The organism is Sporacetigenium sp. TC11 (assembly GCF_058146105.1).
The window spans coordinates 1-57,671 of the sequence record NZ_JBYVNY010000004.1; the positions used below are offsets into that span (position 1 = coordinate 1).

Annotated in this window: 59 protein-coding genes and 1 rRNA gene (1 of these 60 running past the window's edge); 8 read left to right on the forward strand and 52 right to left on the reverse strand. The window is 30.4% G+C overall.

The features are described from left to right. The 14 genes from ACUSRV_RS07790 to glyA all read right to left on the reverse strand — a co-directional run. Positions 1 to 294, reverse strand: a 16S ribosomal RNA gene (locus ACUSRV_RS07790); the annotation flags it as partial. 199 nt (positions 295 to 493) lie between these two features. Then, entirely contained in the window at positions 494 to 1,900 is a 1,407-nt protein-coding gene (locus ACUSRV_RS07795; RefSeq protein WP_490141596.1) for a TRAP transporter large permease subunit, read from the reverse strand. Between the two features lie 74 nt (positions 1,901 to 1,974). Further along, complete coding sequence (locus tag ACUSRV_RS07800) at positions 1,975 to 3,396, reverse strand: carbon starvation CstA family protein (protein WP_490141376.1); 1,422 nt, start codon at positions 3,394 to 3,396, stop codon at positions 1,975 to 1,977. Between the two features lie 104 nt (positions 3,397 to 3,500). Beyond that, entirely contained in the window at positions 3,501 to 4,232 is a 732-nt protein-coding gene (locus tag ACUSRV_RS07805) for a LytR/AlgR family response regulator transcription factor (RefSeq protein WP_490141377.1), read from the reverse strand. Positions 4,233 to 4,242: 10 nt separating this feature from the next. After that, a complete protein-coding gene (locus ACUSRV_RS07810) occupies positions 4,243 to 5,895 on the reverse strand; it encodes a LytS/YhcK type 5TM receptor domain-containing protein (protein ID WP_490141378.1) in 1,653 nt (550 codons plus the stop codon). Between the two features lie 237 nt (positions 5,896 to 6,132). Then, positions 6,133 to 7,221 (reverse strand): ornithine racemase Orr, encoded by a 1,089-nt coding sequence (orr, locus tag ACUSRV_RS07815; RefSeq protein ID WP_490141379.1) that lies wholly within the window; start codon positions 7,219 to 7,221, stop codon positions 6,133 to 6,135. After that, a complete protein-coding gene (locus tag ACUSRV_RS07820; RefSeq protein WP_490141380.1) occupies positions 7,206 to 8,591 on the reverse strand; it encodes a GlmL-related ornithine degradation protein in 1,386 nt (461 codons plus the stop codon). Before ACUSRV_RS07820 ends, orr begins: the two co-directional genes overlap by 16 nt. A gap of 87 nt (positions 8,592 to 8,678) precedes the next feature. Then, entirely contained in the window at positions 8,679 to 10,892 is a 2,214-nt protein-coding gene (gene oraE / locus ACUSRV_RS07825; RefSeq protein ID WP_490141381.1) for a D-ornithine 4,5-aminomutase subunit OraE, read from the reverse strand. Beyond that, positions 10,883 to 11,260, reverse strand: a complete 378-nt coding sequence (locus ACUSRV_RS07830; RefSeq protein ID WP_490141382.1) for an ornithine aminomutase subunit alpha — start codon at positions 11,258 to 11,260, stop codon at positions 10,883 to 10,885. The genes oraE and ACUSRV_RS07830 overlap by 10 nt, the downstream gene beginning before the upstream one ends. 18 nt (positions 11,261 to 11,278) lie before the next feature. Beyond that, positions 11,279 to 12,715: a 2-amino-4-oxopentanoate thiolase subunit OrtB gene (ortB, locus tag ACUSRV_RS07835; protein ID WP_490141383.1), complete on the reverse strand. Its 1,437-nt coding sequence runs from the start codon at positions 12,713 to 12,715 to the stop codon at positions 11,279 to 11,281. Next, the gene (gene ortA, locus ACUSRV_RS07840; RefSeq protein ID WP_490141384.1) at positions 12,708 to 13,016 is read right to left on the reverse strand and encodes a 2-amino-4-oxopentanoate thiolase subunit OrtA; all 309 of its coding nucleotides are present in this window, start codon (positions 13,014 to 13,016) and stop codon (positions 12,708 to 12,710) included. Before ortA ends, ortB begins: the two co-directional genes overlap by 8 nt. A gap of 34 nt (positions 13,017 to 13,050) precedes the next feature. Then, positions 13,051 to 14,124 carry a 2,4-diaminopentanoate dehydrogenase gene (gene ord / locus ACUSRV_RS07845; RefSeq protein WP_490141385.1) on the reverse strand — a complete coding sequence of 358 codons (1,074 nt, stop codon included), beginning with the start codon at positions 14,122 to 14,124 and terminating at the stop codon, positions 13,051 to 13,053. Positions 14,125 to 14,379: 255 nt separating this feature from the next. Then, a complete protein-coding gene (locus tag ACUSRV_RS07850; RefSeq protein ID WP_490141386.1) occupies positions 14,380 to 15,816 on the reverse strand; it encodes a sigma-54 interaction domain-containing protein in 1,437 nt (478 codons plus the stop codon). Between the two features lie 70 nt (positions 15,817 to 15,886). Beyond that, positions 15,887 to 17,128 (reverse strand): serine hydroxymethyltransferase, encoded by a 1,242-nt coding sequence (gene glyA / locus ACUSRV_RS07855; RefSeq protein WP_490141387.1) that lies wholly within the window; start codon positions 17,126 to 17,128, stop codon positions 15,887 to 15,889. A 183-nt stretch (positions 17,129 to 17,311) separates the two neighbouring features. On the opposite strand from glyA, the gene ACUSRV_RS07860 reads away from it, so the two are divergent. Next, positions 17,312 to 18,100 (forward strand): threonine/serine exporter family protein, encoded by a 789-nt coding sequence (locus ACUSRV_RS07860; protein WP_490141388.1) that lies wholly within the window; start codon positions 17,312 to 17,314, stop codon positions 18,098 to 18,100. Continuing rightward, on the forward strand, positions 18,100 to 18,558 hold the full coding sequence (locus ACUSRV_RS07865; RefSeq protein WP_490141389.1) for a threonine/serine exporter family protein: 459 nt from the start codon (positions 18,100 to 18,102) through the stop codon (positions 18,556 to 18,558). Before ACUSRV_RS07860 ends, ACUSRV_RS07865 begins: the two co-directional genes overlap by 1 nt. A gap of 66 nt (positions 18,559 to 18,624) precedes the next feature. Here the strand turns inward: ACUSRV_RS07865 and ACUSRV_RS07870 are convergent, their stop codons facing one another. From ACUSRV_RS07870 to ACUSRV_RS07980, 23 genes are all read right to left on the reverse strand, one after another. Then, entirely contained in the window at positions 18,625 to 19,086 is a 462-nt protein-coding gene (locus tag ACUSRV_RS07870) for a SoxR reducing system RseC family protein (RefSeq protein WP_490141390.1), read from the reverse strand. A gap of 10 nt (positions 19,087 to 19,096) precedes the next feature. Then, positions 19,097 to 19,387 carry a metal-sensitive transcriptional regulator gene (locus ACUSRV_RS07875; protein WP_490141391.1) on the reverse strand — a complete coding sequence of 97 codons (291 nt, stop codon included), beginning with the start codon at positions 19,385 to 19,387 and terminating at the stop codon, positions 19,097 to 19,099. Positions 19,388 to 19,403: 16 nt separating this feature from the next. Further along, positions 19,404 to 19,670, reverse strand: coding sequence for a hypothetical protein (locus ACUSRV_RS07880; RefSeq protein WP_490141392.1), 267 nt, complete (start codon positions 19,668 to 19,670; stop codon positions 19,404 to 19,406). A gap of 95 nt (positions 19,671 to 19,765) precedes the next feature. After that, on the reverse strand, positions 19,766 to 21,550 hold the full coding sequence (gene aspS, locus ACUSRV_RS07885) for an aspartate--tRNA ligase (protein ID WP_490141393.1): 1,785 nt from the start codon (positions 21,548 to 21,550) through the stop codon (positions 19,766 to 19,768). A 17-nt stretch (positions 21,551 to 21,567) separates the two neighbouring features. Then, positions 21,568 to 22,827: a histidine--tRNA ligase gene (gene hisS / locus ACUSRV_RS07890; protein ID WP_490141394.1), complete on the reverse strand. Its 1,260-nt coding sequence runs from the start codon at positions 22,825 to 22,827 to the stop codon at positions 21,568 to 21,570. Next, a complete protein-coding gene (gene hemZ / locus ACUSRV_RS07895; protein ID WP_490141395.1) occupies positions 22,817 to 24,292 on the reverse strand; it encodes a coproporphyrinogen dehydrogenase HemZ in 1,476 nt (491 codons plus the stop codon). Before hemZ ends, hisS begins: the two co-directional genes overlap by 11 nt. Positions 24,293 to 24,312: 20 nt before the next feature. After that, a complete protein-coding gene (locus ACUSRV_RS07900) occupies positions 24,313 to 24,930 on the reverse strand; it encodes an MBL fold metallo-hydrolase (RefSeq protein WP_490141396.1) in 618 nt (205 codons plus the stop codon). An 11-nt stretch (positions 24,931 to 24,941) separates the two neighbouring features. After that, positions 24,942 to 25,391, reverse strand: a complete 450-nt coding sequence (gene dtd / locus ACUSRV_RS07905) for a D-aminoacyl-tRNA deacylase (RefSeq protein WP_490141397.1) — start codon at positions 25,389 to 25,391, stop codon at positions 24,942 to 24,944. Positions 25,392 to 25,405: 14 nt separating this feature from the next. Continuing rightward, a complete protein-coding gene (locus ACUSRV_RS07910) occupies positions 25,406 to 27,595 on the reverse strand; it encodes a RelA/SpoT family protein (protein ID WP_490141398.1) in 2,190 nt (729 codons plus the stop codon). 151 nt (positions 27,596 to 27,746) lie between these two features. Next, positions 27,747 to 28,259, reverse strand: a complete 513-nt coding sequence (locus tag ACUSRV_RS07915; RefSeq protein ID WP_490141399.1) for an adenine phosphoribosyltransferase — start codon at positions 28,257 to 28,259, stop codon at positions 27,747 to 27,749. Positions 28,260 to 28,279: 20 nt separating this feature from the next. Further along, complete coding sequence (gene recJ, locus ACUSRV_RS07920) at positions 28,280 to 30,715, reverse strand: single-stranded-DNA-specific exonuclease RecJ (protein ID WP_490141400.1); 2,436 nt, start codon at positions 30,713 to 30,715, stop codon at positions 28,280 to 28,282. A 21-nt stretch (positions 30,716 to 30,736) separates the two neighbouring features. Further along, positions 30,737 to 32,404: an ABC1 kinase family protein gene (locus ACUSRV_RS07925; RefSeq protein ID WP_490141401.1), complete on the reverse strand. Its 1,668-nt coding sequence runs from the start codon at positions 32,402 to 32,404 to the stop codon at positions 30,737 to 30,739. A gap of 86 nt (positions 32,405 to 32,490) precedes the next feature. After that, the gene (locus tag ACUSRV_RS07930) at positions 32,491 to 32,991 is read right to left on the reverse strand and encodes a gamma carbonic anhydrase family protein (protein WP_490141402.1); all 501 of its coding nucleotides are present in this window, start codon (positions 32,989 to 32,991) and stop codon (positions 32,491 to 32,493) included. A gap of 1 nt (position 32,992) precedes the next feature. Further along, entirely contained in the window at positions 32,993 to 34,363 is a 1,371-nt protein-coding gene (gene scfB / locus ACUSRV_RS07935) for a thioether cross-link-forming SCIFF peptide maturase (RefSeq protein ID WP_490141403.1), read from the reverse strand. Positions 34,364 to 34,481: 118 nt separating this feature from the next. Continuing rightward, a complete protein-coding gene (gene scfA, locus ACUSRV_RS07940; RefSeq protein WP_490141404.1) occupies positions 34,482 to 34,625 on the reverse strand; it encodes a six-cysteine ranthipeptide SCIFF in 144 nt (47 codons plus the stop codon). Between the two features lie 66 nt (positions 34,626 to 34,691). After that, the gene (locus tag ACUSRV_RS07945; protein WP_490141405.1) at positions 34,692 to 35,054 is read right to left on the reverse strand and encodes a TIGR04086 family membrane protein; all 363 of its coding nucleotides are present in this window, start codon (positions 35,052 to 35,054) and stop codon (positions 34,692 to 34,694) included. A 58-nt stretch (positions 35,055 to 35,112) separates the two neighbouring features. Then, positions 35,113 to 35,403 carry a preprotein translocase subunit YajC gene (gene yajC / locus ACUSRV_RS07950; protein WP_490141406.1) on the reverse strand — a complete coding sequence of 97 codons (291 nt, stop codon included), beginning with the start codon at positions 35,401 to 35,403 and terminating at the stop codon, positions 35,113 to 35,115. Positions 35,404 to 35,454: 51 nt separating this feature from the next. After that, a complete protein-coding gene (gene tgt / locus ACUSRV_RS07955; RefSeq protein ID WP_490141407.1) occupies positions 35,455 to 36,576 on the reverse strand; it encodes a tRNA guanosine(34) transglycosylase Tgt in 1,122 nt (373 codons plus the stop codon). Positions 36,577 to 36,597: 21 nt separating this feature from the next. Beyond that, positions 36,598 to 37,623 (reverse strand): tRNA preQ1(34) S-adenosylmethionine ribosyltransferase-isomerase QueA, encoded by a 1,026-nt coding sequence (gene queA, locus ACUSRV_RS07960; RefSeq protein ID WP_490141408.1) that lies wholly within the window; start codon positions 37,621 to 37,623, stop codon positions 36,598 to 36,600. A gap of 91 nt (positions 37,624 to 37,714) precedes the next feature. Continuing rightward, on the reverse strand, positions 37,715 to 38,728 hold the full coding sequence (gene ruvB, locus ACUSRV_RS07965; RefSeq protein ID WP_490141409.1) for a Holliday junction branch migration DNA helicase RuvB: 1,014 nt from the start codon (positions 38,726 to 38,728) through the stop codon (positions 37,715 to 37,717). Positions 38,729 to 38,737: 9 nt separating this feature from the next. Then, entirely contained in the window at positions 38,738 to 39,340 is a 603-nt protein-coding gene (ruvA, locus tag ACUSRV_RS07970) for a Holliday junction branch migration protein RuvA (RefSeq protein ID WP_490141410.1), read from the reverse strand. Beyond that, positions 39,333 to 39,842 (reverse strand): crossover junction endodeoxyribonuclease RuvC, encoded by a 510-nt coding sequence (gene ruvC, locus ACUSRV_RS07975; RefSeq protein WP_490141411.1) that lies wholly within the window; start codon positions 39,840 to 39,842, stop codon positions 39,333 to 39,335. The genes ruvA and ruvC overlap by 8 nt, the downstream gene beginning before the upstream one ends. Positions 39,843 to 39,905: 63 nt before the next feature. Next, positions 39,906 to 40,499: a BofC C-terminal domain-containing protein gene (locus ACUSRV_RS07980; protein WP_490141412.1), complete on the reverse strand. Its 594-nt coding sequence runs from the start codon at positions 40,497 to 40,499 to the stop codon at positions 39,906 to 39,908. Positions 40,500 to 40,627: 128 nt separating this feature from the next. Here ACUSRV_RS07980 and ACUSRV_RS07985 point away from each other — a divergent pair, with 128 nt between their 5' ends. Further along, the gene (locus ACUSRV_RS07985) at positions 40,628 to 40,954 is read left to right on the forward strand and encodes a hypothetical protein (RefSeq protein WP_490141413.1); all 327 of its coding nucleotides are present in this window, start codon (positions 40,628 to 40,630) and stop codon (positions 40,952 to 40,954) included. A gap of 93 nt (positions 40,955 to 41,047) precedes the next feature. Beyond that, the gene (locus tag ACUSRV_RS07990) at positions 41,048 to 41,725 is read left to right on the forward strand and encodes an SIMPL domain-containing protein (protein WP_490141414.1); all 678 of its coding nucleotides are present in this window, start codon (positions 41,048 to 41,050) and stop codon (positions 41,723 to 41,725) included. Between the two features lie 32 nt (positions 41,726 to 41,757). Here ACUSRV_RS07990 and rnfB read toward each other — a convergent pair whose 3' ends face one another. The 9 genes from rnfB to nadE form a co-directional block, all read right to left on the reverse strand. Then, positions 41,758 to 42,606: an RnfABCDGE type electron transport complex subunit B gene (gene rnfB, locus ACUSRV_RS07995; RefSeq protein WP_490141415.1), complete on the reverse strand. Its 849-nt coding sequence runs from the start codon at positions 42,604 to 42,606 to the stop codon at positions 41,758 to 41,760. A 14-nt stretch (positions 42,607 to 42,620) separates the two neighbouring features. Then, positions 42,621 to 43,202, reverse strand: coding sequence for an electron transport complex protein RnfA (locus ACUSRV_RS08000; protein WP_490141416.1), 582 nt, complete (start codon positions 43,200 to 43,202; stop codon positions 42,621 to 42,623). Positions 43,203 to 43,222: 20 nt separating this feature from the next. Then, positions 43,223 to 43,873: an electron transport complex subunit RsxE gene (gene rsxE, locus ACUSRV_RS08005; RefSeq protein WP_490141417.1), complete on the reverse strand. Its 651-nt coding sequence runs from the start codon at positions 43,871 to 43,873 to the stop codon at positions 43,223 to 43,225. 1 nt (position 43,874) lies between these two features. Further along, positions 43,875 to 44,435 carry an RnfABCDGE type electron transport complex subunit G gene (locus ACUSRV_RS08010; RefSeq protein WP_490141418.1) on the reverse strand — a complete coding sequence of 187 codons (561 nt, stop codon included), beginning with the start codon at positions 44,433 to 44,435 and terminating at the stop codon, positions 43,875 to 43,877. A gap of 6 nt (positions 44,436 to 44,441) precedes the next feature. Next, on the reverse strand, positions 44,442 to 45,440 hold the full coding sequence (locus tag ACUSRV_RS08015) for an RnfABCDGE type electron transport complex subunit D (RefSeq protein WP_490141419.1): 999 nt from the start codon (positions 45,438 to 45,440) through the stop codon (positions 44,442 to 44,444). 14 nt (positions 45,441 to 45,454) lie between these two features. Further along, positions 45,455 to 46,777, reverse strand: a complete 1,323-nt coding sequence (gene rsxC, locus ACUSRV_RS08020) for an electron transport complex subunit RsxC (protein ID WP_490141420.1) — start codon at positions 46,775 to 46,777, stop codon at positions 45,455 to 45,457. 45 nt (positions 46,778 to 46,822) lie between these two features. Further along, positions 46,823 to 47,239 (reverse strand): SoxR reducing system RseC family protein, encoded by a 417-nt coding sequence (locus ACUSRV_RS08025; protein WP_490141421.1) that lies wholly within the window; start codon positions 47,237 to 47,239, stop codon positions 46,823 to 46,825. Positions 47,240 to 47,562: 323 nt separating this feature from the next. Continuing rightward, positions 47,563 to 48,285: a YebC/PmpR family DNA-binding transcriptional regulator gene (locus tag ACUSRV_RS08030; RefSeq protein ID WP_490141422.1), complete on the reverse strand. Its 723-nt coding sequence runs from the start codon at positions 48,283 to 48,285 to the stop codon at positions 47,563 to 47,565. 108 nt (positions 48,286 to 48,393) lie between these two features. Then, a complete protein-coding gene (gene nadE / locus ACUSRV_RS08035) occupies positions 48,394 to 49,149 on the reverse strand; it encodes an NAD(+) synthase (RefSeq protein ID WP_490141423.1) in 756 nt (251 codons plus the stop codon). 125 nt (positions 49,150 to 49,274) lie between these two features. On the opposite strand from nadE, the gene ACUSRV_RS08040 reads away from it, so the two are divergent. The 4 genes from ACUSRV_RS08040 to ACUSRV_RS08055 all read left to right on the forward strand — a co-directional run bounded on the left by ACUSRV_RS08040 (position 49,275) and on the right by ACUSRV_RS08055 (position 52,682). After that, positions 49,275 to 49,646: a sulfite exporter TauE/SafE family protein gene (locus tag ACUSRV_RS08040; protein WP_490141424.1), complete on the forward strand. Its 372-nt coding sequence runs from the start codon at positions 49,275 to 49,277 to the stop codon at positions 49,644 to 49,646. Continuing rightward, the gene (locus tag ACUSRV_RS08045; RefSeq protein ID WP_490141425.1) at positions 49,646 to 50,002 is read left to right on the forward strand and encodes a TSUP family transporter; all 357 of its coding nucleotides are present in this window, start codon (positions 49,646 to 49,648) and stop codon (positions 50,000 to 50,002) included. Before ACUSRV_RS08040 ends, ACUSRV_RS08045 begins: the two co-directional genes overlap by 1 nt. A 151-nt stretch (positions 50,003 to 50,153) precedes the next feature. Next, positions 50,154 to 51,827 carry a 2-oxoacid:acceptor oxidoreductase subunit alpha gene (locus ACUSRV_RS08050; protein WP_490141426.1) on the forward strand — a complete coding sequence of 558 codons (1,674 nt, stop codon included), beginning with the start codon at positions 50,154 to 50,156 and terminating at the stop codon, positions 51,825 to 51,827. Then, on the forward strand, positions 51,828 to 52,682 hold the full coding sequence (locus tag ACUSRV_RS08055) for a 2-oxoacid:ferredoxin oxidoreductase subunit beta (RefSeq protein WP_490141427.1): 855 nt from the start codon (positions 51,828 to 51,830) through the stop codon (positions 52,680 to 52,682). 20 nt (positions 52,683 to 52,702) lie between these two features. Here the strand turns inward: ACUSRV_RS08055 and ACUSRV_RS08060 are convergent, their stop codons facing one another. The 6 genes from ACUSRV_RS08060 to hflX form a co-directional block, all read right to left on the reverse strand. Then, positions 52,703 to 53,095: a CoA-binding protein gene (locus ACUSRV_RS08060; RefSeq protein ID WP_490141428.1), complete on the reverse strand. Its 393-nt coding sequence runs from the start codon at positions 53,093 to 53,095 to the stop codon at positions 52,703 to 52,705. Between the two features lie 13 nt (positions 53,096 to 53,108). Continuing rightward, on the reverse strand, positions 53,109 to 53,756 hold the full coding sequence (locus ACUSRV_RS08065) for a YigZ family protein (RefSeq protein ID WP_490141429.1): 648 nt from the start codon (positions 53,754 to 53,756) through the stop codon (positions 53,109 to 53,111). 98 nt (positions 53,757 to 53,854) lie between these two features. Continuing rightward, entirely contained in the window at positions 53,855 to 55,387 is a 1,533-nt protein-coding gene (locus ACUSRV_RS08070) for a phosphoenolpyruvate carboxykinase (ATP) (RefSeq protein ID WP_490141430.1), read from the reverse strand. Positions 55,388 to 55,684: 297 nt separating this feature from the next. After that, complete coding sequence (locus ACUSRV_RS08075; RefSeq protein ID WP_490141431.1) at positions 55,685 to 56,107, reverse strand: NUDIX hydrolase; 423 nt, start codon at positions 56,105 to 56,107, stop codon at positions 55,685 to 55,687. A gap of 155 nt (positions 56,108 to 56,262) precedes the next feature. Beyond that, on the reverse strand, positions 56,263 to 56,925 hold the full coding sequence (locus ACUSRV_RS08080) for a HEAT repeat domain-containing protein (protein WP_490141432.1): 663 nt from the start codon (positions 56,923 to 56,925) through the stop codon (positions 56,263 to 56,265). 9 nt (positions 56,926 to 56,934) lie between these two features. Further along, positions 56,935 to 57,671: the 3' portion of a GTPase HflX gene (gene hflX / locus ACUSRV_RS08085; protein WP_490141433.1), read on the reverse strand. Its footprint extends 556 nt past the window's final position; 737 of the gene's 1,293 nt are visible here — the last part of the coding sequence; its start codon lies beyond the right edge, outside the window; the stop codon is at positions 56,935 to 56,937.

Sequence of the window (57,671 nt, forward strand, 5' to 3'; positions counted from 1 at the left end):
CCGATCACCCTCTCAGGTCGGCTACCCATCGTCGCCTTGGTAAGCTTTTACCTTACCAACTAGCTAATGGGACGCGGGCTCATCTCATACCGAAATTCTTTGATTAAGAAATGATGCCATTTCTTAACTTTATCTCGTATTAGCGTACCTTTCGGTACGTTATCCGTGTGTATGAGGCAGATTACCCACGCGTTACTCACCCGTCCGCCGCTAGGACCGAAGTCCTCGCTCGACTTGCATGTGTTAGGCACGCCGCCAGCGTTCATCCTGAGCCAGGATCAAACTCTCATGATAAACTTGGCATTACTTTTAAATAAATGGTGTTTAATTATCCTACTGTTTAATTTTCAAAGTTCAATTGTTTTTATCCTTTTCTTAAGGACAAGTATAACTATATCACCTTCTACATTTTTCGTCAATGTTTTTTTAATATTTTTTATTTAAAGCAAAAAAGCTGTACTTTTAGAGTACAGCTTTTTTCATTAATAGATATTTATATTATAAACATAGCTACTATAGTTGTTACTGCAAGACCTATAATAACAGGTATTAAATTTCTCTTAGCTAGTTCATAAGGACTTACTCCACATATAGCTGCTGCTGGTATTAATGCCCAAGGAACTAAACACCCTCCACCAGTCCATATACCTGCTATTTGACCTAATGCTGTTAATGCACCTACATTAGTTCCAACTGCTGTTCCAAATACCTTAGCTAATGATCCATTTAAAGCTATTCCTGAGAAACCAGAACCGTCAAGTCCTGTTATAAATCCTACTACAGTTTGAACAGATGCTATCATAAACTTATTCATCGGTACTGTGTTAGCTAAGAACAACCCAATATCTCCTAATAAAGCTGGAGCCTGTTTTACAGTTTCTCCTAATAATAATTGTAGTGGTCCTGATTCTCCCATATAGAAAAATGCTGCTATAGGTATAATAGGTCCAAATATTCTTATTCCAAATACAAATCCTTCAGTTATGCATTCTGATACTCTTTCCAAACTCTTTTTACCGTGATTCATTATACTTATTATCATAATTAAAGCTGCTGCTGTTCCACCTAATAATGCTGTAGCATCTCCACCTCTTAATTGGAATACAGACATAGCCCATATATCTAAAGCAAACAATATTGCTACTAAAGCACTTGCTATTTTAGCTTTAATATTAAACTTCTTATTTTCAGAAACAGGGCTTACTTCTTCTACCTCTAATTTATTGTTCTTTATATCTTTCATAAGCATATAATAAGCTATACCTATAGTTACTATAGCCATAGTCCAATATAATATTGTACCTTCTTGTATAACTGATTGTACAGGTATGCCTGCTGCTCCTGCTGTTATACTTGGTGCCCCTTGTATAACATAATCCGTTGATAATGCAAGACCATGACCAAAGAGATTCAGTGATACTGCAACACCTATAGCAGGAAGACCTACTCTCATTGCTATTGGTAAAAATACCGCTCCAACCAAAGCTGTTGATGGTGATGGCCAGAAGAACCATGATAAAATTAGCATTGCTAAACCTATTGTAAAGAATGCTGTAGTTCTATTTTTTATAACCCTAGTAAATGGTTTTACTATAAGCTCTATAGTGTCATTATCTTCTAGAACCTTAGACAATGCCATCATAGCTGCAATTATTAATATTATCGGACCTAGCTCATTTAAAGCTATTATAAATGAGTTAAATATAGAACCTACAGAAAATACTAAATCATGGGTGTAGTATATTGCTAGAGAGAAAACACCTAGAATACAAGGTACTATTGTATCCTTTTTTAACATCATTGTTAGTAATATAATAACAATGAAAATCATATAAATATAGTGTGCACCTGTTAACAACATTTTTTGAGTTGCCTCCTTTTTCTTTTTAGTACATAATATGCTTGGTCAAGGAATTGGTGACAGAACTTAAAAAAAGGATGCAAAAAAGACGGCCTAAGCCGTCTTTATCTTTGTTATGCTATATTTTTATTTTTTTCATTTTTTATTGATTTTGCTTTATTCATAAACAATACAAATAACACTATAGCTATTGCTATACCTACTGAATTAGAAATCATAGAATTTATTCTAAATCCTTCTGGAGCTTGAAGTATATATGAAGTTGTAACAACTGTCATAAATACCGCTGGAATAGTAGTTATCCAGTGATTTTTATTGTATTTTACTAAAAATGCAGAAGCTGTCCATAGTAATATCATTGCAAGAGTTTGATTTGCCCATGCAAAATATCTCCATATTATATTAAAATCTATGAAAGTCAATGCTACACCTATTGCAAATAAAGGTATTGCTATATAGAATCTACTTTTTAGTGATTCTTGTTTGAAGTTTATAGCATCTGCTATTGTAAGTCTTGCACTTCTAAAAGCTGTATCTCCTGATGTTATTGGACAAGCAACTACTCCAAGTAATGCTAATGCACCTCCAACAGGTCCTAATAACGTATTAGAAATAATATTTACAACCCCTGCTGGCCCACCTTTGTCTGCAATAGCACCAGCTAGTCCTTCTGTTCCTCCAAAGAATGTCATAGCAGCTGCTGCCCATACTAATGCTATTATACCTTCTGCTATCATTGAACCATAAAATACTCTTCTAGTTTCACTTTCTTTTGTAACACATCTAGCCATTAGCGGTGATTGTGTTGCGTGGAATCCTGATATAGCACCACAAGCTATAGTTATAAATAAATATGGGAATATCGGAGTGCTACCTGGATGCAAATTTTGTAATGTTATATTAGGTATATCATATCCCTTTACTATAAGCCCTCCAGCAACACCTACTGCCATTATTATTAGTGATGCACCGAATATAGGATATATTTTACCTATCAGTTTATCTATCGGTAATACTGTTGCTAATATATAATAAACTATTATTATACCTACCCATAGTGTTGTATTCATTCCAGTTAAATCAGCTAATAAATCTGCTGGTCCAGTTACAAATACAACACCTACTAGTATTAATAAAACAACACTAAATACCCTCATTATACCTTTAGTTTTATCTCCTAAATATATACCAACTAATTCAGAAACTGAAGTTCCTTTATGTCTCATTGATAATATTCCAGATGCAAAGTCGTGTACTGCACCTGCGAATATAGAACCAAATACTATCCATAAAAATGCCGATGGACCCCAAAGTGCTCCTGATACTGCGCCAAATATTGGGCCAAGTCCTGCTATATTTAAAAATTGTATTAAGAATATCTTTTTCCAATCCATAGGAACATAGTCAACACCATCTTCATACTTTATAGCTGGTGTTATGTTTTTGTCATCTGTTCCAAATATATTCTCTACGAATTTACCATATACAAAATACCCTGCTATTAATAATATAATTGCACCTATAAAACTAATCATATATTTGTCCTCCTCTTTATTTTCTATAACAAAATGATACATCCTTTAGACAAATGAAATGCAAACATTTTCATGAAATACAAAAAAAAGTGCATGAAATGCACTTATATATTCATTAACTTTTTAAATTCTTTTATTTTACTTCTGCTCACTGGAACATCTGTATTTATATCTTTTAACTTTAGGTTATAGGTACTATTAAACCATGGTATAATTTCTTTTATCTTAGATAAATTAACTATAAATGATCTATGGCATTTGAAAAATTTATCGTCTGGCAAGTTTTTTTCAAACTCTGATATTGAACTATTTACTATATATTCATTTTCCTTTGTATATACTAAAGTTTCTCTTTCCTTAGCATTGCAATAATATATATCTTCTATATCAATAACTATCATCTTATCATTTTTCCATAAGCTTATTTTATTAAATAGCTTTTGATGTTCATCAATATTATTAATTTCATTGTTTTGATTTGAACTATTTTCTAGTTTATTTAACATAGATACTATTCTTTCCTTAGAATACGGTTTTAGTATATAATCAAAAGCCTCTAGTTCAAAGGCTTCTACCGCATGTTCCTTATAAGCACTTATAAAAACTATTTTAGGTTTTATTTTAAATTTGCTTATAGTCTTTGCCAACAATATTCCGTCTAAATAGGGGATATTTATATCCAAAAATATAACATCTAAGCTATTTTCTTGGATATATTTAAGAACATCTATTCCATTATCAAATTCTGCACTTATTTCTATTGAACTAAAATTTTTAATAAAATACTTCAGTTCTTCTCTTGCTGGAAATTCATCTTCTACTATAATAGCCTTCATATTAACACTCCTATATTACAAATTCTATATTAGTTCCTTTATCATTTTTGTATATTTTAAGCCCACTTCCATATATAAGTTTAAGTCTTAGGTGTACATTATAAAGTCCTATTTTATTTTCAGGCATAGTTCCATTATATACTTTTTCAATAATATCGTCGCTTATACCTATTCCATCATCTTGGATAGATATTTTTGTATTTTTTTCATCTATTTTCTTGACAGATATTTTTACATTTCCTCTTCCCTTATGTTTTAGTATTCCATGTATAATTGCATTTTCAACTAATGGCTGTATTATAAGACTTGGTATTTTTGCTATTATACCTTCTTCTATATCGTAAATTATATTTAATTTGTCATTAAATCTTGCTTTTTCTATCGCTACATATGCTTTGACTTGTTCTAATTCTTTGTTTATATCTATTAATTTTTCATTTGATTCTAAATTATATCTTAAATATGTTGATAAGTCTATTATAAGCTCACGGGCATTCTCAGGGTCTATCCTTATAAATGACGTTATAGTATTTAATGCATTAAATAAAAAATGAGGATTTATTTGTGACTGTAATGCCTTAATTTCAGCTTTATTTGCCATTTCTTTTATTTGTTCTATTTTTGCTATTTCCATTAATGTAGATATCATTTGAGATAATCCTATAGCTAAATTTTGTTGGGAGTATGTCATTTGATTTCTATTGCAATAGTATATCTTTAGTGTTCCAGTTGTTTCACTCTTTTCTTTAAGTGGTATTATCATTGCCGACTTTAGAGGCATTTCTTTATTATGAAAATACTCTTCATTTTTAGTTTGTATATTTATTATCTCTCCAGTTTTTATAGCCTTTTTTGTACTATCTCTTACAATTTCTTTCTCTTCACTATAATATTCTTCTCCAATTCCAACATATGCTAATACATGATTTTTATCAGTTATAGAAACTGCATCTGCATTTATTTCATCCTTTATTATATTACATATTTTCATTAGAGAATCTTCATTTATATTCCTAAAGTATGGAAGTGTTTTATTTGCTATATCAAGTGATAACTTAGCTTGTCTAGCAGCTATTTCTTCTTTTTCATTTTGTATACTATGCATTAAGAGTACTACAACCCCAACTCCTATTTGTCCTACTATCATTGGAAAATATATTTGCTTTACTATATTTAGTGATAAGTCAAATGGTTTAGATATAATTAGTATAAGAATCATTGTAAGATTTTCACATATTATACCAGCTAATATACCATGTACCCACTTGTGTTCTTTAGGAGATCTTTTATATACTATACCAGAAACTATTCCTGTAACTATACTCGATATAAGGCAAGGTAATGACGTTACTCCATTTATATCTATAATATACCTATGAGATCCTGCTACAACTCCAGATATTATTCCTACAACTGGCCCAAACAATATTCCTCCAGACATTATAGCTACAGTTCTAGTATTAGCTATTGCTCCTTCTACATTTACCCCACTATAAGTTCCTATTATAGCCAATAAACTAAATACAATAGAAATAATTAATAAGTCCTTTAATTTATAAGAATCCTTTTGAAATATTTTTTTAAATACATTTATTTTTGTACTCAAAAACAGAAAAAACATAAGTAAACTAAATCTATCTACTAAAGTTATAAGTAAGCTCATTATATTTAGTCCCCTTCTTTCTTTTAATTAGTTAATACAACAAATTTTATCATATATTTCAATGTAATTTCCCAGGAAATATAATATTTCTACATAAAAATGCAGAAATATTATTCTATTTTTTACATTAAATAACAATATATTTATTCAATTCTGTTAATAATTTATATTTTATTGGATTTAATTTTCTATACATAAATATAAAAGTCCTATACTCAATGTATAGGACTTTTATATTTATATATTTTGTGCTAATACCTCTTCATATACAAGTTCTTTATATACATATTCACTAGTAGCAGCAGCCATAAGACCGCCGTATTCTAGAGAAAATTCTATTTTATCTCCTACTTCATAACTATTTTCACTATCGGTAATATCAAGTATTAAATGATCAGAACTCGCTCCTAATATATCTATTTTTGAGTCTATAGGAATTATAGAGGATATATTTATATCTTGTTTTCCAATACCTATTATAGCTCTTCTTCTTACTCCTCTATCCTCATATTGTGGTTTATTTCCAAATGCGTCTACTCCTATTTCCCCAATTGGGATAGATGGCTTATTTTTTATTTCTATTATTTCACATACAAGTTTAAATACATCTTGATGTGTTCCTTCTATTATATTTCCATAAGCGGTTTCCTTCCCAAGTGCTATAGCTTCACCTGGTCTTAAGTTTGTTATTCCTTCTGGTAGTTCTTTTTTATCTATTAAATATACTGAACTAGAATTTCCACCTGATACAAAAGGTAGTTTTATGTTGAATTTTTCTTCTATTTTTTTTGCTAAATTGGCTAACTTAGTTAAATTTTTATTTGATGGTATAACAGCTCCATAACAAGTTAAATTTGTTCCCAATCCTATAAATTCTATATTTTCTAATTTTAAAATTTTAGTTACAGCATCAAATAGCTCTTCTTCTTTAAAGTAGCCTTCTCTTAAATCCCCTAGGTCTACCATTAAAACTACTTTGTGTTTCTTATTTAACTTCTCTGCTTCTTCATTTATTTTATATATAGTTTCCATTTCAGAGTTAAAACTTATATCAACGTATTTAACTAAATCTTCTAACTCACTAATCATAGGTATTCTAAGAAGTATTTTAGGCAGACCTACATTTTGTAATTTTTTTATATTTTTAATTCTAGAGTCTGCTATATAATCAATGCCTGTACTTGCAAGTTCCTCTACAACTTCAGGCATTGCACAGTATACCTTAGTCACCATCGCAACTTCTAAGTTATTATTTTTACACTTTTCAACTAATATTTTTGCATTCACCTTTAGCTTATCTATATTTATTTCTAACCTAGGGTACATGCGTATTCCTCCTCTATTCCCAGACTTTTAAGAAGCAATTTAAATGCAGCTTCTGGATATTTTTTAGATAAAACCCCAAGAGATGCCATTATATAATCATTGTCCACTAATATATTTGCTTGTTCTTTTGGAAAAAGTAGCGTTCCCGTTGTATTATGTTTAGCTATAGATTCCATTATTTTGATTCTATTTGGAAGTCTAGTTAAAGCTCCCCCTGTACCAACTATATATTTAACTTCTGTTAAATCCTTACCTTCTGCTATCGTTGTTTTACCGCCTGTTCCATATAAATTTCTTATTTGACCTGCGTGTCTTACAGTAGCTCTTATAACTGCTTCTTTTGCAAGTCTTTCTACAAACTTTATTTGTTCATATGTCTTAGGTATAGGTACATGATTTTCCATCATATTGTCTATATCCATATCTAGTTCCTTGATTAAGTTTTCCTTACCTATTAATTCAACAACATTTTTCATATTTACATATACCCCTAAATCCCCTTCAACAGTTCGCTTAGCCAAAGGTTCTGGGCTTATTAATATTCTGTTTATAGCTTCACTGCCATCAGTTACCGAATGTAGGTCTGTTGTAGCACCGCCTACGTCTAAAACTATTAGATCTCCTATTTTGTCGTATAAAAGTTTGGTACATTCCATAACAGAACCTGGAGTTGGTATTATAGGTCCATTTACTACATCTCTTACATGCTCCATTCCTGGTGCATTTGTTATATGTTCCTCAAATGCATCTTGTATAACCTTTCTAGTTGGTTCTACATTTAATAAATCTATCTTAGGATAAACGTTATCTACTATATATAATTTATAGTTTGTATCTTCAAATATAAGCTTTATTTCTTCTTGATTTTCAATATTTCCAGCATATATAACCGGTATATCTAAATTTAAGTTAGCTATAAGCTCAGCATTGTGAAGAGATGTTTCTCTTTCACCATAATCAACTCCACCTGCTATAAGTATTATATTTGGTTTTATATTTTGTATTTCTTTAAGATCAGTCCTTCTTAATTTACCTGCTGTAACTTTGTGTATTATAGCCCCTGCCCCTAATGCAGCTTCCTTTGCTGCTCTAGCCGTCATATCGTATACAAGACCGTGAACCGTCATTTTAAGTCCACCTGCAGCACTTGATGTAGCTAACATATCATTATATTCTACTTTTTCTTCTCCCAAACTTTTTGCTAAATCATCTATAGCTCCTTGAAGGCCTATTCTTACATCTCCTTCTACTACAGATGTAGGAGCTTGACCTTGGCCTATAAATTGAGGATTATCTGTATGTATATCACAAAATGCATTTACAACAGTTGTGGTACTTCCTATTTCTGAAACTAAAACATCTACTTTCATATTTACCTCCTTAATACTATAAATTAAGGCATTTATACTTAAAGGTGCCCTAAGGCACCTTATATTTAGTTAGTATTTTATTTATTTTTACCCTTGAGCTAAAGCTTTCATTTCTCTTCTTTTTTCTACTAAGAATGTAGCTACATTAACGCCCTTACTTCCTCTACCAAAACCAGCGTCAACACCTTGCTTAACAGCTGTTTCAGGAGTTACTTGAGTACCACCACAAGCTATCATTATTTTGTCTCTTATTCCTTTTTCTACACAGTATTCGTGTATTCTTCTCATGTTTTTGTAGTGTGTGTCATCATGACTTATTATAGTTGATGCAAGTATAGCATCAGCATTTAATTCTATAGCTGCATCTACTAGTTTTTCTATTGGAACAGAAGTTCCTAAGTAATGAGCTTCTATACCGTATTTTTCTATACCACCATGTTTTATATCTATTATTTCTTTAAGTCCAACAGAGTGTTCATCTTCCCCAACTGTTCCAGCAACTATTTTAAGTGGATTTGCTTCAATATCAGCTCTTATTTCTTCATCAGTTAACATTTTTGGTTCTGGAGGTATTACTAAATCATTTAAATCTACTGTGAAAGGAACCTTACCTTTTAATTCTATTCTAGTTCCTTCTACTGGATGCATCACTTCTCTGTGTATAACTTCAATATCTTCTAAATTCATCTTTTTAGCAAATTCTATAGATGCAAATTCTGCCGTTCTTTTATCTGTTGGTAAGAACATAGTAAGAAGTACTGTTCCATCAGCAGCCCATTCAACCTCAGGCTTTATTTTAGAAGATTCTCTGTTTTCTCTGTTTTCTTCTAATCTAACATTAACATTATCTTGTGGATCTAATTCATCTATATATACTATTTTACTTCTATCTTCAAATGTACAACCACCTATTAAAGAAGATGGACTATCATTATTTTCATCATATTGAGATACATTATTGTATCCATATAAAGCAGTTACTGGAGCAAAATAATCTTCATCTCTTTCAAATACAGTACCTACGCCAACGCCACCTTCTATTTTTCTAGATATACCATCTCCATTTCTTTCTGGATAGTATCCTGAGTCAACAAAGAATCCTTGTTCTACGGCGTTGAAATATCCTCCAACTTCTAGGATTTCTTCCATGTATAATACTGCTCTTTCTTTTATTTCTCTTGCTTTATCTCTTAAATATCCAGATGGCTTAAGTTCTACCATATCCATTAATCCATCCATACCAACTAAAGCTTGTTTAGCTGTATCACATGCTTCCATGTTGTATATATGCCATGGAACGTTTCTTCCTTCATCAGGAGTTATTGTCGATTGTATATCAGCGCTTGTTAACATAGAAGTTAATAAGTTAAGAGCATGAGTAACTGTAGCTTCTCTAGTTGACGATTCCATGTACTTAGTATTCATTTGAGCTCTCATTTTGTACTCAGAAAATACATCTCTTAAAGCTACTGCATACGGTAAATCTAACTTTAAACATGGAGCTGGCGGAGCTGTTGGCGGAACTGTTGATAAACATATATTTTCTTTTTTCATTCCAACTTTAACTGAGAATATAGAATTTAGAGCATGTTGTACCATTAATTCTGGCATAACTTTCCACGCTTCTCTAGCAGTAGCGTTTGCATTGTGTGCTCCATCTATTTGAGCCATATCAGCAAATGCCATAATATTTTTAGCTTCACAAGCATCAACAAAAGATCTTATCATATTAACGTTTCTATATAATACGTTGTATTGTGGATCTTGATGTGCTCCATTTATTCCTTCTTCAGCAAACATAACAGCAACTTCAGGACCTGCAACACCACTTACATATGAATGATAGTTTATTGGTCTTCCTACTTCATCTTCTATTATGTCTAATGCTTTTCTTTGAGCTCTAACTTGCTTTCTTGTTATAGGAACGCCACCTATACCTTGAGGAGTTCCTTCTATAAGACCATCAAAGTGAGATTGTCCTGCAGTTCTTATAACCATTATATGGTCAGCACCGTGCCATGCAGCCATTCTCATTCTTCTTATATCATCTTCAAATCTTCCAGAAGCTATTTCTGTAGTTATAACAGGTTGTGGTTGTGGGTCTATATTGTCAAAGTATTTTGATGATGGTAATCCTATACTGTTTTTAAGTGGAGTAGAGCAGTTAGTATATTCAAAAGGACCCATCTTTAATCCTTCTTCAGCTTTTCTCCAAGTCCAACCTCTTCTTTTTGGCTCATATTTATCTAAATCTTTAAGTAAACTTTCTATGTTTAATTTTTCATTTTCTTTTATAAGCATGCTGTTGCACCTCCTTTGAACATTTCAACAACTTCATCCCAGTACTTGCCTTCACATAATGCAACTCCAGCTTCTCTTATCGAAATATTTTTCTCCTTTGCTAACTTATAAACTACGTGTCCTGCACCTTTGCCCATTAGCCCTCTATCTATAACACCTTCAACTATAGGTGCAGCTTCAAGAGATGAAAATCCCATTCTTAAAAGCACAGATCGTTCTATAGAAGGAGATGTATTTTTCTTTCCAAGGTCTAGTAATGGTTCTACCGCTTGTTCTGCAAGCTTCCAAAATCTTTCATGTAATTCTTCTTCGCTTAAATCAGCTAAATGTTTTCTTCTTATTTCAAAGTCATCTGCTCTCTTTATCATACAAAACACCCCCATATTTTATGCATTTTGATTAACTGTGTAATTTACATTTAATTCATCTAATACTTTAAGTACGAAATCTCTAGAACTCTTACTATCTTTAGCCATGAATTCTATATCCTCTTCATTTACAGCGGTAACTTTATTATTAGTTATACAATTTCTTACATAAGATTTTCTCATTTTATCCATATCTGAATCTTTAACTTTTATTAAACTTGGATGAGAAGGTAGTATTATATTAGAACCTGGTATCTCATCTTCTGGATTTCCGAATTTTATTTCTACTCCATTTTCTCTAGCGAATGTAAGTTGCGGCTGTATATGTTTACCAGCTCCAGTATACTCAGTTTCTTGAACTACTATTATTTGATCTTCATTCATTTCTTGTGCAATTGCAAATGCAGCAGCTAGTGCTGTATTTCCAGCAGGACCTCTTTCAATACCTTCTAGTTGTGCTAAAGCCTCTGTCATATAAAATACTTCACCTTGATTTACAGTAACATATCTATCCATATATCTAAGTGGTCTTGCAGCAGATCTTGGAACATCTGATCTATCTGGCCATGTACTAAATGGCATACCAAATCCAGTGTGTCCTGTTGTAAATGATTTTTTATTAAATTGTTCATCAGAAGCCATATGTAATCCCTTTAAGTTAACACTAGCTGCAACTATTTGAGTATCTACCGCTCCTGCCTTTATAAGTCCTCTTGCTGTACCAGTTAAATTTCCTCCACCTGCATTAGTGCAAACTACTACATCTGGGTCTTTGCCTAATTTTTCTCTAAATTGTACAGCTAATTCATATCCTAGAGTTTCAACACCAGCTATGCCAAATGGGCTATAAAGCGATGCATTGAAATATCCGGTTTCCTCTAGTAATTTTAAGAATGTATAAAATAACTCTGGACCAACTGTTAACTGAATAACTTCAGCGCCATAAGCTTCGCATTTTCTAGCTTTTTCTATTATTTCAGGTTGACCTATACCTCTGCTATCGTAGCATTCTTGAACTACTATACATTTAAGACCTTGCATAGCAGCCTGAGATGCAACTGCTGCACCATAGTTCCCACTAGTAGCAGCTATAACCCCTTTATACCCAAGTTTTTTTGCATGATATACAGCATTTGCTGCACGTCTTGCTTTAAAGCTTCCCGACGCATTAGATGCCTCATCTTTTACAAATATTCTTGCACCCTTACCTTCTGGTGCTATTTTTCTTGCAAGTGCTGTTAAGTTTTTAAGTTCTATTATTGGAGTATTTCCTACAGCGTTTTCACCTTGGATTTTTTGCATCTCATCTAATGTATATCCAGTTTCTTTCATCATTCTTTCATAATCAAATGCTATAGAACCTGATTCAAAAATTTTATAATCAATTCCTATTGCATTTTTCATTATTTCATTTTTTCTTGAAGTAACCCCTACATAACTCATATCTTTACTCATTGCTGTCACCTCCAAATAATACTTCTTTTACTTGAAGACCTATTTGTAATATTTCTGGAACAAATTTTCCATAATCATGTGTATAATAAGGATTTATATCTACTAGTTTCCCATCTACTTCTCTTCCTGTAATAGTAGTAACTCTAACTTCATCACCTAAGTTAGCATCATTATGTACAAATCCCTTAACCCACATTTCCAAAGGAACACTTTTAGTGTCCTCTGGAACTTGTGGAGCTCTATCTATAGAATTTAGTACAATATTATGTACTACAACCCAGTCGCCTTTGTTAGCTTTCATTATATTCACTTCCTTTAATTAATTCGTTTATATATTAAGCATTCGCTAATTCTTCTAATTCAACTTCTATTAATTTTCTAACATCGCCCATCATTGCTCTTGGAACTGGTATATCTAACATAGTTCTAAGGCCCGGTCTAGCATTTATAACGTGTGGTATAGAGTTAACACACATAGCTATTGTTCCTACTCCTCCAGGTATTTCAGGAGTTATTTGTAAATTTATATTTGGAGTTCCGCTTATAGTTACATAATCTCCTGTTCCTTGACCTTCTAAATGAGGTAATATTTGTTGTGGATGTTCCATCTCTATTTTTAATTCTCCATCAACATATGCATATCCACACTGACGACAACCAGCAACATTTCCAGCTGCTACTTCAGCATATTTAGACTTTCTATGTACATTTGACATTATTGGCTCTCTAGTTTGATCAACTTTATCTAAATTCCAACCTATTCCATCAGTTATCATTCTTATTGATTCAGGGAATCCAACATGTCCTGCTATTGTACTATCTGCAATTCCTCTTTCGAATTCTTCTTTAGTTACTCCAACACCTTGTTCTTCCATAACAGCATGACCAAATGGAGATAAATCATTTACTCTTGAAGCTTTTATATGATTAACTTCTTCACAAGTTCCTGTTAAAGCTAATATTAATAAGTCTAGTACAAATCCTGGGTTTATACCTGTTCCAAGTACTGATACTCCATTTTCTTTAGCTATTTTATCTAATTTATCTGCTAATTCTGGTTCTTGAGCTTGTGGATAAGCCATTTCTTCAGCTGTTGATATAACGTTTATCTTTCTTTCTAATATGAATTTTATTTTATCAAAAGCATTTTTTGTAAAAGAGTCAGTAGCTAATAAAACTATATCTGCACTTTTTTCTGTAAAAGCTTCTTCTTGGTTAGAATTTATTATAACCTCTGGTCTATCTCCTCTTTCAACTTCTAATACATCGTATATGCTTTTCCCTACTCTTTGAGCGTTTCTATCACAAACAGCTACTATTTCTATTCCTTTTTTCTTTAATAACATTTGAGCCATTCCACTTCCCATAGCTCCAAATCCCCAAATACCCACTTTAACGTTTCTGCTCATTTAATTGTACCTCCATAAAATTATATATTTTAAAATTTATTTTTTTAATTTTTACACTATAATATATAAGCAATTGATGTGCCAAATATATTTAATTTTCTAAAATATTTATTAAAACATTGAAATTCCTTATATTTTAATTATTTTTTATTTTCTGAATATAAATAATATAAAGAAAAAAGAGCAAAATATTTTGCTTAAGTGCATATTTTTTGGCACTATTGCAAAATATTTTGCTCTTTTTGTGTAGTTTTGTTACAAGTTATATTTCTTTAATTTATATTGGAGTGATTGTCTTTTTATCCCTAGTTTTTTAGCTGCCTTACTTATATTATTGTGTTCTGTTTCTAATGCATTTTTTATAAGTTTTATTTCTATTTCCTCTACTACCTCTTCTAAATGTCTATCATTAATATCTAATTCATTTATAAAACATTTTTCTTGAATTTCTATATTATTATTTTCTCTTAATTTGTTATTTGTTTCATTTTCTTCATGGTATTTATGTATATTTAACATACTACTATCTATTATTTCTTCTTTGTCTATTATACTCATAGCAGAATATATAGTATTTTCAAGTTCTCTAACATTTCCATTCCAACTATGATTCATAAGTAATTTTTGTGCATTGTCGGAAAATCCCAATATGTTTTTATTTAGTTTTTTATTATATTTATTGATAAAGTTATTTGCTAAAAGTAATATATCTTTTTCTCTTCTTCTAAGAGGTGGTATTTCTATTAATATTACATTTAGCCTATAGTATAAGTCTTTTCTTATTTTTCCTTGGCTCAGTATATCTTTTGGATTTTCATTTGTAGTAGTTATTATTCTAACATCTACAGGAATATCTTTAGTTCCCCCAACTCTTCTTACATATCCTTCTTGAAGAACTCTTAGAAGTTTAGCTTGCAATTGTATTGGCATAGAGTTTATTTCGTCTAATAATAAGGTTCCTCCATTTGCTTGTTCAAATAACCCTGGTCTATCTAAGGCTCCTGTAAATCCACCTTTTGTTGTTCCAAATAGTATTCCTTCAAGAAGTGTTTCTGGAAGAGCTGCACAATTTTGAGCTATAAAAGGCATATTTGATCTATTGCTTAAATTATGTATTCCTTGACTTATAAGTTCTTTCCCCGTTCCAGTTTCACCGTATATAAGAACTGTAGCAGGTGTCTTTGATGCCTTTTTTGATAATTCTATTGCTTTTATAAACTTTTCACTTTCACCTATTATATCTTCAAATGTATATTTATTAATCTTCTTATCTAACTTTTGGACATCTTGAATATTACTTTGCAGTTTAACAACTTTATCTGATAATTCCTTTATATTCGTTATATCTTTTGATATTTCAAGTGCGCCAATTAGTTCATCTTCTATAACTATAGGCATAGTTGTATTTACAGTTGTTATTTCTCTACCATGTTTATTTAGATATGTTTGTATATTATTTTTTGTCATCTCTCCTCTTTGAAGGGCCTTTATAAGAGTACTACTTTCATTATCTAAACCTTTAAACACATCAAAAAATGATTTATTTAAAACTTCTTTTCTACTCATTTTTTCTAATTTTGACATAGCTTCATTGTATATAATTGTATTTCCATCTTTATCTATAAAATGTACGCCTTCATCTAAATGCTGTAGTATTTTTTGTACTAATTTTATATATATTTTCCCATTCATAAAAACCCCCGCAAAAATAGAGTTGAATCGCTTCAACTCTATTATACCTATTCATATGTTATTATTCAACTTATACCATTTCATACTCTTCATATAAAGGGAATTTGTCAGTTAATTCAACAACTAATTTTTGAGCTTTTGATACATCGTTATAAGTTATAGCTAGATCTATTGCCTCAGCTATTATTTTCATTTCTTCTTCTTTCATACCTCTAGTTGTAACAGCAGGAGTACCTATTCTTATACCACTAGTTACAAATGGGCTTTCTGGATCAAATGGAACTGTATTTTTGTTTACTGTCATAAATGCTTCATCAAGTCTTTTTTCAGCTTCTTTTCCAGTTATACCCTTATTTCTTAAATCAAGTAACATTAAGTGGTTATCAGTACCTCCACTTACTAAGTCAAATCCTCTATTGATTAATTCACTTGCTAATTTATTAGCATTTTTTATTATTTGAATTTGATATTCTTTGAATTCTGGACTTAATGCTTCTTTGAACGAAACTGCTTTTGCTGCTATTATATGTTCAAGGGGTCCGCCTTGTATTCCAGGGAATATAGCTTTATCTATGGCCTTTGCATACTTCGCTTTACATAGTATTAATCCTCCACGAGGTCCTCTCAATGTTTTATGAGTTGTAGTAGTTACGAAGTCTGCTACTTCACATGGATTTTGATGAAGACCTGCAGCTACAAGACCTGCTATATGGGCCATATCTACCATTAGCATTGCTCCTACTTCATCAGCTATTTCTCTGAATTTTTTAAAATCTATTTCTCTTGGATATGCACTAGCACCTGCAACTATTAGTTTTGGGGTTACTTCATGAGCAAGATTTCTCACCATATCATAATCTATTACTCCATCTTCTTTAGTTACACCATACTCAGTAAAATCAAAATATTGACCTGATATATTTGCTGGTGATCCATGTGTTAAATGGCCACCTTGAGACAAATTCATACCCATTACCTTATCTCCAGGTTTAAGTACAGCAAAGTATACCCCTATATTTGCATTAGCTCCTGAATGAGGTTGGACATTTGCATGTTCTGCATTAAATATTTTTTTAATTCTCTCTATAGCTAAAACTTCTACCTCATCTATATATTCACATCCACCATAGTATCTATTAGATGGATATCCTTCAGCGTATTTATTAGTCAAATGACTTCCCATAGCTTCCATAACGGGTATAGAAACTATATTTTCTGAAGCTATTAATTCTAAATTTCTGTTTTGTCTTTTTATTTCTCTTTGTATACTATTATAAATTTCTGGGTCATTATTTTTAAGATTTTTAAACATACCTAAAACCCCCTTTGGTTTTTTTATAAATTAAATTGTTAAAATATGTACATAATATAATTATGCATATTAAAGTATCCCTATGTTAATTTAATTCTAAGATGAAAATTTTCCGTATTTTTAACCATACTTTGAAATATATTTGATATAATGTTATAGATTTAAATAAGTGGGGGTGAATTTATGAAGGACGATACTTCTATTAGAGTATATAAGGAAAATATATTTAGACTTGCATTATTTACAGGAGAATTAATGCTCAAAAATGGCGCAGAGACTTATAGAGTAGAAGATACATTGCTTAGAATATGCCATTCTAGAGGTTTTAAACATGTAAATGTATTTGCGTCTCCTACAGTTATTATAATATCTGATGAGAGATTTGACGGTATAACATTTATGAAAACTATTAGAACTCGTGGAATAAATCTAGACAGAATATCTGCTATAAACAGTTTTTCAAGAGAATTTGTATCTAATGAAGATATGGATATTTCTGAATCTATAAAAATACTAAAGGTTATAGAAAAAACATATATAAATAATGAAAAAGTCTCATTAACTGCAACAGGCCTTGGTAGTGCTTTTTTTGCATTATTATTAGGAGGAACTTTTATAGATTTTATAATTACTTTTGTAGTATCTATGTTAGCATTAATATTTTATAAAAGAATATCTCGTGTAAGTGAGGTTTCATTTCTTGCTACACTAGCTGCTTCTTCTTTTATCGCATCTTGCGCTATTATGCTAACAGACATAAACATTCTAAGTGCACCTAATATGGTTATAGTAGGCTCAATAATGCCCCTACTCCCTGGTGTTTCTCTAACTAAAAGCGTAAGGGATTTAATATCTGGAGAATTAATATCTGGAGTTACAAGAGCATTTGAAGCCACAATAATATCAGTATCAATAGCAACTGGTGTAGGTGCAGTTCTTCAATTATGGGTTAAGTTAGGAGGGGTAGTATAATGAAAGATATTCCTTTGTATTTACACTTTATATATTCTTTTATGGCTACTGTCGGATTTTCATTATTTTCTAATGTACCTAAAAAATCCATACACTATACTGGAATAACTGGGGCAATTGGATGGACAGTTTATATGTATATAAATAACTCAACTGGAGGACCAATTTTTGCCAACTTCATAGCCTCTTGTATAGTTGCTATACTAGGAGAGTTATTTGCAAGAATAGATAAAAAACCAGTTATAGTGTTTGTTATACCTGGAATAATTCCATTAGTTCCAGGGCTTGGTATGTACAACACAATGACTTATTTTATCCAAGAAAATTATGACCTTGCCATATCAACCGGAATTACTACAGCACTAGTAGCCGGAGCTATATCTTTAGCCCTTATACTAGTTTCTTCAATAGCCAAATCTTTTAAATCAATAAAAGCAAAAAAAGTTGCTAATAATTAGCAACTTTTCTTATTTGAGCAACGTACCTTTTTCTCAAGGTCGTTGGCGACATGAGCAAAGCGAATTTTATTTTAATACAATATCTAAAGCTATGCCATTGCTTTTAACTATATTAGTTATAACTGGCATATACTTTTTACTTTGTTTAAACTTATTATCGTTAATTTTTATAATTATATAAGATATAACCATAGTAATAAGTCCTACTATAGTACTTGCTATTTCCTTAGATCCACTATATCCTATAATATTTAATATTTGATTTGTTGCAATAACTCCTATTAAAAGAGCTGAAAGTGGAATTAAATAAGCTATAGCCGCAGCTTGTAATACATTTGCCGCTTCTAAGTCTACTTCTACAAAATCACCCTTTTTAGCTCCTACACTATTATCTACTTCTACTAAAAGATCTTTACTTTCACTTTCTGTATGACATTTACCACATTCTGCACAAGCTGAATGCTGTTTCATTTGTAACTTAGCTATATTATGATCTAGGGTTTCCACTATAATTCCTGTGCTTCTCATAATAATCCTCCTACTTCATGAATTTAAGTATTGTGTCCATAAGTTCGTCTACCATTACATCTGTTTGTTCTTGATTATCTTTTATACTATTGGCCACACATCCTCTTACATGGTTTTCCAGTATTATAGAACCAACTTTGTCTATGGCTGATCTTATGGCTGCTATTTGGACCAAAACATCTACACAATATCTATCTTCTTCTACCATTTTCTGTATTCCCTTTACTTGGCCTTCTATTCTATTTAATCTTTTGGTTATAGATTCTTTACTTTTTTTGCTTTCATCTGATAACTGCTTCATTTATTCACCTCTTTAATTATGTTAATACATAATATAGTAATAATGAAAATAATAACGTTAAGTTCCTTATAAGCATTGCATTTCTTTGTTGTATATTATACTTATCAACTAAATTAACCAATATATATCTAGCTACTATATTCAATATTCCTAATCCATATAAAACCAATACATTATATAAAGGAACATCAAATAAATCTGGAAGTATAAATTTACCTATTAAGTATAATACCCCAAATGCTATTGTAAACAATCCAACTTCATTAAATGTTTTTTTATTCATAAGTTCCCCCTAAGATGATATCATATTATAATTATACATTATTTTTGATAATTTGTACAAAAAAAGAGGCTGTAAATAATTACAACCTCAATTTATTATTTATTTGATATTTCAACTTTTATATTAAGTTCCTTTAATTGTTTATCTTCTGCAAAACTTGGGGCATTAGTCATTGGGTCTGATGCATTTTGAGTTTTAGGGAACGCTATTACCTGTCTTATGTTTTCTTCTCCGGCAAGTAACATAACAAGTCTATCTAAGCCAAATGCTATACCACCATGTGGAGGAGTTCCATATTTAAATGCATCTATTAAGTATCCAAATTTATCATAAGCTTCTTCTTGGCTAAATCCTAATGCCTTAAACATTTTTTCTTGAACATCAGAATTGTATATTCTTATACTTCCTCCACCTATTTCAAATCCATTAAGAACTATATCATAAGCTTTTGCTCTTAATGAATCTTTATCTTCATTATCTAATTTATCTAAATCCTCATCCATAGGTGATGTAAATGGGTGGTGTTTAGCAACATATCTATTTTCTTCTTCATCATACTCAAATAATGGGAATTCTGTTACCCATAATAACTTATAATCATCTTTATTTAGTATATTAAGCCTTTTTGCAACTTCTTGTCTTAAGTGTCCAAGTGAATCAAGTACAACATTATCTTTATCAGCTACAAATAAAAGTAAATCTCCAGCTTCTCCATCCATAGCTTTTATTATTTCATTTAGTTTTTCTTCACTAAAGAATTTTGATATTGGGGAAGTTACTTCATTTTCACCTATCTTCATCCATGCAAGGCCTTTTGCTCCATATGTTTTAACATAATCTTCTAATGATGATATTTGTTTTCTTGTAAAACTTTCAGCGCTTTTATTTATGTTTATACCTCTTACACTTCCTCCATTTAATACTGTGTCTTTAAATACTTTAAAGTCAGAGTTTGACACTATGTCTGATACATTTTTGATTTCAAATCCAAATCTTATGTCTGGCTTATCTGATCCAAATCTATCCATAGCCTCTTTGTACGGCATTCTATGAAGAGGCAACTCTATATCTACATTTAATGTTTCTTTGAATATAACTTGTAGCATTTTTTCCATTATATCTATGATATCGTCTATTTCAACAAAAGACATTTCACAGTCTATTTGTGTAAACTCTGGTTGTCTATCAGCTCTTAAGTCTTCATCTCTAAAGCATTTAACTATTTGGAAATATCTATCCATACCAGAAACCATTAGCAACTGCTTGAATATTTGAGGAGATTGAGGTAATGCATAAAACTTCCCTTCATTAACTCTACTTGGAACCAAATAATCCCTTGCTCCTTCTGGAGCTGGTTTTGTTAAAAATGGAGTTTCTATTTCTAAAAATCCATTGTCAGATAAATAATTTCTAACTATATTAGAAACCTTATGTCTTAATATAAGATTTTTTTGCATAGATGGCTTTCTTAAATCTAAATATCTATATTTAAGTCTTAAATTTTCTGATACATCGTCGTCATCTTTTATGTATATAGGTGGTGTTTCAGATTTATTTAATAATCTAAGTTCGTGAGCAAATATTTCTATATTTCCTGTAGGTAAATTAGGGTTTTTTGATTGTCTTTCTTTAACACTACCTTTTATTGCTATAACATATTCTGATCCTAATTTTTCTGCCTTTTCAAATGCTTCTTTACTAACTTCTGTATCAAATACTATTTGACATATACCGCTCTTATCTCTTAAATCAACAAATACTAATCCACCTAAGTTTCTTTTCTTTTGTACCCATCCCATAAGTACAACTTCTTCATCTATATGGCTTTCTCTTAAATTACCACAGTAATGAGTTCTTTTTAGTCCGTTTAAATTTTCCAAGTTACTCCCTCCAAATATTACAATCTATTTTTTAGTTCTTTTACTATTTCACTTAGTTTTATAGTGTTTTGCTCTGATGTAGACATATTTTTAAGCGATACAATGTCTTTGTCTAACTCATCATCACCTATAACTATAGTGTATTTTGCATTTATTTTATCAGAATACTTAAACTGAGCTTTTACACTTCTATCTAAGTGGTCTTTATCTGCAGCTATATCGTTGTTTCTTAAATCTTTTAATATTCTAAAGCTTTCATTTTTTGCTTTATCTCCTATAGTAACTATAAATATATCCATAGCATTAGGATTTTTTATCTCTATATTATTATTTTCCAAAGTTAACAAAAGTCTTTCTATTCCCATACCAAATCCTATACCACTTATTTTTGGCCCACCTAATTGCTCAACCAATCCGTCGTATCTTCCTCCACCACAAACTGTACTTTGTGCACCTATATCTTCAGATATTATTTCAAATGCAGTTTTAGTGTAATAATCAAGACCTCTAACTATTTTTGGATCTACTACAAAGTTTATATCCATTGCTTTTAGATATTCTTTTACTTTTTCAAAGTGGTCATTACAATCAGGACATATGTTTTCTATCATAAGTGGTATATCAGTTAGGTTAGATTGACAAGTTTCATTTTTACAATCTATTACTCTCATAGGATTTTTATCTGATCTTTCTTTACATGTATCACATAAAACATCTATTTTAGATGATAAGTATTCATTTAACTTTTCATTATATTCTTTTCTACAAGTCGGACATCCTACAGAGTTTACTCTAAGTTCTAAACTATTAAGCCCAACTTTGTTTAAAAATGTAACTGCTAATGCCATAACTTCAGCATCTATAGATGGTAATTCACTTCCAAAAGCTTCCACACCAAATTGATGGAATTGTCTTAGCCTTCCTGCTTGTGGTCTTTCATATCTAAAACATGGTGTTATGTAAGATACTTTTGTTGGTTGTGTATCTGCATACATTTTATGTTCTATAAAAGATCTAACTACAGGTGCTGTTCCTTCTGGTTTTAATGTTATTTCTCTTCCGCCTTTGTCTTGGAAAGAATACATTTCTTTTTGAACTATATCAGTTGTTTCTCCTACACCTCTTTGGAATAACTCTGTATGTTCAAATATAGGTGTTCTTATTTCTTCATATCCAAATAAACTACATACTTTTCTATATGTAGCTTCAACGTAGTTCCATTTATAAGATTCTGACGGATTAATATCCTTAGTTCCTCTTGGGGCTTTAGTCAACATTTTTAAAAACCTCCTTCTTTTTTCTTTCTACCATTTCATCAACTCTAGATATATATTGTTCTACATTTTTTACGTTGTCAACTCTTTCTATTCTATCTTCATCTAAATATACGAATTTAGATATAGAACCTGCTCCTAATGCATAGTTACTTTGCTTTTCTTCCATTATCTGTATATTGTATATACATTCGTATCCTTCTTTAGAATATCCTATATTTTCAAGATTTCCTAACATATGTTTTTGACGGTACATATAGTAAGGATTAAGGTTCATATTCCGAGAATATTCCATAGATAAATCTATCATTTTTATCATTTCTTCATATCTAGTTAGCTCATACTTATCTAAATTTTCTTTTAAATTAGATGCTCTTTTTATAGCCATAGTATGTACTGTTAAACTTTCCGGACTTAACTTACTTATTTCTTCTAGGGTATTTTGTACCATATTTATATCTTCATCTATAAGACCTAGTATTATATCCATATTTATATTGTCAAAGCCTAAGCTTCTTGCTTCATAAAATTTAGATATTATATCATTTACTTTATGATCTCTTCCTATTTTAACTAATGTATCGTCATTCATAGTTTGAGGGTTTATACTTATTCTGCTAACTCCGTGTTTTTTTAAAACTTCTAATTTTGATTTTGTTATTGTATCAGGTCTTCCTGCCTCTACAGTGAATTCCTTAATATTACCTAAATCGAAGTTTTCATATAAAGATGAAATTAGCATATCCATTTCTATCTCATCTAAAGTTGTAGGAGTTCCGCCTCCTATGTATAGTGTTTCTATTTCCTTATTTGTATCTTTAACTATTTGTGCTAGTCCTATTATTTCCTTAATTAAAGCATTTACATATTCTCTTTTTAAATGACCGAATTGTCTAAGTGAATTTGATGGAAATGAACAGTATACACATCTAGTTGGACAAAATGGTATACTTACATATAAAGATATTTTGTTTTGATCTACTGGATATATGAATTTTCTCTCGCGTTTGGCTATATCTAGAGATAAATCTATTTTTTCATCTTTTATAAGGTATTTATTTCTTAATATATTTCTTATCTCATCATCACTTTTGTTTTCATCCATAAGATTATGAAGTATTTTAACTGGTCTTATGCCAGTTAAAATACCCCAAGGAACATAAGATTTATATATTTTATCCAAAACATTGAATACACTTCTTTTTATAACACTTTTAACTTGTTTTTTTATTTCAAATTCATTTTTATCCAATAAGCTAGATTTCTCTTCATTGGATAAGGTAAGTATTCCATTTTCATAATAATAAGTATTACACTTTATAACTTCATTATCTAAGTTTAAAGTATTTATTATTAAATTATTCTTGTCATCTTCATTTTCACTAAATTTAAATTCACTTGTAAATAGCTTTATTAGTTCGCCTATCTCATATTTATAATCGTGATTTTTTAATAATACCTTTATCATTAAAACTACTCCTTTGTATTTTATACCATATAAGGATTAGTAACTTTTTCTATACCAAGTCTTGTAGCAGGACCATGTCCTGGAAATACAGTTATCTCATCATCTAACTTAGATAATTTATTAAGTGAGTTTTGTATATCTGAATAATCTCCACCAAACAAATCTGTTCTTCCTATACTTCCTGAAAATAAAGTATCTCCTGAAAACATAATGTTATCTACTTTTATACATATACCTCCTGGGGTATGCCCTGGTGTATGTATTATTTCTAGATTTAAATTTCCTAACTTTATATTTTGACCGTCTTTTACATATTCATCGGCATCTATTTCTACTATTCCACATCCAAGACTAGATGTTAAATTCTTATCTTTATCATTTAGTAATTCTTTTTCATCTATATGAGCAATAATTTTAGCCTTAGTTATATGCTTTAGTTGAGGAACTGCACCTATATGGTCACCATGGCTATGTGTCAATATTATATATTCGATACTCAATTCATTTTCACGTATTGATTTTAATATATCTTCTATACTTCCTCCAGGATCTATAACAGCCCCTTTTCTTGTAACTTCATCCCCAATTATATAGCAGTTGACTCCAAGTATACCTGCAATCATTTTTTCTAGTATCATAGATACACCCCCTAGAAATTTTTCTTAGAATCTATTAACATTGTAACTGGACCATCATTAGCTATGTCTACTAGCATATGAGCTTGAAATCTACCAGTTTGAACTCTTAATTCATGTTGCTTTGCAATTTCCACAAATTCTTCATATAATTTATTAGCAAGTTCAGGTTTGGCTGCATCTGTAAAGCTAGGTCTTTTCCCTTTTCTACAATCTCCATATAATGTAAATTGAGAAACTACTAGTAAATCTCCTTCTATATCCCTTACAGACAAGTTCATCTTATCATTTTCATCTTCAAATATTCTTAAATTCACTATTTTATCAACCATATAATCTACATCTTTTGATGTATCGTCATGTGTTACTCCTAATAATACTAAAAGCCCTCTATTTATATTTCCTACAGTTTCATCTCCTACTAAAACCTTTGAAGATGTAACTCTTTGAACAACAGCTCTCATAAGTACCCTCCTCTTTAGTTTATAACCCTATAAACATCTACTATTCCCTGCATATTTTTTAATTTATTCATAAGATTGTTTAATTCGTTTATATCATCAACTTCTAATAATAAGTTTATATTTACAGTTCTATCTTTACTTGTTCTTGCGTTTATTCCACTTAAGCCCATTTTATCATTTGCAATTAAATGGGTTATTTCGCTTATAATTCCTTTTTTATCTATTGCTATTATTTGTATCTCAGCTTCAAATTTTACATGTTTAGCTATATTCCACTCAACTTCTATTATTCTATCTTTAAAGTCTGTATTATCAATCATAGTGTTAGGGCAATCTAAACGGTGTACAGCAACACCTCTTCCTTTAGTTATATAACCTACAATTTGATCTCCAGGAAGTGGATTACAACACTTTGCAAATCTAACCAATATATTATTGACACCTTTTACAACTACACCTTGGGAGTTCACTTTACGCTTTTTCTTATATTCTTGTTCAGTTAAACTTTTTACTGTTGGTGGTTCTGGCAATTTTTTTATATTATCTTTTTCATATAATTCCTTTAGTTTTCCTAGAACTTGTGATGATATAATTCCACCATATCCTATTGTTGCGTATAAATCATCTGTTGTAGGTTGGTTAAACTTCTTAGTAACAACAGACAAGTATTTTTCATTTAATACTTCATTAGGATTAAATCCTTGTCTTTTTAATTCTCTCTCAAGTGTACTTTTTCCACGTTCTATATTGTCTTCTCTTCTTTCTTTTTTAAACCACTGTCTTATTTTACTTTTTGCATTAGGAGTCTTAGCTACATTTAGCCAGTCTCTACTTGGTCCATTGGAATTTGAAGAAGTTAATATCTCTATTATATTCCCATTTTGAAGTTTGTAATCTAGAGGAACTATTCTCCCATCTACTTTTGCTCCTACACAATTATTACCTACATTTGTGTGGACTCTGTATGCAAAATCTATAGGACCAGAGCCAGCTGGAAGCTCTATTACATCTCCTTTTGGACTAAATACATAAACTTGACTATTAAATACATCTTCTTTTAAGGCGTCCATAAATTCATGGGGATCTTTTAAATCTTTTTCCCATTCCATCATTTGTCTTAACCAATATAGTTTTTCATCAAGAGTAGCCTGTTTTTTAGGAGGTTTTTCTTCCTTATACTTCCAATGGGCTGCTATACCGTATTCTGCGATTTTATGCATATCCACTGTTCTTATTTGTATTTCCACAGGTTCTCCATCTGGACCTATAACAGTTGTATGTAGGGATTGATACATATTTGGCTTTGGCATTGCTATATAATCTTTAAATCTTCCAGGTATTGGTTTCCATAGAGTATGTACCATACCAAGTACAGCATAACAGTCTTTTACAGAGTCTACCAAAACTCTAACTGCCATCAAATCATATATTTCTTCAAAACTTTTATATTTAGTGTGCATTTTGTTATATATACTATAAAAATGTTTAGGTCTACCTGAAACTTCGCAATCTATACTTACTTCATCAAATTTCTTATTCAATATTTCAACTACTTTTGATATATAAGCTTCTCTATGACTTCGTTTTTTTGATATCTTATCTACTAAGTCATAGTAACCTTCAGGATCTATATATCTAAGTGCTAAATCTTCTAACTCCCACTTTATCTTGTATATACCTAATCTGTGAGCTATCCCACCGTATATCTCTAAAGTTTCTTTGGCCTTTTCTTTTGCTTTTTCAGGTGACATAAATTTTAATGTTCTCATGTTATGAAGTCTATCAGATAATTTTATAAGTACAACTCTTATGTCCTTTGCCATTGCCAAAAACATTTTTCTTAGATTTTCTGCTTGGGTTTCTTCTTTTGATTGATATTTTATTTGTCCTAATTTTGTTACACCATCTACTAAATTTGCTACTTCTTTTCCAAATCTTTTTTCTATATCTTCATATGTGTAATCAGTATCTTCAACTACATCATGTAATAACCCTGCAATTATAGTTTGAATATCTAGTTCCATATCTGCTAATATATTTGATACAGCAACTGGGTGTATAAAATACGGCTCTCCTGATTTTCTATACTGGCCTTCATGTGATTCTTTTGCAAAATTATAAGCATTTTCTACGGTTTGTAAATCGCTATTAGGAGCATATTTTTTTATTTTTTCTAATAAATATTTTAGATTTTTATCCTGCATATTACCACCTATCTATTCTAAATATAAAATTCGCTACGCTCATATCGCCAACGACCAAATGGGACCTTGCTCAAAAATTCACTTTGATTAAATTTATATTTAAATATGCGAAAATAGTTGGTAGCATAACCAACTATTTTCATATATAAAATTAATATTTTATTAAAGAGTTTATATGATAATTACCTAACTTATCTCTACCATTTAAAAATTCTAATTCTATTAAGAACTGCATAGATACAACTTCTCCACCTAGTTTTTCTATAAGCTTAGCAGCTGCCTCCATAGTTCCACCTGTAGCTAATAAATCATCAACTATAGCAACTCTTTGTCCTGGCTTTATAGACCCTTTATGTATTTCAAGAGTATCAGTTCCATATTCTAATGCATACTCATATCTTTCAGTTTCACCAGGTAATTTGCCAGGTTTTCTAACTGGAACAAAACCTACCTCTAATCCATAAGCAACTGGAGTTCCCATTAAGAAACCTCTAGCTTCAGGTCCAACTATAATATCTATATTTTTATCTCTTAAATCTGATATTATTTGATCTACTGCATACTTAAATGCTTCTCCATCTTGTAATAGTGTAGTTATGTCTTTGAAGTTTATTCCTGGTTTTGGATAATCTTCTATTTCTCTTATTGAATTACTTAAATCCATTACTTAATCCTCCTAATAGCTTATTTTTTTATTGTGTCATATTTTCGTTTGAAATTATTCAATATTTGAAGACTGTGGCTGCTATTTAAATCTAGTTTTAAATTAGGCTTGGGCATAGCTTCTATATGTATAACATCATTTCTATTTTCATAAACAATTAAATTTAAATCTTTAAATACTCTTAAAATATTTAGAAATTTCATCTTATCCATATTAAATTTTTCTATTATATTTGCATATTCTATATCTACAGACTTATCGTTCATCAATCTTTTGTAAATAATTACAAAATCATTTCTATCTGGAATCATATTATATACTATATTGTCGGTATATGATATATCAGATTTTTCGTAATATTTTATTATGTTATTGCTATCTATTGTTTTATCATATATATACGAATATTCTTCTAATGAATATAAGTAATCATACAGAATAATATTATTATATCTTTTTATGTCTATTTTATCAATATAAGGAAAAAAGATAACGTCTACATTATCGTTATAATCATCTATAATATTAAAATTCAAATTATATTCATGCCCTGTAAGTGAAATATCTGACAACGACTTACATAGTCCTTTTATTGAATTGCATATTATAAGAGTATTTTCATTTATATAATCAAAGATATTTATATCTCTAGTTCCATTTATATCTATATCATTATATATACTATAATTAAACTCTATTGGTTTTATGTATTTCATTAGTTTTGATAAATTTTGATTTTTATTTATATCTTTAGGATAAGACATTCGTACATCTTTTAATAAAAATTGTATTTTTTTATTTCCCATATAATTGTTTTCATCTACTTGAAACAGTAAATCAACTTTATCGCCACGCATAAATTTTGAAGCTAAATAAGCCATATTAAAACCTATACAATCATACTCGTATTTTTTCTTCACTGTAAATTTAAGATGTTGTCTTTCTTTTCCTATACATCTTATATCTATCATTTCTAAATCTCTCATTATAAATCTAGGTGATGGATTATTCATACCAAAAGGCTCTAACTTATGTAGTTCATCTATTAATTCGAAACTTACTACATCTTCATTTAACTCCAACTCTATATTTATATTTTCTACCATATCTTCATCATTTAATTTATATTCTGCTTTTTCATTTATTTTCTGTCTTAAAATCTGTATTTTTTCTTCATCAAGTGAAAGTCCTGCAGCTTGTTCATGTCCACCAAATCTATTTAATAAATCTGAACAATCAAGTAAAGCCTCAAATATGCTAAATCCTTTTATCGATCTAGCTGAACCTCTTCCTTCACCTTCTTCTATAGTTAATAATATAGTAGGCTTGTAATATTTTTCTGTAAGTTTTGATGCTACTATACCAATTACTCCATGTTGCCAATGTTCTTTTGCTACAACTAGAACTTTTTCATCTATATACCTAGGGTCATTAGCTATTATTTCTTCAGCTTCTTTATACATTTTTGACTCTATCATCTGACGCTCATTATTTTTTTCTTCAAGTAACATAGCCAATTCCATAGCTTCTTCTTCATATTGAGATATAAATAGTTGAACTCCTAAATACGAGTATCCCAATCTTCCTGAAGCATTTATTCTAGGCCCAAGAGAAAATCCTATATGAGATGAGCTTATTTTATCACTGTCTATTCCACATATTTTAATAAGGGATTTTATACCAAGATTATTTCCATTTTTCATTAAATTTAAGCCATTTTTTACTATTATTCTATTTTCTCCAACTAGGGGCACTATATCACATATTGTAGCAAATGTTACTATTTCTAAATAATTATACATAGAAATTTCAAATTCATCTTTAGGAGTAAGGCCTTGAATAAGCTTAAATGCTACCCCACACCCACAAAGGGATTCAAATGGATAGTTACAGTCTTCTTGCTTTGGATTTATAATTGCATAAGCATTTGGAATGTTTTCTTGACATTCATGATGGTCAGTAACTATAACATCTACCCCAGAATTTTTAGCAAATTCTACTTCTTCTACTGATGTTATTCCGCAATCTACTGTTATTATAAGGTCGCATCCAGATTTTATTATTTTTTCTATAGCTTCTTTGTTTAGGCCGTAACCTTCTTCTAGTCTATTTGGTATATAGTAATCAACATTATAATTTATAGATTTAAAGTAAAGATATAATATTGAAGTAGATGAAACCCCATCTACATCATAATCGCCATATATCCATATTCTTTCTTTATTTTCCATAGCTTTCTTTATTCTATCTATAGACTTTCCCATATCCTTCATTAAAAGTGGATCGTAAAGATGTTCTAATGAAGGATTCATAAATATATTTGCATCTTTATCATCATTTATTCCCCTATTTTTCAAAATCTGACTTATTTCCGGGGAAATATGTAATTTATCACAAAGTCCATCTTTTTTAACATCACCTTTATGTTTTAAAGTCCATTTTTTGTCGTAAAACATAAATTCTCCACCCTTTTATATTTATTTTTGTTTATATTGAGAACGTATAATAGATATTACCAAATATAAACCCATCATAAATGATATAAAAAATCCTACTCCTGCCAATATTTGTATTAACCTATTGTTTTGTACATTCACTGAGGATATTATAAGTGAAGACCCAACTATTAAAGCTGCTAAAACTACACTTACAGATAACTTATTTGCCATAGAAGTTACATTATTTTCAAGTGTAGAAAATTTAACTTCATCTATTCCAATTTTTAATTCATTTCTCTCTACACTTCTCAGTATAGTTCTAAGTTGTTTTGGTAAAATTCTTATATCGCTTATAATTTCATCTAAATAATTTTTTGAATTTAAAAGTATATTTTTAGGTTTGAACTTATTTAAATAGTATTCTTTTGCAAAATCTTGGCCTACACTTCCTATAGAAAATTGTGGATTTATTAATCTACCCGTACCTTCTAAAGTAATTATAGCTCTTCCTAACATTACAAATTGAGAAGGTAGACTTAATTTATTGTTTTTTGCAAATCTAAATATCTCATTAAATATGTTTGATAAACTTACTTTTTCAATTGAAATATCATAATAATAATGGATAAGATAAGATAACTCATGTCTTAATGTAGGTATATGAGTATCTTCAGTTATAGAATCCAATTCCATTAGAATGTATATAATTCTATCTATATTTTTGTTTACACTTGCTATGAACATATCATTTAATAAGGTAAGTGTTGTATTGTCTATTATTCCTACCATCCCAAAATCTATATAAGCTATACAATTACTGCTTACAACAAATATATTTCCTGGATGAGGATCTGCATGAAAAAATCCATGTTCAAATACTTGTTTAAGAAATGATTTAACTCCTATATCAGATATGTTTTTCATATCCCAATTCATAGATTTCATTGTATCTATATCATTTGCCTTTAGGCCTATTATTTGTTCTAAAACTAAAACTTTTTTTGTAGAGTACTCCATAAATACCTTTGGTATATGTACAGTTTCATCTTCTTTAAATATATTTCTAAATTTCTCTGCATTTCTTGCTTCAAAATTATAATCCAATTCTCTAAAAAGCTGATTTTCAAACTCCTCAACAAACTTATCAAATTCAAATATAGAATCTTTGTAAATATCATTTATAGATTGTACTAAACTACTCATAATTTCTAAGTCAGCTTTAACTTTAGATTCTACGTTAGGCCTTTGAATTTTTATTATAACAGGTTCTCCATTTTTTAGTTTAGCTTCATATACTTGTCCTATAGATGCCGCTCCTATAGGCTTGTCATTGAACTCTATAAATGCTTCATTTATATCAATTCCAGTTTCTTCTTTGAATATACTTTTTGCAATTTCAGTATCATAAGGTTCAACATCGTCTTGAAGTTTTGCTAATTCTTCTATTATTGATTGATCTAATAAATCTTTTCTGGTGCTAAGTACTTGACCTAACTTGACATATGTAGGACCTAATTCTTCAAATGCCTTTCTCAATCTTTCTCCAGTAGACATGTTTTTTATTTCTTCTGGCGGATTAGTTATAGGTATTTTATAAGCTATACCTTCTATATTAAGCTTTTCAACTACATAGGAAAATCCATATTTTACAAATATATAGCCTATTTCTTTGTATCTTTTTAAGTTTTTATAACTTATTCTAATCACATCTACACCTCTTATTAATAAATCATAAATTCACTATCAGAAAATAAGGACAATATTAATATATTGCCCTTATTTTATAATAAATATTATTTATGATTTTGTGCAAATCCAACATAATCTAATGCAGATTTTGTTAAACCTTGTTTTTCTTCTTCTGACAATTCTCTTATTATTTTTACAGGACTTCCCATAGCTAACACCCCTGAAGGTATGCTTTTGCCTGGAGGAACTAAACTTCCTGCTCCTATTAATGTAAACTCTCCTATTTGAGCACCGTCAAGTACTATTGACCCCATACCTACTAAAGCATTATCACCGATAGTACATGCATGTATAATAGCTTTATGTCCTATAGTTACATTGTCTCCTATAATTGTTCCAATGGATACATCTGTATGAACTATAGTTCCATCTTGTATATTTGTATTTTCTCCTATAATTATAGGATTTCCGTCTCCTCTTAAAACGGTATTGTACCATATATTGCTATTGATACCTATTTTAACATCACCTATTATATCTGCACTTGGTGCTACGAAACAGCTTTCATGTATATCTGGACTTTTTCCTTTGTACCCCTTTATCATATTATTCACCTTCCGTCATAAGTTTTGCTTGTATCATAAGAGAACATTCTGTACGCTTTCTTTGCATTTCACATCCAACTTTATAAGGTTTTAGTATATCGTCATTGAAGTTGTATGCATTAGCATGACAGCCTCCTGAACAATAAAATTTAGCCCAACATTCCCTACAATCTTGTTTGTTGTATACGTGTGCATTTCTAAACTCATTTTGTAAATCCTTTGGTATGTCTAGTTCACCCATTATATTTCCAAGTTTGAAATCTTCATTTCCTACAAACTGATGACATGGGTATACATCTCCAGTTGGAGTTATGGCCATATATTCTGAACCTGCTCCACAACCTGAAAGTCTTTTTATAACACAAGGTCCTTGATTTAAATCTATCATAAAATGGAAGAATTTAAATTTATCTTCACCTAATTGTCTATTTGCATATTCTACAGCTAAGTTTTCATATTCTTCAAATATTTTCGGTAAATCTTCTTCTCTTAATGCATATGGATTTTTTTCACTATCTACTACTGGCTCAATAGATGTTAGTCCAAATCCTAAGTCTGCATAGTGAAGCACATCTTTAGAGAAATCTAAATTTTGTCTAGTAAATGTTCCTCTTATGTAATAGTATTTATCCTTTGGTCTTTCATCTATTAATTTTTTAAACTTAGGAACTATTATATCGTAGCTTCCTTTATCATTTAAAGTTGGTCTCATTGCATCATTAACTGCTTTTCTTCCATCTAAGCTTAGTACTACATTGTGCATATTTTCATTTATGTATTTTATTTTTTCATCGTCAAGTAATACACCATTTGTAGTTATAGTAAATCTTATATTTTTATTATATTCTTTTTCTTTTTTTCTTCCATATTCAACTAACTCTTTTACAACTTCCCAGTTCATAAGTGGTTCGCCACCAAAGAAGTCAACTTCTAGGTTTCTTCTATTTCCTGAGTTTTCTATTAGATAGTCTATAGATTTTTTTCCAACTTCTGAGCTCATTAACTCTTTTGCTCCTCCAAAGTCTCCTTGAGCAGCAAAACAATAATTACATTTTAGATTACAGTCATGTGCTATATGTAAACATAAAGCTTTAACAACAGGCTTTCTATGTATAAAGCTAGGATGATTTATATAGTCGTCTTTAGAGTATAATAAATCATCATTTTCTAAATTCTTTAACTCACTATATGCTTCATTTATTCTATCTTCATTATGCTTTGATTTAAGTGTATCTACTATTTCATTTAATGGTTTTTCCTTATAGTAATCTAGTATGTCATAAGCAACATCATCTACTACGTGTACAGCCCCACCATTTACGTCTATTACTATGTTATATCCGTTCATTGAAAATTTATGAATCATACCCATTATGCTAACCTCCCAGTTATATATACAAACTATATATTATCAAATTTATGTATATTTATCAAATCTATACAAGGAAAAAGCAGCATCCCCTATGAGTATGCTGCTAATTTCTTATGTATTATCTTTCGCATTCTTGGTTAGCTACTGTACAAGAAGTTTTACAAGCTGATTGGCAAGATGTTTGACATTCTCCACAACCACCTTTTTCAGCACTCTTCTTTAAAGTAGCCTTAGATAATGTTTTTACATGCTTCTTTTCCATAAAAATTACCTCCTATGCTACAACAATCTTTAATGATTATATCATAAATTTTCCAGGATTTAAACTTTATTTAAAATTCACTCCTAAAATACCGCCTATTCCACCAGATGCTATTGTCAGCAGCATTTTGTATAATATACTCATTTCAAATTTAAATGCATCATTTGCTAAAAATACTGCTACTAGCATAAATGTAATATACAATAGACCTACTAGCATTCCGTATATTAATCCTTTTTCCTTTATTTTTACAGATGCATAAAACCCTCCATATGCAGAAGCTATAGTAGTTATAGATGCAGCGGCCATAGGTATAGTATTACCTGATACGCTTGTAAAAGTAAGTAACAAATTATAAAGTAATATTGCTCCTAATGTAGCCAAATAAGAATAAGCTAAACTCTTAAATATTGCATTTCCTTTTCCCACAAAAACACCTCCCCTTTCTACAAATATATTCCAGGGAGGCTTGTATAATACATATTTACTATTTCTTTTTGTCTAATTTTTCTTGATTTTTCACTGATCCTATAGCCCATTTCTCAACAGGCACCTTTGTTCTACTTGGACCTAGTTCTATTATTACCACATCTTCTTCAACCTTAGCTACATTACCTACTATTCCGCCTACAGTAACTATTTCGTCTCCTACTTTTACTGCACCTCTCATCTCTTTTAGTTCTTTATCTCTTTTTCTTTGTGGTCTTATTAATATAAAGTAAAATACAACGAAGAATAAAACCCATATTAATATTCCGTATAAAGCATTTCTATCCAACTTTACCACCTCTTTAAGTTATTTTATATATTTTTTATTATAACATGTTTATTATAATTCATATCCATATTTTGTGAAAAATTCTCTTCTATAATCTAATAATCTATCTTCTTTTATAGCCTCTCTTACATTTTCCATAAGTTTTAATAAGAAGTATAAATTATGATTTGTTATAAGCCTTGCACCTAGTATTTCATCTGCTTTTACTAAGTGTCTTATATAAGCTCTTGAGTAATTTTTACAAGTATTACAATCACATTCTGGATCTAGAGGTAAAAAGTCTTCTGCATATTTAGCATTTCTAACTACTACTTTACCATGGCTAGTCATAGCAGTCCCATTTCTAGCTATTCTAGTTGGAAGTACACAGTCAAACATATCTATTCCTCTTAGTACTCCTTCTATTAAATCATCAGGGCTTCCTACACCCATTAGATATCTTGGTTTATCTTTAGGCATTAAAGGTGTTGTGTATTCTAGAACTTCATACATAAGAGGCTTAGGCTCACCAACACTAAGTCCTCCTACTGCATATCCTGGTAAATCTATATCTAATATTTCACTTGCAGATTGTTCTCTTAAATCTTTATACATACCACCTTGAATTATACCGAATAACCCTTGTCTATCTGGATTTTTGTGTGCTTCCTTACATCTTTTTAACCATCTTGTAGTTCTCTCTAAAGATTTTTTAACGTAGTCTCTATCAGCAGGATATGGAGCACATTCGTCAAATGCCATCATTATATCTGATCCTAATGCATTTTGTATTTCAGTAGCTTTCTCTGGACTTAAAAAGTGTTTAGAACCATCTAAATGCGATCTAAACTGTACTCCTTCTTCAGTTATCTTTCTAAGAGGTCCTAAGCTAAAAACCTGAAATCCTCCACTATCAGTAAGTATAGGTCTATCCCAGTTCATAAACTTATGAAGACCTCCGGCTCTTTCTATAAGCTCATGTCCTGGTCTCATATATAAATGATATGTATTGCTCAATATTATTTGTGAATTTATTTCTTTTAGCTCCTCTGGTGTCATAGCTTTAACAGTAGCTTGAGTTCCAACAGGCATAAATATAGGTGTTTCTATAACTCCGTGTGGAGTATGCAGTCTTCCTAGCCTTGCTCCACTTTGTTTACAAGTTTTTATTAATTCATATCTTATTGCCGACATATATATCTCCTTATATTTAAATTATTTTATAAACATTGCATCTCCAAAGCTAAAGAATCTATATTTTTCTTTAACTGCTGTATTGTATGCATCTAGTATATTTTCTTTTCCTGCAAGAGCACTTATTAGCATTATAAGAGTTGATTCAGGCAAATGAAAATTTGTAATAAGACAATCTACACACTTGAATTTATATCCAGGATATATAAATATATTTGTCCATCCACTTTTTTCCTCTATATATCCATTTTCATCACTCACTGACTCTAATGTTCTAGAACTTGTAGTTCCAACGCATATTACTCTTTTTCCATTTTTCTTTGCATTATTTATTTTATCTGCTTCTTCTTTACTTACCATATAAAATTCAGAATGCATATCATGTTTTTCTACATCATCAACTTTTACAGGTCTAAATGTACCTAGTCCAACATGTAGAGTTACAAAGGCTATTTCTACTCCTTTGTCTTTTATCTTTTGAAGAAGTTCATTTGTAAAATGTAGCCCTGCAGTAGGTGCTGCTGCCGATCCTTCGTGTTTTGAATAAACTGTTTGGTATCTTTCCTTATCTTCTAGCTTTTCTGTTATATAAGGAGGGAGAGGCATATTTCCAAGTTCATCTAATACTTGTTCAAATATTCCTTCATACTCAAATCTTATTATTCTTGATCCTTCTTCTGCTATATCTATAACTTCTGCTATAAGTTTTCCATCTCCAAAAGAAAATTTAGATCCTATTTTGGCCTTTTTTCCTGGCTTTACAAGTGATTGCCAAGTATCTTTGTCTATTCTCTTTAAAAGTAAGAATTCTATTTTACCACCAGTTTCTAACTTTTCACCTATTAATCTCGCTGGTATAACTCTAGTATTGTTTAATACTATACAATCACCTGGATTTAGATAATCTATTATATCTTTAAATACTTTGTGTTTTATATCTCCGCTTTTCTTATCTAGTACCATAAGTTTTGATTCATCTCTATTTTTTAACGGAGTCTGTGCTATTAAATCTTCTGGTAAATCAAAGTAAAAATCGCTAGTTTTCAAAATGAACTTCCTTTCTATATTATGTTTTATACAAAAAATACAAATACTATATTATCAAACCTAATAATATTTTTCCATATTTTAAATAATATTATTTACTTGGATAAGGAATATTAAAGTGATTATATGCAAGAGAAGTTGCTATCCTTCCCCTTGGCCCTCTATTTATAAACCCTAATTGCAATAAATAAGGTTCGTAAACATCTTCTATTGTATTTCTATCTTCTCCAGTTGATGCTGCTAATGTATCAAGTCCTACAGGACCTCCATTAAACTTATTTATTATAGTCATCATAAGTTTTTCATCTACATAGTCAAGACCTAGACTATCTACCCCCAAAAGTTCGAGAGCATCTTTTGCTACTTCATCACTTATTACTCCATTTGCCCTAACTTGAGCATAATCTCTAACTCTTTTTAAAAGTCTATTTGCAATTCTAGGAGTTCCCCTTGACCTTTTAGCTAGTTCTGTTGCTCCTCTTGATTGTATATCAACTCCTAGAATTTGAGCTGAACGCATTACTATCTTAGATAATTCTTCAACTGTATAATAATCTAGTTTAGATATAACTCCAAATCTATCTCTCAATGGATTTGTAAGCATCCCTGCGCGAGTTGTAGCTCCTATTAGTGTAAACTTTGGAAGATCAAGTCTTATAGATCTTGCAGAAGGTCCTTTCCCTATTATTATGTCTAAACAAAAGTCCTCCATAGCAGGGTATAAAACTTCTTCTACACTTCTATTTATTCTGTGTATCTCATCTATAAATAATACGTCGTTTTCACTTAGGTTTGTAAGTATGGCTGCCAAGTCACCTGCACGTTCTATAGCAGGCCCTGATGTTATTCTTAGGTTTACTCCCATTTCATTTGCTATTATAGAAGATAGTGTTGTTTTACCCAGTCCAGGAGGCCCATATAAAAGTACATGATCTAATTGCTCACTTCTAGATCTTGCGGCTTCTATAAATATTTTAAGCTGCTCCTTTGCTTTTTCTTGCCCAAGATAATCATCTAATGTCTTAGGTCTTAAACTACTTTCTATATCAAAATCTTCGGTTTTCATATTAGAAGTTATTATTCTTTCATCTTCATTAAAATCCATATTTACCCCCTACTTCACAAACTTAGTCATTAGATATGTTAGTGATTTCTTAATAATATCTTCTGTATTAAAGCTGTCTTTCCTACATTTTTCTACAGCTTCTTTTGATTCTTGTATAGAATAACCTAGTGCAACTAAAGCGCTAACGGCTTCACCAGAATGATCTGCAATTGGTTGTGAACTAAGTAAATTAGGCTCAAACTCTACATTAGTTTTGTCAACTTTATCTTTTAGTTCTAATATCATTCTCTCTGCTGTTTTCTTTCCTACTCCAGGTGCCTTTGACAATTTAGAAATGTCTTCGCTTATTATGTATGCTCCTATTTGTTTTGGATTTGCATATGAAAGCATAGCAAGACCAACTTTTGGTCCTATTTTAGATACTGAGGTTAATAGTTCAAACATATTTAATTCTTCTCTACTACTAAAACCACATAAACTCATGTCATCTTCTCTAACTATTAGTTTTGTATATATCTTTGATTCTTGTCCTCTTTTTAAATCTGCCATTGTATTTTGAGAAGTATTTATTCTATATCCTATTCCAAAAGATTCTATTACTATATGATCTATATGAATTTCTTCTACAATTCCTTTTATATAGCTATACATAACGTCCTCCTATATTCTTTAAAGTTTTTTCTAATTTATTAGAGTGACAATGGCAAACAGCAATAGCTAATGCATCTGCAACATCATCAGGTTTTGGAACTTTTTCTAAATTTAAAATAGATTTTATCATTTGTTGAACTTGATTTTTATCTGCTCTACCATAGCCTACTACACCTTGTTTAACTTGTAGCGGTGTATATTCATATACACTTGCGTTGTTATGTCCACAAGCAAGCATAGCAACGCCTCTAGCTTGGGCTACAGTTATTGCTGTTTTAACATTTTTATTAAAAAATAATTCTTCTATAGCAACTTCTTCTACGTTGTAGTTTTTTATAAGTATGTCTACCCCTTTGTATATTCTTTCAAGTCTATGTATTATGTTCATATCTGGAGTAGTTGTAACTGCACCATAATCTATAACGTTAAATTTATTTCCAACATATTCTATAACTCCAAACCCCATTGTTGCAATTCCTGGGTCTATCCCTAAAATGATCATATAATTCCTCCACCAAACATATATTCTATTCTATTATAACAAAAAAAGGCTTTGGAAGTTATATTAACTTCCAAAGTCCTCTAATTTACTATATGCTTCATCTTCTGAATTTACAAATATACCTTGCTTTATTTCGTCTTGACTTGATTTTGGTAGAGAATCAAGATGTATATCTGTTTTTTCTAATATTTCTTTCTCACTATTTTCACCGTGCTTATATACTACAATATAGCTGTCTAATTCTTCTATACTATATTTACCTTTTGTCTGCGTTTGATCATTTATTGTTTCTACTAAAAGTATTTCATATTTACTCATCTTTTCTATTTTTCTATCTGGGTATTCACTTAAAAGGTATGCTGATATATCATTTTTTGATTTTCCTATTAAGTCTTTTGGAATAAGTCCCACCATAGTTCCTCCACCTTCTTCAACTGGAGTTCCATCTGGATATTGTTTTACAACCCATATTTCACACTCTTCACTTATATCCATAGCACTTTCTTTATTGTTCCTATCTATTTTAGCAACCACTTCAGTAGTACTATTATTATCTTTTCCTGATTTTAACCCTATGTATACTCCACTTGCTAAAACTAATATCCCTATTATTGCTATAACTGGTATGTGCCAAGGAAACCTTCTTTTCTCAAACATAAAAACAACCTCCTTCTACAGGTTATTTTATCCAGTTTTTAGTTATTTATACATTTACACTGTATTTATGGTTAACTTTTCGTATATTTTTTCATACAATAAATAAAAGACTTGAAGGAGGAATTCTTATGGATGAAAAACTAAAAGAATTTCAAGACAGATTAGATTTTATAGAGTTTAAGCAAGGTTTATTATTTTTTAAGCAGCCACAACATAAAGCTTCGCCTTTATATGAAATATCTTCTCTAGAATATAAACAGTTAAAAAACTTATTAAAAGTATATGAAGAAAGAATAGAAAATGACAAAAAAATAAATCTAGAAGATTATGAATTTGAAATATATAAAATATGTCCTCAAGTAAAAAAATATTCGGATTCTGCTAAACTAATATCTAAAGTAATATTAAAACCTTGGAACTATGAAAAATTGTATTATCTGGCTGAAAGAAGGTAGGTTAAACCTTCTTTTTTTATTTGTATTTTATAATCATAATATGTTTTTTTCATTCATATAGTTTTAATAAGTTTGTATAAAAAGGAGGCTAATATGATACCATACATGAATATGTACCCAATGAAGAATCAAATGGTTAGTGATTGTCACGAAGGAACTATGTCATCCAATGGAATAGGAATTATACAAGTAAATCCAGACATTGCTATTTTAACCTTAGGAGTTACTACAGAATCTATGGATGTTAAAGTTGCTCAAAGTGAAAATAACGAAATAATTAACAATATATTAAGCGACTTATACGATATTGGTATAGACAAAGAAGACGTTCAAACAGTAGATATAAGTATAAGAAAGGCATACGATTATGAAGAAGGCAGACAAATATTTAGAGGTTATGAAGTAGTACATATACTTAAAATAACAGTTAGAGATATAAGTCAAGTAGGAGAAGTTTATACAATAGCAATTGAAAATGGAGCTAACAGCGATGTGGATATAGACTTTACTGCTTCTAACATTGATAAGTACTATGATAGAGCTTTGGTATTAGCAGTTCAGGATGCTGTAGGAAAAGGAAAATTAATGGCAAATACTTTAGGAGTTAGACTTAGAAAGGTCCCTAGTAACATATCAGAAGTTGTTCTATCTCAAATCCCTCCACCAAGACCTTATGTCCTTGCTGCTACTAAAGAAGTAGGTACTACTCCTATAGCTGAAGGTACCTTAGAAGTAAGAGCAGAAGTTAATGCAGTATTTTGTACATATTAAAAAAGGATGTTGATATATATCAACATCCTTTTTTATGCTAAACTTTCTTCAGTTTCTTTTCCTGGAACAACTCCACCTATTGCAGGTTTAATTGCTCCTGTTGGACATTTAATTAAACATGTTTTCTCTAGACATTGTGAAATACATATATTTGAGTCTACAATAGCTAAATTGTTTTCCATTTTTATAGCACTATAAGAACATTTTTTTGCACATAGACTACATCCTATACAAGCAACACTACAAGCTTTTTTAGCAATTGCACCTTTATCCTTTGAATTACAATTCACACGAACATGTGCTCCTTCTGGAGACATTTGAATAACATTTTTAGGGCAGGCACTTTCACACTTTCCACAGCCAGTACATTTATCTATATCAACAATAGGCAATTTATCTTCACTCATTACTATTGCATCAAATGGACAATTTCTTACACATGTTCCAAGTCCTACGCATCCATATTCACAAACCTTTGGACCACCTAACAATAAACTTGCAGCAAAACAATCTTCTACTCCATTATAATCATACTTTTGTATAGCTTTATTTATAGAACCAGCACACTTTATTTGAGCAGTTCTTGGTTGTATTTTTGCTGCTACTTTTCCGGTTAAATCTGCTACAAGTTTTGCAACTTGTTCTTTTCCTGGTGTACAAAGATTAGGAGGAACATCTTCTACTAAAACAACAGCCTCAGCATAAGCCATACATCCAGCATAACCACAGGCTCCGCACTGTCCTTTTGGTAAAATATCTTCTACTATATGGATAAGAGGATTAACTTCAACTGCAAACTTTTTGTTTGCATAAGCTAATACAAATCCAAAAGTAACTCCAACTGTTCCCATTATCACTAATATCATTATAGCTGTTTCCATATTTAATCACCCCTTTATATTGCAATCATGCCTGAAAATCCAAGGAAAGCTAAGGCCAACATACCTGCTAAAATAAATGCTATTCCAAGACCATCAAGGGATTTTGGTACATTAGCATATCTTAATTTTTCTCTTAAACTTGCCATTAAAACTATTGCCAGTGCAAATCCAAGACCTGAACCTAATGAATGAACTGTACTTTTTAAAAATGAATAATTAGAATCAGCATTTAAAAGAGGTACTCCAAGAACAACACAATTAGTTGCTATTAATAATAGATAAATTCCCCACATATTGTAAAGTGTTGGCGCATATTTTTTTATAGACATTTCTAAAAGCTGAACGAAACTTGCTATTAATAATACAAAGACAATTGTATTTAAAAATGTTAAGCCTAAAGGAAATAACACAAAATGATGTACTACCCAAGCTAGCATAGAACTTAATGTCATAACTGATGCTACAGCCATTCCCATGCCTAAAGAGGCATTTAAATTTTTAGAAACACCAAAGAATATACATAATCCTAAAAATCTTGTTAAAACGAAGTTATTAACTACTACTGCACTAGCAAACAGAGTCAAATATTCTCCCATAGATTACACCTCCCCTAAATTTATCTACCATCTGAAGTAGATAAAGCTACTTTTTGCTTAGATTTTTGTTTTTCCTTACGAGCATCATTCAACTTAATTGCTGCTACCATATATCCAAGTAGTATAAAAGCTCCGGGAGGTAATATCATAATTAACGCAGGATTATACCATGCCCCAAGTATCTGTATTCCAAGTATAGATCCACTTCCTAAAAACTCTCTTATTACTCCAATCGATACCATAGCTAGTGTAAATCCACATCCCATACCTAATCCATCCAACAAGGAAGGTATAACAGGATTTTTTGACGCAAAAACTTCTGCACGTGCTAATATTATTGCAAATACAACTATTAGAGCTAAGTATATACCTAATTCCTGGTATAAAGCAGGGAAATATGCTTGTAAAAGTAACTGAACAACAGTAACAATCGTAGCTATAGATGTAATATACACAGGTACACGAACCTTTGGGTTTACTACTTTTCTAGTAAAGGATACTATAACATTGTTGGCTGTAATAACAAATAATACAGATAGTCCCATAGTTAAAGCATTTACAACAGTGGAAGTTACAGCAAGAGCTGGACATAGACTGAGAGCTAAACGAAATATAGGATTTTCGTCAAATATTCCCTTATAAAAAATTTTCCACAATTCTTTTAAATTCATTTTATTTACCTCCTATATACTGCTCGACTTTTTCAACAGCTTCTTTAACTCCAGTTGTTACTGCTCTTGAAGAAATAGTAGCGCCAGTCATAGCCTGTATGTTTTCAGTATTTGAAGGATCTTTTACAACTTCAAGAGCTTCAGCCGTTTTTCCTTTGAATTGGCCTTTAAATGGTTCTTTTCCAACTCCGTCTCCAAGTCCAGGAGTTTCATTATGAGATAAAACACTATAATCTATTATCTTGCCATCAAGTGAAACAGCTACTAACATTTTTATATGTCCACCAAATCCCTTACTGTGATTTTCAACTACATATGCAACTACTTCACCACTTTTTTGTGCTTCATACCATTCTTCCTTATCTGCTATAGGTACAAATTTATCAGCATCTTTTACTAACTCTTGCATAGCATTATTTTTTAATTCCTCTCTATTTATTGCAGCAACAGGCGCAGTTACAAAATAAGTACCGGCTATTATTATTCCTGAAATCAAACATGCAGCTGTTAGATTCATTGCTATTTCAAAAATGCTATAGTTTTTTTCATTTAAATCTGACATTTGATATTACCCCCTTGCACCAAATTTTACAGGCTTTATAAGTCTGTCAATTAAAGGTGTAATACTATTCATTAAAAGAATTGAATAACATACTCCTTCTGGATATCCACCCTTTAATCTAATTAGTGCAGTAATTGCACCAGCTCCTATTGCAAATATTATTTGTCCTTTTTTTGTAATTGGTATGGTCACCATATCAGTTGCCATAAAGAAAGCCCCTATTATTAGTCCTCCAGCCATCATATGAAATATAGGATCTCCTGTAAAAAGACCACTAGGTCCAAATACCCAAGTTAAAATACCTACTGTAGATATCATAACTATTGGTAATTGCCAGTTTATGTAACGTTTATATATTAAATAAATACCGCCTAATATTAGTAATATAGTTGAAGTTTCTCCTATACTACCATTTCTAGTTCCTAGTAATAATGCTTGATATAAATCTATATTACTTCCATATGTTTCTATTAATTTTGCATATCCTTGTTGTTTTAATATGTTTAAAGGAGTTGCTGTTGTTACTACATCTACTTTAGTAGTTATCTCACTCCAGGTTGTCATAGCTATTGGCCATGATACCATTAATGCCGATCTTCCTATATGAGCAGGATTAAATATATTAAATCCAAGTCCCCCCATTGAATGTTTCGCTATAGCTATTGATATAAATGAACCTATTGCAGTCATATATAACGGTATACTTGGAGGTATACATAAAGCCAATAATAAACCTGTTAAGAACGCACTTCCATCGTTTATTGTTATTGGCATCCCTCTAAATTTTTGCACAAAATATTCTGTAGCTACAGCAGATATTATACCTACTAATACTGTTGCCAATGCAGGCATTCCAAAATAAAATATACCAAATAGTGCAGCAGGTGCCATTGCTAAATTTACATTCCACATTATTTTTGGAATAGAATCTCCTGAATGTACGTGTGGCGATGTGGATACTTCAAACTTACTTTCCTCAATTTTAATTTTTGCTTCTATACTCATAGCAATATCACCCCCTATTTTGCTTTAGCTAAAGCTGCATTTTGAGCTTTGCTGTATCTAATATATTGAACTATTTTCCTTTTAGCTGGACATACATACACACAACTCCCACATTCTACACAATCTAGAAGGTCGAAATCTTCCTTTGCTTCTCCATATAAATCACGTTCACCAAGAATACTAAGCATACTAGGAACCAATCCCATAGGACATACTTCTACACATTTTCCGCATTTTATACATGCAGATTCTTTTCCTGAATTAACATCTTTCTTGCTTAATGCCAATATTCCTGAAGTACCTTTAATGATTGGAACATTTAGTGTACTTTGAGCAAATCCCATCATAGGTCCACCCGATATCACTTTTTTAGGATCTTCTTTAAATCCTCCACAATAACTTATAGCATCTTCAAAAGTAGTGCCTATTCTTAACAGTAGATTTTTGGGTTCATTTATAGAGCCACCTGTAACAGTTGTTACTCTTTCAATCAATGGCATACCTTTTGTTATTGCGTCACATATAGCTACAACAGTTCCAACATTTTGCACAACAACACCTACATCCATTGGCAATCCACCTGATGGTATTTCTTTTCCTACTAACATCTTTATAAGCATCTTTTCTGCTCCCTGTGGATATTTTGTAGGAAGTGAAACAACCTCAATATTGGTAATACCAGTCAATGCATCTTTCATAACCTTTATTGCCTCTGGCTTATTATCTTCAATTCCAACATAGCCTTTTTCTACGTCCAGTGCTTTCATTGCTATTTTTATACCTACTACTATACGCTCTGTATACTCTATCATCATTCTATAATCAGCTGTTAGATATGGTTCACATTCTGCCGCATTTAAAATAAATGTATCTATTTTTTTATCTCTACTAGGGGAAAGTTTAACATGTGTTGGGAATGTAGCTCCACCCATACCCACAATGCCTGCTTGTTGAATTATTTGACGCATTTCTTCAGCATCTAAATTCTCCCAGTCCTCATGAAAACGTATTCCTTCCATCCACTCATCCAGTCCATCATTTTCAATTATTATCGATAGACATTTTTCAAATCCTGAGTGAGAGCAATCACATATGTCTATAACCTTGCCTGAAATAGATGAATGCACTGGGCTCGATACAAATCCTTCATTCTTTGCAATAATCTGACCTTTTTTTACTATATCTCCTTTGCTAACTATCGGTGTAGCAGGAGCACCAATATGCTGTCTAATTGGTATAATAACTTTATCAGGTATTGGTGCAACTTCTATAAGCCTATTGGCAGTAAGGCTTTTACGGTCATTCGGATGAACGCCTCCTCGAAAACCTTTAAACATTAAAACACCCCATCTCAATTGTTTTTATAAATATATTTAGAAACATTATGATAAAATTTTTGTTATAGTAGGTTGCATATTACTGTCCCTATTAACACTTTTATCAAATATTTTTATATATACTGATGAAATTATAAAACCTATAATACCTCCAATAATTTGAAACAATTTAACTGATTGACCAAAATTTATAGCTAGTGTATATCCAATAAAAACTCCTAATAGTGCTGCTAATAATGGTTGAATATAAACCACATAAGCTGCTTTTAATACATTAACTTCTACTATCTCAAAACATACTTTTTGTCCTGGTTTTGCTCCAAGGGGATTTTGCACATCTAAAATAATAGTCTTATCTCCTGGACACGCTCCACAACTTTTGCACTCACTATGTCTACCAGCCTTAACTTTTGCCATTTTACCATGAACTTCTAATACAATTCCTTGTTCTTCTTTGATCATAAAATCCCCCCTATAAATACTGTATACAATATTTAATAACATATTACTCCCATTTATTTATCATTTCAATAATTATTTTTGTTGTTTTATTTTGTTTAAGTTATAAAAATAACAATGTTATTTATAACATTATTTCCCATTTCCTGTAATGCTCTAGTTCTTAAAAATCCAGTTATTTTAGGATATAAATTCACTACAAAATATAACGCTAATAGTTACAAAATTAACGTTCTTTACAATTATTTAACAAAATTAACAATCGCTTAACATATTTAACATACTTAATAAAAAAACCTCTTGTGTATACAAGAGGTTTTAAAGTATTATTCAGCTATTGTCCAGTTATGATACACGTTTTGTACATCATCATCGTCTTCTAACATATCTATAAGTCTATTCATAAATTTTAATTGTTCTTCATCAGTTAATACAGTTGTAGTTTGAGGTATCATTTTAACATCAGCTGATATAAAATCATATCCTTTAGCTTTTAGTTCATCTCTTACAGCATCGAAATCTTCTGAAGATGTTATTACTTCATATCCATCTTCTTCACTTATAAAGTCTTCTGCTCCAGCTTCTAAAGCTACATCCATTAAATCTTCTTCAGATACATCTTCAGATGCTTCTATTAATAATTGTCCTTTTCTATCAAACATGAATGATACGCAACCAGAAGTACCTAGGTTACCACCGTTTTTATCGAAATAAAATCTTACATTACCAGCTGTTCTATTTTTATTATCTGTTAATGTTTCAACTATAACAGCAACTCCACCAGGACCATATCCTTCATAAGTTATGTTTTCGAAGTTTTCACCTTGTCCTCCACCTGCACCCTTTTGTACTGCTCTATCTATATTGTCATTTGGCATATTGTCAGATTTTGCCTTCTCTATGGCAGTTTTTAAAGTTGCATTATATTCTGGATCGGCTCCACCCATTTTAGCTGCAACAGTTATAGCTCTAGCATGTTTAGTAAATATTTTTGCTCTTTTAGAATCTTGCTTTCCTTTTCTATCTATTATATTACCTATACGTCCCATGATTCCACTCCTTAGCTTTTATATAAAAATTTTATGATTTAAAAATACAAACGGCGTATCAAAAGATACACCGTAATTTTATCATAATTTATTAAATTAGTAAACTAATTAGAATTTAGGCGGAGCCACTGCTGTATGTCTTTTATGTTCACTTCTTTTATGAAGTCTTTCTATTATTTCTCTATCTCTTTGTGGCACCTCATTTATATTACCTTCTACTACAGCATCTATCATATCATAAGTTGTTCCCATTTCATCTTCATCTGTCTGACCTTCCCATAATCCCGCAGAAGGTTTTCTATTAATTACATCTTCATGAACTCCCAATTCCTTAGCCCATTCATATACTTCTCTCTTTGTTAAATTAGCTAGTGGAACTAAATCTACACCACCATCTCCATACTTTGTAAAATATCCAGTATGTATTTCGGCTGCATTATCTGTACCTACAACTAAATAGTTTAAATTGTTTCCAACTGTATATAAAGTGCTCATTCTTATTCTTGCTCTTAAATTTGCATCTGTCATTTTTAGATTATCTTCTTTGTATAGTCCTTTATCTTGCATAGTATATAATACTTTATCTAAAAGCGAGTTTTGGATATCCGATAATTCCAAATCTAAATGAGTCATATTACATCCATTTATAACTTTTAGAGCATCTTCTCTATCTTTAGAGCTGCTTTTTATAGACATTATCACACCTATAGAATCATCAGGAAATGCCCTTTTTATTAAATATGCAACTACTGCAGAATCAATGCCACCAGACACTCCAACTATCAATCCATTTGCATTAGCTTCTTTTGTTCTTTCTCTTAGCCAATAAACTGTTTTTTCTATTTTTTCTTGTATGTTAGACATATTTTTCCCCTTCCTGTAAGTTATTTCCATATTAATTATTAATTATATCATATCCAATTTATATTTAGATTTATATTAAATATAATTTGCACTTTTAGCTAAAAATAATACAAGAAGGTGATAATATGGATATAAAAAAATATGCAAAATTTGATAAAAAAACTACATTCGTAGGTATAATAAGTGGTTTTATAAATGGAATATTTGGTTCTGGTGGCGGAACCATACTAGTTCCATGTCTAAACAATATATTAAAGGTTGAAGAACATCAATCACATGCTACTGCATTAGGTATAGTAGTATTCTTAACTACGTCTAGTTCTGTAGTTTATATATCTAAAGGTACTTATGACTGGGGCATAACTTACAAAGTAGCTATAGGCAGCATAGTTGGTGGTATTATTGGAGCAAAACTTCTAAATAGATTTACAGGTAGACATTTAAGATTAATGTTTGGAAGTGTTATGATTATAGCTGCTATTAGGATGGTGTTTTAATGTTTCTAATATTTATAGGTTTTTTGGCCGGTATTATAGGTGGTATGGGTATGGGTGGTGGCACAATACTTATACCTTCATTAGTAATACTAGCAAATATAGAACCTCATATAGCTCAAAGTGTTAATTTACTATCTTCTATACCTATGTCTTTGTTTGCATTGATGATTCACATAAAAAATAAAAGTGTAAGATTAGATCTTATAATTCCTCTAGCTGCTTTTGGAATAACTGGAGCTATATTTGGATCTTTTATTGCAAATCATTTAAATTCCGAAGCTCTAAAAAAACTATTTGGAGTATTTTTACTTATAATCGGTATATACGAAATAAAAAAAGGTCTACCACGTGACTAAAACTACCTTTGGATTATCCAAAGGTAGTTTTTTGATCAAAGTCCTAGCTTTTCAAGGCCGTTTGTGACATGAGCAAAGCGAATTTTTATTAATAATTTATATATTTTGTACATAACTTTAAATATATAAATTATTAAGGAGGCTTCTTCGGATGAACGATTATAATATACTAATTGGTGGGTCAGCCGGTCAAGGAATGGATACTATTTCTAGTAATATTGAAAAAATACTTCATAAACTAGGATATTATCTATTATCTACGAAAAACTACGAATCTAGAGTTAGAGGCGGCCACAACTACATTCAAATACGTTTCTCTTCACATCCTATATATTCACATTCTAATAAATTTGATTTTATAATAGCTTTAAATGACGAAATAGTAAAACATCATAAAGATAAGCTAAAAAATAATGGAGTTATACTTTGTGATAATTCTATTGCTTCTGTTGATGATAATATATTTTCTGCGCCTATAAATAATACTGCAAAGTCTTTAGGTAATATACTTATGTCTAACACTGTATCCTTGGGTATATTTGTAAAAATGTTTAATTTAAATTTGGATATAGCATTAAATGTGTTATCTTCTTCATTTAAGGATGAAAAATTTGAACTAAATAAAAAAGCTTTAGAAGCTGGATATAATATTGGTAAAAATATAATTACCCTTCCTAATGTAGATAAAAAAGAAAGTATGCTTATAGATGGAAATAAATCAATAGCCCTAGGTTGTATAGCTTCAGGTTGTACATTTTTTTCTTCATATCCAATGACTCCTTCTACTAGTATAATGACCTATTTATCAATTAAACAAAATTTTACAGATATGGTTGTAGAACAAGCAGAAGATGAAATAGGTGCTATAAATATGGCTGTTGGAGCCTCTGTTTGTGGCATACGTTCTATGACTGCTACATCTGGAGGAGGTCTATCACTTATGACTGAAACACTAAGTTTTTTAGGTGTAAGTGAAACTCCTTTAGTTGTCGTCAATGTACAGCGTCCAGGCCCCGCTACAGGACTTCCAACTAGGACAGAACAAAGTGATTTAAGCTTTGTTTTGACTGCAGGACATGGAGAATTTCCAAGAATGATTATATCATTAAGAGATACTGAAGATTGTTTTTATCAAACTGCTAGGGCATTTAATTTAGCAGAGAAATATCAAATACCTGTGATTGTTTTATCTGATGAATATTTAGCTGACGGTAATATTACAACACCAGTATTTGATTCTTCTATGGTAACCATAGATAGATATTTGGCTAATCCTAATGAAATACAAAACTACAAAAGATATGAATTTAGTGAAAATGGAGTATCTCCAAGATTAATACCTGGTAAATCAAATCATTTAGTACTAATAGATTCCCATGAACATTTAGAAAATGGACACATTACAGAAGATCCACTAGTACGTATTAATATGGTCAAAAAAAGAGATAAAAAGTTAGAAACATTGAGAAACATCGATATTCAAGAACCTAATTATTTTGGAAGTAAATCTCCTGAGATATTACTTATAGGATGGGGGTCTACTCAAGGGGCTTTAAGAGAAGCTATATATACCCTTATAAATGAAGGTATATATATAGGTGCATTAGTTTTTGGAGATATATATCCTCTTCCAACTAAACTATTATATAAATATTCAAGTATTGCAAATTGTATTATAAATATAGAACAAAACTATAATGGTCAGCTATCTAAATTAATAGCTATGGAAACTCAAATAACTATGGATAAAAGTTTATGTAAATACGATGGCCGTCAACTTAACCACGAAGATATATTAGAATTTTTAAGAAATGAGGTGTTTTAAATGAAATTTGACTGTAATTTAAAACCATCTTGGTGCCCTGGATGTGGTAACTACTCTATTTTAGATTGTCTAAAAAAAGCATTAGAAGACCTTGGTCTAAATCCTCATGAAGTAATATCCGTATCTGGTATAGGTCAAGCAGCTAAAACACCTCACTATATAAATACAAATGGATTTAATGGATTACACGGTAGAGGGATATCTCCTGCTGTTGGAATGAAAATTGCAAATAAGAATCTTGTTGTTATAGTTAATTCAGGTGATGGAGATAGTTTAGGGGAAGGTGGAAATCATACAATTCACAACATGAGAAAAAATATAGATATAACACATTTTATGCACAATAATCAAATATATGGTTTGACTAAAGGTCAAGGATCTCCTACTACTGCATTTGGTCAAATAACTACTATGCAATTAGATGGTGTTATAAGCCATCCTTTAAACCCTATAGCACTTTCTATAATAAGTGGCGCTACATTTGTAGCTAGAAGCTTTTCAGGAGATAAAAATCATCTTACCCAGATAATGAAAGCTGCAATACTTCACAAAGGTTATTCATTTGTAGATATTATGCAGCCATGTGTAGTATTTAATAAAGTAAATACTTATAAATGGTATAAAGAACATCTATATGAAATACCTATTAACCATGATAAAAGTAATAAATTAAAAGCTATTGAAATTGCTTTGAATCAAGAAATAGATGAAAAAATACCTATGGGGATTTTTTATGATGTTGAAAAACCTACTTATATAGATTTAATTCCTAATACTAAGAATAATGTTCCTTTAGTTGACTTACATTTAAAACCTGGTAAGGTTGATTCCCTTATTGAGGAATTTATATATTAAGGAGGGCATTTGCCCTCCTATTATCCTAAGTCTACATACACACATTCATGATATACTATATCTAGTCCAAGACTTTTGGCTTTATTTAAAACATCTTCATCAAATGTACCTGGTTGGAACCATACATATTTTATTCCTAATTGTGCAATATCATCTAGTGCTTTTGATGATAGTTTTGGATTGACAACCATACTTATACAATCTACCTTTTCAGGAACATCTTTTATAGAATTATATACATTAATACCATCTATTTCATCATACTTAGGATTGACTCCATAAACTGTATATCCCTTTTGTTTTAGCTTATTAAATATTTTATATCCATATTTACTTTTGTCATTTGTAAATCCTATGACAGCCCATTTTTTAAAATCTAACATTTCTTTTTTTACACTATTTATATCTTTCATAAACATCGCTCCTTTATAATAGTATCTCTCCATTATATTCTGATAAATAAAATTCTTCCTTTTCACTTATTTCTGCAGTTGCAGAAGTTATTTCTATTATTTTTTCTTTTAGTTCACCAACCTCATCTATTTTAGAATAAACTATAATAACTACCTTATCTTCATACAATGTATCACTTATAAAGTATCCCATATTTATTATTTCATTTTGTACTTTTCCAAGCTGATTGTAATCTATTTTTATTCTGATATCCTTATAAAGTACTTTTTCTATTATTTTAGAGGAATCTAAACCTATTTTGGCTCCCTTTGTATATGCTCTAACTAGGCCACCTGCTCCTAGCTTTATCCCTCCAAAATATCTAGTTACTACAACTGCTACATTTCTTAAATCTTCTTTTTTTATAACTTCTAGAGTTGGTATTCCTGCAGTACCTTGAGGTTCTCCATCATCACTATATCTTTGAGTTTCCATATTCATACCTATAGTATATGCCCATACATTATGTCTTGCGTCTTTATGTTTTTTCTTTATTTCTTTTATAAATTCTATCGCTTCATCTTCAGTATTTACAGGCTTTGCATATCCTATAAAAGTAGATTTTTCTATTGTAACTTCATCACGACCATATTCGTGGATAGTTTTATAACTTTTAATCATATAACTTCCTCCGTTATTATTATGTAGTATTTATAACTTAATAATACCATATTTTATAAGCACTAAAAAAGCTGAGTGTGAACACTCAGCTTAATGATTTATTCTGTTACAGCAGCTTCTAACATATCTTCATTTGCATATTTAGCCAACCAAGATACTCTTTCTTCTTTTAACTTGCTAGCTATTTTGCTATATTCATCTTCAGTATAGTAGTTTCTAGGATTGTATTTTTCTATATCTATACCCTTAACTTCTTTTGCAACCATATAACCCCATTCACTGTCTTCTACCCACTCTATGCTATCCTTTGCTATTTCTTTCATTATAGTAGTAGAAACTTTTATAGATAACTTTTCACCTTTGAAGTCATCTTTAGCTCCAACACTTCCTGTATTTAATATATAGCACTCCATATCAGGATTATTTTCTAATATTTCTTTAAGCATCATACCTTCTTCTATTTCTGATCCCATTATAAATGGATTAGTTCCTACACATCTCTTAGATTGGCCTGCTTTTGTTGGATCTCCTGCAGAAGTTTCTATAGATTCTCCTAACATAAACGCCTCTAAAGCTTGCTCTGGAGTAAGTTTTACTACAGGAGGAACTATATCATTTCTTCTAGTTATAAATATTATTTTATTAGCCTTTTCTAAATCTACAGTATCATCTGTAGTGTCTATTTCTTCTCTTAAAATTACACCTCTACCGTTTGAAGTTAATGTTGTATCGTCAAAATCAACTTTACCATCTTCAAATACCTTTATATTTTCAAGTGCTGCATTTGGACTTGTAGCAGCTTTATATAAAACTTCTTGTTGATTTGGAGTTAATCCCTCTGTCTTTATGTAGAATCCATTTTCTGTTCCTACACAGAATCCATCTTTATCCATAAATACAACGTCATCTTGTCTTACTATCGCTCTTTCTTCTCCAGTTAAACCATGATCATGTATTGTTAATGTAGTTTTTCCTGTTCCACTTAATCCAAACATTATAAATCCAACATCTTTTAAGTTTTTATTCTTATCATAGACTCTTAATACTTTACTTCCAGCATGGAATCCTAAACCACCCATTTGCTTAACTTTATACATAGCCATTCTTAAGAAAGATTTTTTTGATTCTCCAAAATAATCACTACCTAATATAAATGTCATTCCACTTTCTGGATAAGCGAACATTATTCTCTCAGGCCATTCCGGAACATATATGCTTACAAGATCAGGATTTTCAGCATCAGTTGGATCAAATAAAGTATTATTCCACATATGTGCTATTCTAGCGTATTCTTTAGATATATATAATCTACAGTTAAATGAAAACTTATCATTCATTCCCATTTTTCTATCTACTCTTATCATTTCTTTATCTTTAACGTATTCTAAAACTTTTTTAGCTATTTCATCTGCTTTATTTTTACTTATTTCCTTTTGGTCTACTCCTGTATTTATCTCATCAACTATATAAGTATTTTTAGCACTTCTGTTTCTAACTTCACTTACATAGCTTGCACTTTTAAATTCTGTAGTTACTTCCATATTAATTGCTAATTGTCTTAATTCTTCTCTTTTAGGATTTGCTATAACCTTTCCAAATAAATCATCATTTATATTTTGTAACCCTATCATTTTAATTCCCTCCATCAACTTTAAGAAGTATATCACTTATTTAGTATTTACAGGATATAGTATATCATAATTTATTTAAAAAGGTACTCCTTTAGAAAAGTTCTTAATTATTAATACGTTTTCCCATATATAATAAATAAAGTTAAGTGTATAAAACCCTAATATATGCTAAACTTTATTTTTTAAAGTACATACTAATTAAAATCTTCAGTAAAGAATTAATTTTAAAAAAATAAAAAAGATTAGCTAATTTCTTTACAATCTCAGCTAATCTTTTTATTATAATATTTAATTACTCTATGCAGATTTTTTTAAATTTTTATATCTCTGAAATGATATTTCTACTATAGATTTGTCATTATTGTGTGTTAAAATATTTAACGCATCTTTTATTTTGAAAAATCCACCATCTAAAAATCCCTTTTCTTTATTTATTTCATATTCTGTATCTTTAGATTCCATTACATACCATATTATGGCATTACAAACTTTTGATTGTCTACTTCTTGAAAAAAATTCATATACAGTTTCTCCAGCTGTCCCCAATATATTAGCTTTTACTGATGCTTCCTCTTTTACTTTATTTATAGCAGTTTGTGTAGCAAGTTCATTTTCAGATATTTTTCCTTTTGGAAGTACCCATTCACCCTTATCATTTCTTAGAAGTAATACTTTATTTCCATAAAATACTACCCCTCCTGCACAGTGTCTTACTATCATTTTTAATTCCTCCCCTTATAAAATAATTTTACAATCTATATAAATTACAGATAGTTACACCGGGAGTTACAATGATGTCTTTAAAATTATTGTTTATAAATATATATGTTGAGTAAGAATTAATTATGAGAGTTTAAACACTGTATATAATCTTTTCATTGTCCTTTTTCAATTTCTTTTATTGAATCTGTAATTGCATTAATAACATATCTTTTTTCGTTTTTATTTTTATTTATAATATCCTTTAGTAAAGCTAAAGTATATTTATTTCCTAGTTTGCCTAGAGCTTTTGCACAATACTGTCTTGATTGAGGATTGCTATCGTAAAGGCCTTTATGCAAATAAGGAAGACTTTCTGGAGAACTTATTTTTCTCATAGCTGAATATGCCATTCTTCTTACATCTGAATGCCTGTGATTAGCTATAGAGTGTAGTAGTTTTAAAAACTTTTCATCTTTTAATTCACCTATAGTCCATACTAATATCATTAAATCCTCAGCATTTTTTTCTATTAGTATTCTTTTATAAAGTTTCTTCTTAAAATTAAGTAATTGTTTTTCATCAAAAGATTCTATATATACCAATCTAGAATTTTTATCTAATTCTAAAAGTTTATCTATTATATCCTTATCATTTTCTACCATATCCTTAGCTCTTAACTTTATTTCTAATTTCGCTTTTATTAAATCATCATTTACTTGTTCTGATGATATATTTCTTATTTTACTTATCTTCCCTACATCTTTTCCTTCTCTGTATAACAAATAGGTGATAAAATGATCTTCTAAATTATTTATATTGTCCCAATTTATCTCCACTTTTTTCTCCTACTTTTCCGCTATATATTCTTTATACCTTCCATAATCTTCTTCATTTAAACTTAATTCTGCATATGTTCCATTTTCAACATACTCAAATTTATCTATATTGTATTTATTTTTAAGTGTATTAAATATATCTCCTCTATCATAAGGAATTAAAAGAGCAACCTTATACGTAGTTCCCATTATTTTTTCTTGTACTCTTATTAGTAGCTTATCTAAGTTATATCCTGTTTTAGCAGATATATATATAATATCTTCATCTTTAATTGCAGTTATTTCATTGTCTATTTTATCTGCTTTATTGTATACAGTTATAATAGGTTTATCTATTACACCTAATTCTTTTAGTACATTTAATGTTGTCTTTTCTTGTATTTCATAACTATTATTTGATGAATCTATAACATGTACTATAAGATCAGCATAATTTATTTCTTCTAATGTAGCTTTAAAGGCTTCTACTAAGTCATGAGGAAGTTTGCTAACAAATCCAACTGTATCTACTAATAAAAATTCTTTTTTATTAGGCAGTAATGCTTTTCTTAGAGCTACATCCAATGTAGCAAATAACATATTTTTTGATAAAACTTCTTTTTCTTCATTGTAATCCTTATGAGTTTTTATAAGTTCATTCATTAATGTTGATTTCCCTGCATTAGTATATCCTACTAGTGCAACTATAGGAATTTGTGATTTCATTCTTTGAGATCTTTGAGTTTCTCTATTTTTCTTGACTTCCT

Bases quoted from the DNA above. Each gene is read 5' to 3' on its own strand.
- ACUSRV_RS07800 (WP_490141376.1), bottom strand. From the start codon at position 3,396: ATGATTAGTTTTATAGGTGCAATTATATTATTAATAGCAGGGTATTTT.
- ACUSRV_RS07805 (WP_490141377.1), bottom strand. From the start codon at position 4,232: ATGAAGGCTATTATAGTAGAAGATGAATTTCCAGCAAGAGAAGAACTG.
- ACUSRV_RS07810 (WP_490141378.1), bottom strand. From the start codon at position 5,895: ATGAGCTTACTTATAACTTTAGTAGATAGATTTAGTTTACTTATGTTT.
- orr (WP_490141379.1), bottom strand. From the start codon at position 7,221: ATGTACCCTAGGTTAGAAATAAATATAGATAAGCTAAAGGTGAATGCA.
- ACUSRV_RS07820 (WP_490141380.1), bottom strand. From the start codon at position 8,591: ATGAAAGTAGATGTTTTAGTTTCAGAAATAGGAAGTACCACAACTGTT.
- oraE (WP_490141381.1), bottom strand. From the start codon at position 10,892: ATGCTTATAAAAGAAAATGAAAAATTAAACATAGAAAGTTTACTTAAA.
- ACUSRV_RS07830 (WP_490141382.1), bottom strand. From the start codon at position 11,260: ATGATAAAGAGAGCAGATGACTTTGAAATAAGAAGAAAACATTTAGCT.
- ortB (WP_490141383.1), bottom strand. From the start codon at position 12,715: ATGAGTAAAGATATGAGTTATGTAGGGGTTACTTCAAGAAAAAATGAA.
- ortA (WP_490141384.1), bottom strand. From the start codon at position 13,016: ATGAAAGCTAACAAAGGCGACTGGGTTGTAGTACATAATATTGTACTA.
- ord (WP_490141385.1), bottom strand. From the start codon at position 14,124: ATGAGCAGAAACGTTAAAGTGGGTATTTGGGGATTTGGAGCTATGGGA.
- ACUSRV_RS07850 (WP_490141386.1), bottom strand. From the start codon at position 15,816: ATGAATGGGAAAATATATATAAAATTAGTACAAAAAATACTACAGCAT.
- glyA (WP_490141387.1), bottom strand. From the start codon at position 17,128: ATGTTTAAAAATCTTAAAAATAATGACCCAGAAATTTATAATAGTATA.
- ACUSRV_RS07860 (WP_490141388.1), top strand. From the start codon at position 17,312: ATGAAGGACGATACTTCTATTAGAGTATATAAGGAAAATATATTTAGA.
- ACUSRV_RS07865 (WP_490141389.1), top strand. From the start codon at position 18,100: ATGAAAGATATTCCTTTGTATTTACACTTTATATATTCTTTTATGGCT.
- ACUSRV_RS07870 (WP_490141390.1), bottom strand. From the start codon at position 19,086: ATGAGAAGCACAGGAATTATAGTGGAAACCCTAGATCATAATATAGCT.
- ACUSRV_RS07875 (WP_490141391.1), bottom strand. From the start codon at position 19,387: ATGAAGCAGTTATCAGATGAAAGCAAAAAAAGTAAAGAATCTATAACC.
- ACUSRV_RS07880 (WP_490141392.1), bottom strand. From the start codon at position 19,670: ATGAATAAAAAAACATTTAATGAAGTTGGATTGTTTACAATAGCATTT.
- hisS (WP_490141394.1), bottom strand. From the start codon at position 22,827: ATGTTGACTAAAGCCCCAAGAGGAACTAAGGATATTAATCCGTCAGAA.
- hemZ (WP_490141395.1), bottom strand. From the start codon at position 24,292: ATGATAAAGGTATTATTAAAAAATCACGATTATAAATATGAGATAGGC.
- ACUSRV_RS07900 (WP_490141396.1), bottom strand. From the start codon at position 24,930: ATGATACTAGAAAAAATGATTGCAGGTATACTTGGAGTCAACTGCTAT.
- dtd (WP_490141397.1), bottom strand. From the start codon at position 25,391: ATGAGAGCTGTTGTTCAAAGAGTTACATCTTCAAAGGTTTTAGTAGGA.
- ACUSRV_RS07910 (WP_490141398.1), bottom strand. From the start codon at position 27,595: ATGCAGGATAAAAATCTAAAATATTTATTAGAAAAAATAAAAAAATAT.
- ACUSRV_RS07915 (WP_490141399.1), bottom strand. From the start codon at position 28,259: ATGGATTTAAGTAATTCAATAAGAGAAATAGAAGATTATCCAAAACCA.
- recJ (WP_490141400.1), bottom strand. From the start codon at position 30,715: ATGTTTTACGACAAAAAATGGACTTTAAAACATAAAGGTGATGTTAAA.
- ACUSRV_RS07930 (WP_490141402.1), bottom strand. From the start codon at position 32,991: ATGATAAAGGGGTACAAAGGAAAAAGTCCAGATATACATGAAAGCTGT.
- scfB (WP_490141403.1), bottom strand. From the start codon at position 34,363: ATGGGTATGATTCATAAATTTTCAATGAACGGATATAACATAGTAATA.
- scfA (WP_490141404.1), bottom strand. From the start codon at position 34,625: ATGGAAAAGAAGCATGTAAAAACATTATCTAAGGCTACTTTAAAGAAG.
- tgt (WP_490141407.1), bottom strand. From the start codon at position 36,576: ATGTCGGCAATAAGATATGAATTAATAAAAACTTGTAAACAAAGTGGA.
- ruvB (WP_490141409.1), bottom strand. From the start codon at position 38,728: ATGGATTTTAATGAAGATGAAAGAATAATAACTTCTAATATGAAAACC.
- ruvA (WP_490141410.1), bottom strand. From the start codon at position 39,340: ATGTATAGCTATATAAAAGGAATTGTAGAAGAAATTCATATAGATCAT.
- ruvC (WP_490141411.1), bottom strand. From the start codon at position 39,842: ATGATCATTTTAGGGATAGACCCAGGAATTGCAACAATGGGGTTTGGA.
- ACUSRV_RS07980 (WP_490141412.1), bottom strand. From the start codon at position 40,499: ATGTTTGAGAAAAGAAGGTTTCCTTGGCACATACCAGTTATAGCAATA.
- ACUSRV_RS07985 (WP_490141413.1), top strand. From the start codon at position 40,628: ATGGATGAAAAACTAAAAGAATTTCAAGACAGATTAGATTTTATAGAG.
- ACUSRV_RS07990 (WP_490141414.1), top strand. From the start codon at position 41,048: ATGATACCATACATGAATATGTACCCAATGAAGAATCAAATGGTTAGT.
- rnfB (WP_490141415.1), bottom strand. From the start codon at position 42,606: ATGGAAACAGCTATAATGATATTAGTGATAATGGGAACAGTTGGAGTT.
- ACUSRV_RS08000 (WP_490141416.1), bottom strand. From the start codon at position 43,202: ATGGGAGAATATTTGACTCTGTTTGCTAGTGCAGTAGTAGTTAATAAC.
- rsxE (WP_490141417.1), bottom strand. From the start codon at position 43,873: ATGAATTTAAAAGAATTGTGGAAAATTTTTTATAAGGGAATATTTGAC.
- ACUSRV_RS08010 (WP_490141418.1), bottom strand. From the start codon at position 44,435: ATGTCAGATTTAAATGAAAAAAACTATAGCATTTTTGAAATAGCAATG.
- ACUSRV_RS08015 (WP_490141419.1), bottom strand. From the start codon at position 45,440: ATGAGTATAGAAGCAAAAATTAAAATTGAGGAAAGTAAGTTTGAAGTA.
- rsxC (WP_490141420.1), bottom strand. From the start codon at position 46,777: ATGTTTAAAGGTTTTCGAGGAGGCGTTCATCCGAATGACCGTAAAAGC.
- ACUSRV_RS08025 (WP_490141421.1), bottom strand. From the start codon at position 47,239: ATGATCAAAGAAGAACAAGGAATTGTATTAGAAGTTCATGGTAAAATG.
- ACUSRV_RS08030 (WP_490141422.1), bottom strand. From the start codon at position 48,285: ATGGGACGTATAGGTAATATAATAGATAGAAAAGGAAAGCAAGATTCT.
- nadE (WP_490141423.1), bottom strand. From the start codon at position 49,149: ATGTCTAACATACAAGAAAAAATAGAAAAAACAGTTTATTGGCTAAGA.
- ACUSRV_RS08040 (WP_490141424.1), top strand. From the start codon at position 49,275: ATGGATATAAAAAAATATGCAAAATTTGATAAAAAAACTACATTCGTA.
- ACUSRV_RS08045 (WP_490141425.1), top strand. From the start codon at position 49,646: ATGTTTCTAATATTTATAGGTTTTTTGGCCGGTATTATAGGTGGTATG.
- ACUSRV_RS08050 (WP_490141426.1), top strand. From the start codon at position 50,154: ATGAACGATTATAATATACTAATTGGTGGGTCAGCCGGTCAAGGAATG.
- ACUSRV_RS08055 (WP_490141427.1), top strand. From the start codon at position 51,828: ATGAAATTTGACTGTAATTTAAAACCATCTTGGTGCCCTGGATGTGGT.
- ACUSRV_RS08060 (WP_490141428.1), bottom strand. From the start codon at position 53,095: ATGAAAGATATAAATAGTGTAAAAAAAGAAATGTTAGATTTTAAAAAA.
- ACUSRV_RS08065 (WP_490141429.1), bottom strand. From the start codon at position 53,756: ATGATTAAAAGTTATAAAACTATCCACGAATATGGTCGTGATGAAGTT.
- ACUSRV_RS08070 (WP_490141430.1), bottom strand. From the start codon at position 55,387: ATGATAGGGTTACAAAATATAAATGATGATTTATTTGGAAAGGTTATA.
- ACUSRV_RS08075 (WP_490141431.1), bottom strand. From the start codon at position 56,107: ATGATAGTAAGACACTGTGCAGGAGGGGTAGTATTTTATGGAAATAAA.